Annotated in this window: 54 protein-coding genes (2 of these 54 running past the window's edge); 26 read left to right on the plus strand and 28 right to left on the minus strand. The window is 62.6% G+C overall.

The genetic code is table 11. From position 1 onward, the window contains the following. A protein-coding gene (locus tag CRO06_RS01060; RefSeq protein WP_097057529.1) for an efflux RND transporter permease subunit crosses the window boundary here: on the minus strand, positions 1-67 show its start. The gene continues 3,119 nt to the left of window position 1, outside the view; the window shows 67 of its 3,186 coding nt (coding positions 1-67); it begins with the start codon at positions 65-67; its stop codon lies beyond the left edge, outside the window. A gap of 75 nt (positions 68-142) precedes the next feature. Next, positions 143-1,261: an efflux RND transporter periplasmic adaptor subunit gene (locus CRO06_RS01065; RefSeq protein WP_374072923.1), complete on the minus strand. Its 1,119-nt coding sequence runs from the start codon at positions 1,259-1,261 to the stop codon at positions 143-145. 846 nt (positions 1,262-2,107) lie between these two features. Here CRO06_RS01065 and CRO06_RS01070 point away from each other — a divergent pair. The 8 genes from CRO06_RS01070 to CRO06_RS01105 all read left to right on the plus strand — a co-directional run bounded on the left by CRO06_RS01070 (position 2,108) and on the right by CRO06_RS01105 (position 9,070). After that, entirely contained in the window at positions 2,108-3,070 is a 963-nt protein-coding gene (locus CRO06_RS01070; protein ID WP_022993915.1) for an AraC family transcriptional regulator, read from the plus strand. A gap of 65 nt (positions 3,071-3,135) precedes the next feature. Next, positions 3,136-4,230 carry an NADH:flavin oxidoreductase/NADH oxidase gene (locus CRO06_RS01075; protein ID WP_097057530.1) on the plus strand — a complete coding sequence of 365 codons (1,095 nt, stop codon included), beginning with the start codon at positions 3,136-3,138 and terminating at the stop codon, positions 4,228-4,230. 339 nt (positions 4,231-4,569) lie between these two features. Next, on the plus strand, positions 4,570-5,583 hold the full coding sequence (locus CRO06_RS01080; protein WP_022993917.1) for an isocitrate dehydrogenase: 1,014 nt from the start codon (positions 4,570-4,572) through the stop codon (positions 5,581-5,583). A gap of 294 nt (positions 5,584-5,877) precedes the next feature. Next, positions 5,878-6,147, plus strand: coding sequence for a DUF883 family protein (locus CRO06_RS01085; protein WP_022993918.1), 270 nt, complete (start codon positions 5,878-5,880; stop codon positions 6,145-6,147). Then, positions 6,144-6,629, plus strand: coding sequence for a hypothetical protein (locus tag CRO06_RS01090; RefSeq protein ID WP_143247699.1), 486 nt, complete (start codon positions 6,144-6,146; stop codon positions 6,627-6,629). Before CRO06_RS01085 ends, CRO06_RS01090 begins: the two co-directional genes overlap by 4 nt. A gap of 161 nt (positions 6,630-6,790) precedes the next feature. Beyond that, entirely contained in the window at positions 6,791-7,252 is a 462-nt protein-coding gene (locus CRO06_RS01095) for an OsmC family protein (protein WP_097057531.1), read from the plus strand. A 29-nt stretch (positions 7,253-7,281) separates the two neighbouring features. Next, complete coding sequence (locus CRO06_RS01100) at positions 7,282-8,079, plus strand: enoyl-CoA hydratase (protein ID WP_097057532.1); 798 nt, start codon at positions 7,282-7,284, stop codon at positions 8,077-8,079. 4 nt (positions 8,080-8,083) lie between these two features. Further along, positions 8,084-9,070 (plus strand): LysR family transcriptional regulator, encoded by a 987-nt coding sequence (locus CRO06_RS01105; RefSeq protein WP_097057533.1) that lies wholly within the window; start codon positions 8,084-8,086, stop codon positions 9,068-9,070. 12 nt (positions 9,071-9,082) lie between these two features. On the opposite strand, the gene CRO06_RS01110 is transcribed toward CRO06_RS01105, so the two are convergent. Then, positions 9,083-10,072 (minus strand): aldo/keto reductase, encoded by a 990-nt coding sequence (locus tag CRO06_RS01110; protein WP_097057534.1) that lies wholly within the window; start codon positions 10,070-10,072, stop codon positions 9,083-9,085. Positions 10,073-10,208: 136 nt separating this feature from the next. On the opposite strand from CRO06_RS01110, the gene CRO06_RS01115 reads away from it, so the two are divergent. After that, positions 10,209-11,123, plus strand: a complete 915-nt coding sequence (locus CRO06_RS01115; RefSeq protein WP_097057535.1) for a LysR family transcriptional regulator — start codon at positions 10,209-10,211, stop codon at positions 11,121-11,123. A 22-nt stretch (positions 11,124-11,145) separates the two neighbouring features. Here CRO06_RS01115 and CRO06_RS01120 read toward each other — a convergent pair whose 3' ends face one another. The 5 genes from CRO06_RS01120 to CRO06_RS01140 all read right to left on the minus strand — a co-directional run bounded on the left by CRO06_RS01120 (position 11,146) and on the right by CRO06_RS01140 (position 17,961). Next, positions 11,146-13,134, minus strand: coding sequence for an acetoacetate--CoA ligase (locus tag CRO06_RS01120; RefSeq protein WP_055099832.1), 1,989 nt, complete (start codon positions 13,132-13,134; stop codon positions 11,146-11,148). A gap of 34 nt (positions 13,135-13,168) precedes the next feature. Then, positions 13,169-14,539, minus strand: a complete 1,371-nt coding sequence (locus CRO06_RS01125; protein WP_063142337.1) for a TRAP transporter large permease — start codon at positions 14,537-14,539, stop codon at positions 13,169-13,171. A gap of 18 nt (positions 14,540-14,557) precedes the next feature. Continuing rightward, positions 14,558-15,166, minus strand: coding sequence for a TRAP transporter small permease subunit (locus CRO06_RS01130; RefSeq protein WP_097057536.1), 609 nt, complete (start codon positions 15,164-15,166; stop codon positions 14,558-14,560). Positions 15,167-15,243: 77 nt separating this feature from the next. After that, entirely contained in the window at positions 15,244-16,329 is a 1,086-nt protein-coding gene (locus tag CRO06_RS01135) for a TRAP transporter substrate-binding protein (RefSeq protein WP_097057537.1), read from the minus strand. A gap of 219 nt (positions 16,330-16,548) precedes the next feature. After that, complete coding sequence (locus tag CRO06_RS01140; protein ID WP_022993929.1) at positions 16,549-17,961, minus strand: sigma-54 interaction domain-containing protein; 1,413 nt, start codon at positions 17,959-17,961, stop codon at positions 16,549-16,551. A gap of 314 nt (positions 17,962-18,275) precedes the next feature. On the opposite strand from CRO06_RS01140, the gene CRO06_RS01145 reads away from it, so the two are divergent. From CRO06_RS01145 to CRO06_RS01160, 4 genes are read left to right on the plus strand one after another with little or no spacing between them, the layout of a single operon-like run. Continuing rightward, positions 18,276-19,817: an acetyl-CoA acetyltransferase gene (locus CRO06_RS01145; protein ID WP_097057538.1), complete on the plus strand. Its 1,542-nt coding sequence runs from the start codon at positions 18,276-18,278 to the stop codon at positions 19,815-19,817. A 32-nt stretch (positions 19,818-19,849) separates the two neighbouring features. Further along, a complete protein-coding gene (locus CRO06_RS01150; protein WP_022993931.1) occupies positions 19,850-20,638 on the plus strand; it encodes an enoyl-CoA hydratase-related protein in 789 nt (262 codons plus the stop codon). A gap of 25 nt (positions 20,639-20,663) precedes the next feature. Further along, positions 20,664-21,830 (plus strand): CaiB/BaiF CoA transferase family protein, encoded by a 1,167-nt coding sequence (locus CRO06_RS01155; protein ID WP_097057539.1) that lies wholly within the window; start codon positions 20,664-20,666, stop codon positions 21,828-21,830. Then, positions 21,830-22,486 (plus strand): glutathione S-transferase family protein, encoded by a 657-nt coding sequence (locus CRO06_RS01160; RefSeq protein ID WP_022993933.1) that lies wholly within the window; start codon positions 21,830-21,832, stop codon positions 22,484-22,486. Before CRO06_RS01155 ends, CRO06_RS01160 begins: the two co-directional genes overlap by 1 nt. Here the strand turns inward: CRO06_RS01160 and CRO06_RS01165 are convergent. After that, positions 22,460-22,822, minus strand: a complete 363-nt coding sequence (locus tag CRO06_RS01165; protein ID WP_055099838.1) for a DUF6694 family lipoprotein — start codon at positions 22,820-22,822, stop codon at positions 22,460-22,462. The two genes, CRO06_RS01160 and CRO06_RS01165, sit on opposite strands and share 27 nt — an antisense overlap. A 179-nt stretch (positions 22,823-23,001) precedes the next feature. On the opposite strand from CRO06_RS01165, the gene CRO06_RS01170 reads away from it, so the two are divergent. Beyond that, positions 23,002-23,898 (plus strand): ATP-binding protein, encoded by an 897-nt coding sequence (locus CRO06_RS01170; RefSeq protein ID WP_097057540.1) that lies wholly within the window; start codon positions 23,002-23,004, stop codon positions 23,896-23,898. A gap of 188 nt (positions 23,899-24,086) precedes the next feature. Here the strand turns inward: CRO06_RS01170 and CRO06_RS01175 are convergent, their stop codons facing one another. From CRO06_RS01175 to epmB, 3 genes are all read right to left on the minus strand, one after another. Further along, a complete protein-coding gene (locus CRO06_RS01175) occupies positions 24,087-26,165 on the minus strand; it encodes an EAL domain-containing protein (protein ID WP_097057541.1) in 2,079 nt (692 codons plus the stop codon). Positions 26,166-26,258: 93 nt separating this feature from the next. Further along, the gene (locus CRO06_RS01180; RefSeq protein ID WP_026948545.1) at positions 26,259-27,197 is read right to left on the minus strand and encodes a hypothetical protein; all 939 of its coding nucleotides are present in this window, start codon (positions 27,195-27,197) and stop codon (positions 26,259-26,261) included. 146 nt (positions 27,198-27,343) lie between these two features. Beyond that, a complete protein-coding gene (gene epmB / locus CRO06_RS01185; RefSeq protein WP_026948544.1) occupies positions 27,344-28,351 on the minus strand; it encodes an EF-P beta-lysylation protein EpmB in 1,008 nt (335 codons plus the stop codon). A gap of 52 nt (positions 28,352-28,403) precedes the next feature. On the opposite strand from epmB, the gene efp reads away from it, so the two are divergent. Further along, on the plus strand, positions 28,404-28,973 hold the full coding sequence (gene efp, locus CRO06_RS01190) for an elongation factor P (RefSeq protein WP_097057542.1): 570 nt from the start codon (positions 28,404-28,406) through the stop codon (positions 28,971-28,973). Between the two features lie 34 nt (positions 28,974-29,007). Continuing rightward, complete coding sequence (gene epmA / locus CRO06_RS01195; protein ID WP_022993940.1) at positions 29,008-29,946, plus strand: EF-P lysine aminoacylase EpmA; 939 nt, start codon at positions 29,008-29,010, stop codon at positions 29,944-29,946. Here epmA and CRO06_RS01200 read toward each other — a convergent pair. Together CRO06_RS01200 and CRO06_RS19990 are read right to left on the minus strand one after the other, a co-directional pair. Continuing rightward, the gene (locus tag CRO06_RS01200) at positions 29,878-30,840 is read right to left on the minus strand and encodes an alpha/beta fold hydrolase (protein WP_055099840.1); all 963 of its coding nucleotides are present in this window, start codon (positions 30,838-30,840) and stop codon (positions 29,878-29,880) included. The two genes, epmA and CRO06_RS01200, sit on opposite strands and share 69 nt — an antisense overlap. 136 nt (positions 30,841-30,976) lie before the next feature. Further along, positions 30,977-31,405 carry a MarR family winged helix-turn-helix transcriptional regulator gene (locus CRO06_RS19990; protein WP_159660001.1) on the minus strand — a complete coding sequence of 143 codons (429 nt, stop codon included), beginning with the start codon at positions 31,403-31,405 and terminating at the stop codon, positions 30,977-30,979. Positions 31,406-31,769: 364 nt separating this feature from the next. Here CRO06_RS19990 and dapA point away from each other — a divergent pair, with 364 nt between their 5' ends. Next, complete coding sequence (gene dapA / locus CRO06_RS01210; protein ID WP_097057544.1) at positions 31,770-32,648, plus strand: 4-hydroxy-tetrahydrodipicolinate synthase; 879 nt, start codon at positions 31,770-31,772, stop codon at positions 32,646-32,648. Positions 32,649-32,693: 45 nt separating this feature from the next. Here dapA and CRO06_RS01215 read toward each other — a convergent pair whose 3' ends face one another. The 3 genes from CRO06_RS01215 to CRO06_RS01225 form a co-directional block, all read right to left on the minus strand. Further along, on the minus strand, positions 32,694-35,024 hold the full coding sequence (locus CRO06_RS01215) for a penicillin acylase family protein (protein WP_244902748.1): 2,331 nt from the start codon (positions 35,022-35,024) through the stop codon (positions 32,694-32,696). A gap of 142 nt (positions 35,025-35,166) precedes the next feature. Then, positions 35,167-35,934, minus strand: coding sequence for a helix-turn-helix transcriptional regulator (locus tag CRO06_RS01220; RefSeq protein WP_022993946.1), 768 nt, complete (start codon positions 35,932-35,934; stop codon positions 35,167-35,169). 85 nt (positions 35,935-36,019) lie between these two features. Further along, on the minus strand, positions 36,020-36,556 hold the full coding sequence (locus CRO06_RS01225) for a DUF2058 domain-containing protein (RefSeq protein WP_022993947.1): 537 nt from the start codon (positions 36,554-36,556) through the stop codon (positions 36,020-36,022). Between the two features lie 155 nt (positions 36,557-36,711). Here CRO06_RS01225 and CRO06_RS01230 point away from each other — a divergent pair, with 155 nt between their 5' ends. After that, positions 36,712-37,452 carry a TIGR04219 family outer membrane beta-barrel protein gene (locus CRO06_RS01230; RefSeq protein ID WP_022993948.1) on the plus strand — a complete coding sequence of 247 codons (741 nt, stop codon included), beginning with the start codon at positions 36,712-36,714 and terminating at the stop codon, positions 37,450-37,452. A gap of 150 nt (positions 37,453-37,602) precedes the next feature. Here CRO06_RS01230 and CRO06_RS01235 read toward each other — a convergent pair whose 3' ends face one another. The 4 genes from CRO06_RS01235 to CRO06_RS01250 form a co-directional block, all read right to left on the minus strand. After that, the gene (locus CRO06_RS01235; protein ID WP_022993949.1) at positions 37,603-38,523 is read right to left on the minus strand and encodes an acyltransferase; all 921 of its coding nucleotides are present in this window, start codon (positions 38,521-38,523) and stop codon (positions 37,603-37,605) included. Positions 38,524-38,592: 69 nt separating this feature from the next. After that, complete coding sequence (gene parC / locus CRO06_RS01240; protein ID WP_097057546.1) at positions 38,593-40,830, minus strand: DNA topoisomerase IV subunit A; 2,238 nt, start codon at positions 40,828-40,830, stop codon at positions 38,593-38,595. 110 nt (positions 40,831-40,940) lie between these two features. Beyond that, positions 40,941-42,827: a DNA topoisomerase IV subunit B gene (gene parE / locus CRO06_RS01245; RefSeq protein WP_097057547.1), complete on the minus strand. Its 1,887-nt coding sequence runs from the start codon at positions 42,825-42,827 to the stop codon at positions 40,941-40,943. A 61-nt stretch (positions 42,828-42,888) separates the two neighbouring features. Then, entirely contained in the window at positions 42,889-43,479 is a 591-nt protein-coding gene (locus CRO06_RS01250; RefSeq protein WP_022993952.1) for a YqiA/YcfP family alpha/beta fold hydrolase, read from the minus strand. A 168-nt stretch (positions 43,480-43,647) separates the two neighbouring features. On the opposite strand from CRO06_RS01250, the gene CRO06_RS01255 reads away from it, so the two are divergent. Beyond that, on the plus strand, positions 43,648-45,279 hold the full coding sequence (locus CRO06_RS01255; RefSeq protein ID WP_097057548.1) for a Na/Pi cotransporter family protein: 1,632 nt from the start codon (positions 43,648-43,650) through the stop codon (positions 45,277-45,279). A gap of 10 nt (positions 45,280-45,289) precedes the next feature. Here CRO06_RS01255 and CRO06_RS01260 read toward each other — a convergent pair whose 3' ends face one another. Both CRO06_RS01260 and CRO06_RS01265 read right to left on the minus strand, forming a co-directional pair. Next, positions 45,290-45,646 carry a DUF1428 domain-containing protein gene (locus CRO06_RS01260; RefSeq protein WP_097057549.1) on the minus strand — a complete coding sequence of 119 codons (357 nt, stop codon included), beginning with the start codon at positions 45,644-45,646 and terminating at the stop codon, positions 45,290-45,292. A 75-nt stretch (positions 45,647-45,721) separates the two neighbouring features. Then, a complete protein-coding gene (locus CRO06_RS01265; RefSeq protein WP_022993955.1) occupies positions 45,722-46,285 on the minus strand; it encodes a LuxR C-terminal-related transcriptional regulator in 564 nt (187 codons plus the stop codon). A gap of 164 nt (positions 46,286-46,449) precedes the next feature. Between CRO06_RS01265 and CRO06_RS01270 the strand changes: the two genes are divergently transcribed. The 7 genes from CRO06_RS01270 (at position 46,450) to CRO06_RS01300 (ending at position 54,078) form a co-directional block, all read left to right on the plus strand. Continuing rightward, complete coding sequence (locus CRO06_RS01270; RefSeq protein ID WP_022993956.1) at positions 46,450-47,634, plus strand: acetyl-CoA acetyltransferase; 1,185 nt, start codon at positions 46,450-46,452, stop codon at positions 47,632-47,634. A gap of 6 nt (positions 47,635-47,640) precedes the next feature. Further along, complete coding sequence (locus tag CRO06_RS01275; protein ID WP_097057550.1) at positions 47,641-49,164, plus strand: class I adenylate-forming enzyme family protein; 1,524 nt, start codon at positions 47,641-47,643, stop codon at positions 49,162-49,164. Beyond that, positions 49,148-49,954 carry a 3-hydroxybutyrate dehydrogenase gene (locus CRO06_RS01280; RefSeq protein ID WP_097057551.1) on the plus strand — a complete coding sequence of 269 codons (807 nt, stop codon included), beginning with the start codon at positions 49,148-49,150 and terminating at the stop codon, positions 49,952-49,954. The genes CRO06_RS01275 and CRO06_RS01280 overlap by 17 nt, the downstream gene beginning before the upstream one ends. Before the next feature lie 80 nt (positions 49,955-50,034). Further along, entirely contained in the window at positions 50,035-51,132 is a 1,098-nt protein-coding gene (gene dctP / locus CRO06_RS01285) for a TRAP transporter substrate-binding protein DctP (RefSeq protein WP_244902749.1), read from the plus strand. Positions 51,133-51,183: 51 nt separating this feature from the next. Continuing rightward, the gene (locus CRO06_RS01290; RefSeq protein ID WP_022993960.1) at positions 51,184-51,699 is read left to right on the plus strand and encodes a TRAP transporter small permease; all 516 of its coding nucleotides are present in this window, start codon (positions 51,184-51,186) and stop codon (positions 51,697-51,699) included. 21 nt (positions 51,700-51,720) lie between these two features. Further along, entirely contained in the window at positions 51,721-53,037 is a 1,317-nt protein-coding gene (locus CRO06_RS01295) for a TRAP transporter large permease (RefSeq protein WP_026948541.1), read from the plus strand. Positions 53,038-53,100: 63 nt separating this feature from the next. After that, positions 53,101-54,078 carry a zinc-binding dehydrogenase gene (locus CRO06_RS01300; RefSeq protein WP_244902752.1) on the plus strand — a complete coding sequence of 326 codons (978 nt, stop codon included), beginning with the start codon at positions 53,101-53,103 and terminating at the stop codon, positions 54,076-54,078. Between the two features lie 23 nt (positions 54,079-54,101). Here CRO06_RS01300 and CRO06_RS01305 read toward each other — a convergent pair whose 3' ends face one another. From CRO06_RS01305 to CRO06_RS01325, 5 genes are all read right to left on the minus strand, one after another. Next, on the minus strand, positions 54,102-54,800 hold the full coding sequence (locus CRO06_RS01305; protein ID WP_097057553.1) for a DUF3592 domain-containing protein: 699 nt from the start codon (positions 54,798-54,800) through the stop codon (positions 54,102-54,104). A gap of 71 nt (positions 54,801-54,871) precedes the next feature. Then, a complete protein-coding gene (locus tag CRO06_RS01310) occupies positions 54,872-55,438 on the minus strand; it encodes a hypothetical protein (RefSeq protein ID WP_143247701.1) in 567 nt (188 codons plus the stop codon). A gap of 447 nt (positions 55,439-55,885) precedes the next feature. After that, positions 55,886-56,281, minus strand: a complete 396-nt coding sequence (locus tag CRO06_RS01315) for a hypothetical protein (RefSeq protein ID WP_097057555.1) — start codon at positions 56,279-56,281, stop codon at positions 55,886-55,888. Positions 56,282-56,353: 72 nt separating this feature from the next. Continuing rightward, positions 56,354-56,638: a hypothetical protein gene (locus CRO06_RS01320; RefSeq protein ID WP_063142365.1), complete on the minus strand. Its 285-nt coding sequence runs from the start codon at positions 56,636-56,638 to the stop codon at positions 56,354-56,356. A 58-nt stretch (positions 56,639-56,696) separates the two neighbouring features. Continuing rightward, positions 56,697-57,221, minus strand: the 3' portion of a protein-coding gene (locus tag CRO06_RS01325; protein ID WP_143247702.1) for a DUF6708 domain-containing protein. Its footprint extends 567 nt past the window's final position; only the last 525 of its 1,092 coding nucleotides appear in the window; the start codon falls outside the window, past its right edge; it ends in the stop codon at positions 56,697-56,699.

The following is a 57,221-nucleotide window of genomic DNA, read 5'->3' on the forward strand; positions in this document are numbered from 1 at the left end:
CGAGGATGATGATCGACAACACCGCGGCAAAGATCGGGCGGTCGACGAAGAAACGAGAAAAATTCATGACAAGAGTACCCTCTTGGCGCGCTCCGCGGAGCGCGCTCGATCCATGGACTTGGGTTATGTCGGTGTCAGTCGATCAGGGCGCCGCCGCCACTTCCGGTTCCTTGGTGGCCGCCGCGCGCATTTCCACCAGCGTCGGCGCCACCGGCATGCCGGACATGAATACTTTCTGCACCCCGTTGACGATGACCCGCTCGCCGGGCTTCAGGCCGTCGCGGATCACCACCAGGCCATCCACGGTGCGACCGGCGTCGACGTTACGGCGGGACGCTTTGTTCTCATCGTCCACCACATAGACATAACGGCGGTTCTGATCGGTAAGCAGCGCCTTGCTGTCGATCAACAGCGCCTTGTCGAGACGCTCGGCGGGCAGTTCCACCCGGGCGAATTGCCCCGGCTTGAAGCGGCCATCCGGGTTCGGCACCACGGCGCGGAACTGCAGCGTGCCGGTGCTGGCGTTGAGACGGTTATCGATGAAGTCGACCTTGCCCCGATGCGGGTAGCCGTTTTCACCGCTCAAACCGATACGCACTTCGGTATCCTCGCCATTACCCAGCAGCTCTCGGCCACGCAGGTAGGAATCGCTGTCGCTCTCGAAGTACACGTACACCGGATCCACCGATACCACTGTGGTCAACAGGGTCTGATCAGCGTTGGCCAGGTTGCCGCGAGTGACCATGGCGCGGCCGGCGCGGCCGGTGATCGGAGAGCGCACCTCGGTGTACTCCAGATCAAGACGGGCGGTTTCCAACGCCGCTTCGGCGGCATTCATGGCCGCGCGCGCTGACACCATCGCCGACGCCCGGCGGTCGTATTCCTCGCGGGAGATGGCGCGGCTGGCCACCAGCCGTTCCGCCCGGGAGGCTTCTCTCTTGGCCAATTGATACTGGCTGCGAGCCTGGGCCAGGTCCGCGGCGGCGGCCCGTTCACGGGCACGGTAAGGGCGCTGGTCAATGACGAACAACACATCGCCCTGTTCCACCAGTTCCCCTTCCTCGAAGCTCACCTTGTCGATGTAGCCGCTGACACGGGGACGCAGATCCACGGTTTCCGGTGCCGCCACCCGGCCGGTGAAGTCATCCCACAGTGTCACCGGGTCATCCAGCACCTTCGCCACCTTGACCGCCGGCGGCGGCATTTGCGCCTGCTCCTGCTCACCACGGGCATCGCAGCCGGCCAATCCAACGGCCACCATCAATATGAGGGCGAGCCCGATGATCAGCTCTCCCCCGCTGGCGTAATGGGTATTGATTGAATCCATGTTGCGCTCGCTCCTGCTGTTCGGGCCTTGCAGGCAATACGCCTGCCTTCAATTGAAAATAGTTCCCATTTGCAAAACTCTAAAAACTGACTGACCGTCAGTCAATAGCGGGACACCATCAAGTGAGGTCAAACGATCAATGCCCCGGGGCATCGGACTCGTTCTCCCCCAGGCCGCGAACGTTAATTCCTCAACCAATGTTGAGGTCAACGGCGTTTCTTGATGGGTTTACCGATGGTCGATATAGGCACGGCCTATTCGACAGCAACGTGGATCGGGGCCCCCGCTTGCCACCTGACGGACCCGTCCCGCCGATTGGCGGCGGGTCCCTTCCACGCCGCACACAATAGAGGACAGCCGCCAGCCGGCGGTATCCGTTTACTGCGCGATAATTGCCTGATCCTGTGAACAATACAGAATCAGGCAGCCGTCCCCAGCAAACGTCCGCCCGGATCCGGGCCCCATTATCCGGCAAGTGCGAACAACATCACGCCGTCGAAGCCGCCGTCCCCAACAAGGACAATAATGTTGAAACAAAAGGCTTTGCACCATATTGCCGCGTCATAAAACCGACATCCGTTCAATTTGATGCACGCGCCAGGCGGAGCCGGATCAGGCTAGATCACGGATTGTCGCGGATCACCATGACAACCCCTCCGGCTTGCCTGAAATTGCTTGTTACTCCACAGTCATTGCACGATCCTGCAGCATTCCAGGAGCCGCGCTTACCCTGTCACGGGCAGTGCGTATACTGCCGACAAACACACGGAGGGCACTATCGTGGCGCATCACTCCCTTTCCCTTTCATCGTCCGGGCAGGACATCGAACTCGAACAGCTCCGTTCCCGGCTTACCAGAACCGTCCTGCGGCATGCTCCGGAGGATGGCATAGAAGAATCCACACTGTCGGGCCTACATCTGGGGCGGGCCAACACGCCCACGCAATGCACCTCGGCCATCTACGAGCCCTGTCTGTGCGTCATCGTCCAGGGCAGCAAGACGATCTGGCTTGGCGACCGCGAAATCGTCTATGGCCCCTTGAGCTACCTGGTGTCATCGGTCCATCTGCCGGTACTGGGGCAAGTCAACGTGGCCAGCCCCGGCGAGCCGTTCCTGTCCATTCGCCTGGATGTGGATTCCCAGGAAGTGGCGGACCTGGTGTTCGAACTGGGCGAGGCGGTGAGTGACGAAGATCAGTGTCCGGAGATCAACTGCGGGCTGTGCATGGCGCCTATCGACACCGCCATGCTGGACGCCACCACCCGCCTGGTGGAGCTGCTCGACAAGCCCGCCGACACACCGATCATGGCGCCGCTGATCCGGCGTGAGATCCTGTATCGCGCGCTGATCGGCGAAATGGGCGCGCGCATGCGCAAGTTCGCCGCCGCCGACAGCCAGTCCCACCGGGTCTCCAAGGTCATCGCCCTGCTCAAGGACCGCTATACCCAACCGCTGCGGGTTCGGGATCTGGCGGATCAGGTCAACATGAGCGAATCGTCCCTGTTCCACAGTTTCAAACAGGTGACGCGCATGTCACCGCTGCAGTTCCAGAAGAAACTGCGCCTGCACGAGGCGCGTCGGCTGATGCTCAGCGAAGGCCTGGAAGCGGCCACCGCCAGTTACCGGGTGGGCTATGAAAGCCCTTCCCAGTTCAGCCGCGAATACAGCCGTATGTTCGGCGCGCCGCCGCGCGCCCACGTACAGAGCCTGCTGACCGGTGAGGGCGTCGGCGCCCCCGCCTGACCCCGTCTCCAGGGGCGGCGTGCCCGCCCCTTTCCTTTATTTGCGTCCCCTTTCCGGAGAGGTCCATGAGCCATCTGTTTACCCCGCTCGAACTGGGTCCGTTGAACCTGGATAACCGTATCGTCATCGCCCCGATGTGCCAGTATTCGGCCGACGACGGCAACGCCACCAGCTGGCACACCATCCACCTGGGCACCCTGGCGCAATCCGGCGCCGGCCTGCTGATCCTGGAAGCCAGCGCGGTGTTGCCGGAAGGCCGCATCAGCCCGCGGGATCTGGGACTGTGGAACGATGACAACGAAGCCGCCCTGAAAACCGTGCTCGACCAAGTGCGCGCATGGTCTCCCATGCCTGTAGGGATCCAACTGGCCCACGCCGGCCGTAAAGCCTCCACGCACCGGCCCTGGGAGGGCGGAGCGCAAATCAGGCCGGATCAGGGCAACGGCTGGCAAACCCGCGCGCCCTCCGAATTGCCGTTCGCCGACAATGAACAGGCTCCGGAGCCGCTTTCCGAGGACGAGATCGGTGAATTGATTGAAGCCTTTGTCGCCGCCGCCAAACGGGCACGCCGCCTGGGGCTGGATTTGATCGAGATCCACGGCGCCCATGGCTACCTGCTGCACGAGTTTCTGTCGCCGCTGTCCAACCGCCGTGACGACCGCTATGGCGGCAGTCTGGAAAACCGCATGCGGTTGCTGTTGGAGGTGTTCGACGCCGTCCGCGAAGCGGTGCCGGAAATGGCGGTCGGGGTACGGGTATCGGCTACCGACTGGGCAGCGGACGGCTGGGACCTGGAGCAAACCGTGGCGCTGGCCAAGGCCCTCAAGGCACGCGGCTGCCATTTCATTCATGTCTCCAGCGGCGGCCTGACACCGGCGCAGAAAATTCCCGTCGGCCCCGGTTATCAGACCGCCCTGGCGGCTCGCATCAAGGCCGAAAGCGGCCTGACCACCATCGCGGTGGGCCTGATCACCGAGCCGGAACAGGCGGAAACGCTGCTGGCATCCGGCCAGGCGGATGCCGTCGGCCTGGCCCGCGGCATCCTCTATAACCCGCGCTGGCCCTGGCACGCCGCGGCCCGTCTGGGCGCCACGATCCACGCCTCCCCGCAGTATCTGCGCAGCGAGCCCTACAGCGCGCGCGGATTGTTCAAACAGTAAGCCGCCCCGGCCCGGTGCACGCTCACCGGGCCACCCGCCGTGCCCGCCCCATTCCGGTGCTCTCGTCATGCACCATTACCCGCGCTGACACGCTTTCGTCACGGCACGGAACTTGAATACAAGAGGCCGTCCGCTTGCCGGGACCCTGGCGGGCCTGCTTGAATCAGAACTGTCCCGCCCCCATATAGGGCGCGAATTCAGTGTCCCGCTTACCGGCCCGGACAGCTACGGCCGGATACCCACCCCGGTGTCCGGCCGCGACGGTCCCCCCACCCACAACGTGGCGACGGACCCACCATAATTTTTCTGCATTCCAAAAGACCAGAAGGAGAGGAAACCATGGCGGAAACACGCGTGACCATCATCCCGGGCGACGGCATCGGCCCGGACATCGTCGATGCCACCGTTCGAGTCCTGGATGCTCTGGACTGCGGCCTGGCCTATGACTATGCCATCGCCGGGCAAACCGCCCTGGACAAGGGCCTCGACCTGGTCCCCCAGGAAACCCTCGACATGATCGGCAAGAATCCGGTGGCGTTGAAAGGGCCGATCACCACCCCGGTGGGCAAGGGCTTCCGCTCGGTCAACGTCACCCTGCGCAAATACTTCGATCTGTTCGCCAACGTCCGCCCCGCTCTCTCCATCCCCGGTGTCCGTTCCCGCTACGATAATGTCGATATCCTCACCGTCCGCGAGAACATCGAAGGCATCTACTCCGGTGAAGGCCAGATGGTCAGCGAAGATGGCGAACGGGCGGAACTGCGCAGCGTCATCACCCGCAAGGAGTCCAGACGCCTGATCCGTTTCGCCTATGAAGCCGCGCGCCGGCTGGGCCGCAAGAAAGTCACCGTGGTGCACAAAGCCAACATCATGAAATCCACCTCCGGGCTGTTCCTGGATGTGGCACGCAGCGTGGCCAAGGAATACGACGATATCGAGCACGAGGAAATGATCGTCGACAACTGCGCCATGCAACTGGTGATGAACCCTCACCGTTTCGACGTCATCGTCACCACCAACCTGTTCGGTGACATTCTTTCCGACCTCTGCGCCGGCCTGGTGGGCGGCCTTGGACTGGCGCCCGGCGCCAACGTCGGGGAAGACAAAGGCATCTTTGAAGCGGTGCACGGCAGCGCGCCGGATATCGCCGGCAAGGGGGTCGCCAACCCCACCGCGCTGATGCTCGGCGCCGCCATGATGCTCGACTATCTGGATCTCAACAGCGAAGCCGAGCGTCTGCGTAACGCCCTGCGCACAGTGGTTGGCGAGGGGGACAAAGTCACCCCGGACCTGGGTGGGCGCAGCAGCACCACCGAATTCACCGATGAAGTGATTCGTAAGCTGGCGCAGTAATAAGGCTGCGAAGTCGCTGTGGGAGCTTGCCTGCAAGCGAATGTTGCTCAACGCCTGAGCGAACCTCATTCGCTTGCAGGCAAGCTCCCACAGCGGCTTCGCAGTTCGGTTTGAGGGAAACGGTGAGGCAAACGGTCCATGACTCGCCATTCCCGGCCCGCTCGTGAGCCGGATCAAGAAATCTCATGGTTTTGCATTTTTAACGGCTTGCCCACTAGTCGCCGCGGCCATGCACTCTATATGCTGAAGCTTCGTTGTTCAGATCAGAACGCAGGTCCATACCAAGGAGGCGTCATGAACCAGTCAGCGGAAACCGAAGCCCTGAAAAAAGACCTTGAGCAGTTGCGCCGGGACTTCAAGGCCCTGGCCGACGCGGTCAAGCATTCCACTCAGGAACGCGCCCAGGAGCATCTCAACAGCGCCCGGGAAACCTTCGAAGGTGCGCGCCAAAGCGCCTCCCGGCAAGCGGAGCACTTGGGGGAGGAGATCAAGGCCCGCCCTTTTACCAGCGTGCTCACGGCGTTCGGCGTGGGCCTGCTGCTCGGCAAACTGCTCGGCCGTTGAGTGTGAAACTGCGCGGCATGCTGGCCGGGCTGTTCAGTCTTAATGCGATGATCTGGCTGATCATGTTGATCAGCCTGGCGGCATTACTGAGCCTCACGGCAGCGGCCTGGATCGCGCTGACACCACCGCTGGGCGCGGCGCTGGCCGCGCTGATCAGCGGCGCCGGTCTGCTGGTGGTGGCCGCCGCCCTCGGCTACGGCCTGGTTCGCGCCAACCGCGCCGGTCCAGCCCAAGACGACACACCGCCACCGGCGCCGAGCCCGACGGAAAGCGTCCTGGAGTCTGGTCTGCGTCCGTTGGTGGGCGATCAGACCCTGGCGTGGGCGCGCCGCAATAGCGGTCTGCTGATGATCGGTGCCTTCGCCGCCGGCGTGGCGATTGCCGCCAGCCCCACTTTGCGCCGCGCGCTGACCCAGGTCGCCGGCCCCGTGGTGACACGCAAGGCCGTGGACACCTGGCGGGCCTTCAATCAGCAAGACTGACCCACGGCGCCGCTTCCTTGCGGGTTGGCGCCGACTCCCTTCCTGCATTAGCCTGTCTAAGCCTAATCCCTAGAAAACATCGCTTTTCATTAAGCAGAGCTGGTGCAATGGTACTGCTCACCGAGGGCGTCCCGGCCCGTTTTCAGAAAGGAGCAGAGCCGATGTCAGAACATCACGCCGCCATTGCCTGGACCCGCGCCGACCACCCGGACGGCAACGGAAGCTACTCCCGCAACCATCTGGCCACCCTCAATGGCGGTCAGACCGTGCAAGTCTCCGCTGCGGTGGATTATCAAGGGGACGGCAACTGCGCCGACCCGGAGCAACTGCTGGTGACCTCGGTGTCCAGTTGCTACATGCTGTTCTTCCTGGCCATCGCCGACGTCAAGGGCTACCGGGTGGAGAGCTACAAGGACACACCGGTGGGCTTTCTGGAAAAGAACGAGGAAGGCCGGTTGGCGGTGACCCGGGTGGAATTGCAACCCGCCATCGAGTTCGCCGACGGCCAGACACCGGAACCGGCCGAGCTGCAACGCCTGCATGCCGGCGCTCACCGTAATTGCTTCATCGGCAATTCGCTGAAGACCAAGGTGCGCCTGCGCACCCAGTCCGCGGCGGCCTGAGCGGACAACGCAAAACAAGGAGAATCGTGATGAGCGCGCAAGCCGATCTCAATGCCCCTCTGATACTGCGAGAAGACCAGGATGGCCTGGTCACTTTGACCCTGAATCGGCCCCGCCACTACAACGCCTTGTCCGAGGAGATGCTGGCGGCGCTGAAAACCGAGCTGGACGCTCTGGCCAACGACGAGACCCTGCGCTGCGTGGTGTTGCGGGCGGCGGGCAAGGCGTTTTGCGCCGGCCATGACCTGCGTCAGATGTACTCTCATCTGGGCGAGGAGGATTATTACCGGCAACTGTTCGCCACCTGCAGCGGTGTAATGCAAAGCCTGCTGGCGGTACCGGTGCCGGTGATCGCGGTCATTCAAGGAGTGGCCACCGCCGCCGGCTGTCAGCTGGTGGCAAGTTGTGATCTGGCGGTGGCCACGGACAGCGCCCGCTTCGCCGTCTCCGGCATCAACGCCGGGCTATTCTGTTCCACGCCTTCGGTGGCGTTGTCACGTAATGTCTCGGCCAAGCGCGCCTTCGAAATGCTGGTGACCGCGCGCTTCATCGACGCCGCCACCGCCGCCGACTGGGGATTGATCAATCAAGCCGTGCCGGAAGCGGAACTGGGCGGCGCGGTAACCGCCCTGGCCACTTCGATCATGGAGAAAAGCCCGGCGGCGATCCGCCATGGCAAAGCCATGTTCTACCGGCAACGGCAACTGCCCCTGGACGAAGCCTATCGTTTTGCCGGAGAAGTGATGGCGCGGAACATGATGGAAGCGGACGCCGCCGAAGGTATCGACGCCTTCCTCAACAAACGGGCGGCACAATGGCAGCGCTAAGCGGATGAACGAACACACCCGGTCCTCCTTGCCCGCCGGCTTCATGCGGCGCCTGCCGCCGCTGGCGGCGCTGGCCTATTTCGAAGTGGCGGCGCGCACCCGCAGCTTCGCCGCCGCCGCCAAGGAATTGAGCGTGACCCCGGCGGCGGTGAGTCATCAGATCAAAGCCCTCGAGGAACAACTCGGGGTGGCGCTGTTCATTCGCCACCATCGCCGGGTCACGCCGACGGCGGCGGCGCTGAGCATTCTGCCCCGGTTACAGGACGGCTTCGCCGCGCTGGTCGATGCCGTCGATGAACTGCGCAGCCAGGGTGAAGCCAAGGACGTCATCACGGTGTGCGCCGAGCCGTTGTTCGCCACCAAATGGCTGGTGCCACGTCTGCACCGCTTCTATGCCCGCCACCCGGAGGCGGAAGTGCGTCTGCAGGCCAGCCTGCATTCCGTGGACACCGCCCCCGGAGGACCGGTCACGGCTTCCGCCTTCTCCCGCGCCGGCATCGATCTAGCAATCCGCTTTGGTTATGGCGAGTACCCGGACATGGACAGTTCACTGCTGCTGGAAGTGGCGCTGGAGCCGGTGGTCGCTTCCGCGACGGGCCGGAGCACCATCGCCGAGGTGCTCGATGAGGGCGCCCTGCTCACCGACAATACCGCCGGCCGTTCCAATGAGAGATTCGGCTGGCGCGAATGGTGTGAAGCAGCCGGAAAACCTTTTCCCGCCGATGCCCGCGAGCACCATTTCGGCAACGGCTTGCTGGCACTGGAAGCCACCCTCACCGGCCAGGGCGCCTGGCTGGTCTGCCCGGAGCTGGTGGAGACGGAGCTGGCCGCCGGCACCCTGCGGCGGTTAAGTGAAGTGGCACTGCCCTGCCGGTTCCACTATTTCATCGTCAGCCCGGAGCGTGCCTCCCCTCGCGCCATCGTCACCGACTTCCGCGACTGGCTGCTGGATGAACACCGCCTGGCCAGCGGGCAAGCCCCCGAAACCTAGGGCCTGTTCACCCTAGTTCCCCACGGTACGCATGCCTTCCTCGCCATAACGTTCGCCGGCGGCACCGTGGCGGGGAAAGATCGCATCCAGCCGCGCCAGTTCCTCGTCGCTCAGCCGCACCTCCAGCGCCGCCAGATTCTCCTGCAGATAGCGGCGGCGCTTGGTACCGAACAGGGCGATCACATCATCGCCCCGGGCCAGCACCCAGGCCAGCGCCAACTGTGACGGCAATACCTGTTTCTGTTCCGCCAGGGCATGCACCTGATCCACCAGGTCCAGGTTGCGCTGGAAATTCTCGCCCTGGAAACGCGGATTGTGGCGGCGAAAATCCCCTTCCTTGAAATCCTCCGGCGAGCGGATCGCACCGGTGAGAAACCCCCGCCCCAGCGGACTGTAGGCGACAAAGCTGATGCCCAGTTCACGACAGGTGTCCAACACCCCGTCTTCCGGATCCCGCGTCCACAGGGAGTATTCACTCTGCAGGGCACTGATGGGATGTACCGCCTGCGCCCGGCGCAGGGTATCCGGCGCCGCCTCGCTCAAACCGAGGTAGCGGACCTTCCCTTCCCGCACCAGATCGGCCATGGCGCCGACGGTGTCCTCGATCGGCACTTGCGGATCCACCCGGTGCTGGTAATACAGATCGATGGTCTCCACGCCCAGACGGCGCAGACTGCCTTCCACTGATTCGCGCACGTAATCCGGGGAGCCATTGATACCACGGGCGTGCGGATCCGAGGGATCACGGACGATGCCGAATTTGGTGGCCAGGAATACCTGATCACGTTTGCCGGCGATGGCGCGTCCCACCAATTCTTCATTGGTGTGCGGTCCATACATGTCGGCGGTATCGATCAGGGTGACGTCCTTCTCCAAGGCCGCGTGCAAGGTGGCGATGGATTCCCGGTCATCCCGGTCTCCATAGAAATCACTCATGCCCATGCAGCCCAGACCCAGCGCCGATACCAGCGGACCGTCCCGGCCCAGTCGTCGTTGTTGCATCTTCATGCTCCTCAACAGACACGCTCTTTGCATTGAAAGGAAACAGACCGGCACAGTGTGTTCGTTCAGATGGTGGCCGATAAAGCGGCATTCGTGATTAACTCTGTTCACGATTTCTGAACAGTGTTGTGTCTCTATGGATCGTCTGCGCGCCATGGAAATCTTTGTCCGGGTGGTGGATGCCGGTAATTTCACCCGGGCCGCGGAAACCCTGTCACTGCCCAAGGCCACGGTGAGCACCGCGGTGCGGCAACTGGAAGATCATCTTGGTGTGCGGCTGCTGCACCGCACCACCCGGCGGGTGTCCCTGACTCTGGACGGCGGCGCCTATTACGAACGCTGCCTTCATCTGCTGGAAGAACTGGCGGACACCGAGGCCGTGTTCACCGACGGCCACCGGCCATCCGGACGGTTGCGCGTCAATCTGCCGGCCAGGCCCGCGCGGCTGGTGATACTGCCCCGGCTGAGGGCGTTCTGTGACCGCTACCCGGAGATCCATCTGGAACTGGGCATCAACGACCGGCTGGTGGATCTGGTCCAGGAAGGTGTGGACTGCGCGCTGCGCGTTGGCGAACTGCCCGATTCCAGTCTGGTGGCCCGGCGTCTGGGTTACCTCACCGAGATCAGTTGCGCCTCGCCGGATTACCTGGCCCGGCATGGCACGCCGGAAACCCCCGAAGACCTTGCCCGTCACCAGGTCATTATCTATCACTCCGGCCGCACTGGACGACCGCTGCCCTGGGAATACACCGAGCACGGCCGGATCCACGAATGCCAGCCGGAAGGCCGCCTTACCGTGGACAATTCCGAGGCTTACATCAGCGCCGCCCTGGCCGGCTTCGGTCTGGTGCAAGTGCCGCTGTACTCCGTTCGCCCCCATCTCGACGGCGGCGAATTGGTGGAAGTGCTGGCGGACTATCGGCCGGCGCCAAGCCCGGTGTCGGTAGTGTACGCACACCACCGGCACCGCTCGTCCAAGGTTCGCGCCTTCGTCGATTGGCTGGAGCAGACGCTGCGCGACCTCCCGGGTCTGGAACGTCATCCGCCCTAGCGGCCGCGATCAGCGCGATCCGCTAACCGTGCAACAGGTTCGCCTGACGCAGGCGGTCACGGATCCGATCCAGCGCCTCGGGGTTGGCCAGGGCATCGCGGTTATCGCCACGGGCAGCACCGTTGAGCAGCCCGGCCACCGCCAGCTCCACCTTCTTGCCACTACGGGTATAGGGGATATCCGGCACGGAGATGACATGCCTGGGAACGTGGCGGGGGCTCGCGCCTTCGCGGATTCTCGTTCGCAGACGTTGAATCAGTTCCGCGCTCAACTCGCCGCCGTCATTCGCCACCACCAGCAATACCACTTCCACATCACCGTCGATCTGGCGGCCCACCACCAGGCTGTCCTTGACCGACACCTCGGTTTCCACCTGACGATAGATTTCCGCGGTACCGATGCGTACGCCGCCCGGATTCAAAGTGGCATCGGAGCGGCCATGGATCACCGCGCCGCCGTGTTCGGTGAAGTGAATGAAATCACCGTGTGCCCAGACTCCGGGGAAGGTTTCGAAATAGGCGGCACGGTAACGCTCACCCCGAGGGTCGCCCCAGAACGCCACCGGCATGGACGGCAGCGGCTGGCGGCATACCAACTCACCCCGGCCTTCGCTGACCGGCTCGCCGTGCTCCCCATACGCCACCGCGTCCACGCCCAGGAAGCGGCATTGAATCTCGCCCCGGCGCACCGGCAGAAGCGGCGTGGCGCCGACAAAACAGCCGCAAATATCGGTGCCGCCGGCGATGGAGCCCAACAGTACCCGTGGAGCACCGTCGGCATAAACCCAGTCGTAATCCTCCGGCAGCAACGGCGATCCGGTGGAGAACAATACACGCAAAGCGGACAGATCCAGGGTCTTTGCCGGTGTCAGGCCGGCCTTGCGGCATCCCGCCAGGAAGCGCGCGCTGGTGCCGAAGTGAGTCACCTTCTCGTCCGCCACCAGACGCCACAACATGTCCAGATCCGGGTAGCCGGGTGAACCGTCCACGGTGATGACGGCAGCGCCGGTGAGCAAAGCCGAGGCCTGCCAGTTCCACATCATCCAACCGCAGGTGGTGAAGTAGAGAAACCGGTCCGCCGGCCCCACATCGCCATGCAGCATCAGTTCCTTGGCGTGATTGACCAGCAACCCGGCGGCACCGTGGACGATGCACTTGGGCTTACCGGTGGTGCCGGAGGAATAAAGAATGTACACCGGATGGTCCGGCGGCAACGGCGTGAACGAAGGCGCCTGGCCCGCGCCTTCCGCCAGCGCCACCGGCCAGGGCGTGACCCGGTCGCCGGTCAGCGCCGGCTGGTCCGGCAGTTGCTGGACACTGACCACGCAACGCAGGCTCGGCAATCCCTCGATCAACCCGGCGAAGTCTTCCTGGCGGGCGAATACTTTGCCGCCGTAGCCGTAACCGTTCACCACGATCAAAGCGGCGGGTTCGATCTGGCCAAAGCGATCGAGGATGGCGCCCGTGCCGAAGTCCGGGGACGCGGAACTCCAGATCGCCCCCAGGCTGGTGGCCGCCAGCATGCCCACCAGCGCCTCGTAACCGTTGGTCACCACCGCGGCGACGCGGTCCCCCCGAACGATACCCCGGGTACGGAAAAAGGCCTCCAAGGCCCCTACGTCCGCCTTCAGTTGCGCATAACTTTTGCGCAGCACCGGGCGGGTTTCACAATAAGCCACCACCGCTTCCCGGTCGGCGTGTTCCCCCTCCGCTAGCCGCAACAGATTAGCGGCGAAGTTCATCCGCATGCCGGGAAACCACTCGGCACCGGGCATGTCGCGTCCACTCAGCACCCGATCGGCGGGAACCTCGTGGATCAGTCCGCAATAGTCCCACAGATGCTGCCAGAACAGCTCCAGCTCCTCGATCGACCACTGATGCAAAGCGTGATAATCAGCAAAGGGGCCGAACCCCCGCTCTTGCAGCCAGGTCTTGAAACGTCCCATCTGGCAATTGGCCATGGTGTCCGCCGAAGGGGACCAGAGCACGGGGGAAGCTGCCATGTTGCTCATTCATTTCTCCTCTTACTGCATGCCTGTTAAAGCCCTAGGGCCCGCCGTAGATTTCATTGGGCAGCCAGGTGGCCAGGGGCTCGAACCAGAACACCAGGGCCAGGCCCAATAACTGCAGGGCGATAAACGGCAATACGCCCAGATAGATGTGCCGTGTGGTGATCTCCGGCGGACACACGCCCTTGATATAAAACAGGGCGAACCCCACCGGCGGCGTCAAAAACGAGGTCTGCAGACACAGCGCGAACAGAATCGCGAACCACACCGGTTCCACGCCGAGGGAGAACACCACCGGCGCCACTAGCGGCAGAATGATCAAAGTGATCTCCACCCAGTCCAGGAAGAAACCAAGCAGGAAAGTGACCAGCAGAATGGTCAGCAGAATACCGGTGGTGCCGAACGGCAACCCGGTGATCGCCGCGCGTATGACGTCATCGCCTCCCAGCCCACGCAGCACCGCCGCGAACACCGTGGCGCCGATGAAAATGCCGAAAATAAACGCGGTGGTACGGCTGGTTTGATAGAGCGCGTCCTTGAGCACTGTCATATTCAGACGCCGGCTGAGCAGCGCCATCAACAAGGCCCCCGCCGCGCCCACGCCGGACGCCTCCGTGGTGGTGGCGATGCCGAAAAAGATCGAGCCCAGCACGGCGATGATCAGCGCCAGCGGCGGCACCACCGACAAGAACAGATCCCATACCGCCCGTCCGTCCAGACGGTCATGATGCTTCGGTGCCGGCGCCAGATCTTTTTTCAACCAGGAGGCGATAACGATGTAGAGAATGTACATCGCTCCCAGCATCATGCCGGGGATCAGGGCTCCCATGAACAGTTTGCCAACGGAGGCCTCGGAGGTGCCCAACCGATCCGCCATCAACACCAGCATGATGCTCGGCGGCACCAGAATGCCCAGGGTTCCCACCGAACAGGCGGTGCCCACGGCCAGCGGTTTGTTGTACTGGGCCTGCATCATCGGCCCCAGCGACAACATGCCCAGTAACACCACGGAGGCGCCAACGATGCCGGTGGACGCCGCCAGCAGAATACCGACCACCACCACGGTGATCGCGTAGCCGCCACGCAGCGGCCCGAGCACCCGCACCAGACTGTGCATCAATTTCTCGGCGATCCCGGAGCGGTCCAGCATGATGCCCATGAAGATGAAAAGCGGCAGCGCCACCATCAATTCATTGGCCACGATGCCGTAAATGCGGGCATCCAGAACACCGATGGTGCCGGCCCAGGTGAACCAGAGATCGGCGTCGAAATACTGAATCAATACACTGCCAATAACGGCGAATAAGAGCCCCACGCCCGCCAGCGCCCAGGCCACGGGAAAACCCAACAACAGCAGCCCCATGAAACTGGCGAACATGGCGATAACCAGAGTTTCTTCCAGACCCATAATAGTGATGCCTCTTGATCAGGGGTGGGGATGAGCGCCGTCGCGCTCATCCGTGCCGGGCTGGATTTCACGAGGAAAACGGAACAGGAAAGTGGCGCAGCGCAGTCCCCGGGAGAACAACGCCACGGCCACCAGCATCAGCCCCAGTGGCAACACACTTTTGAAAATGAACCGGTGCGGCAGCCCGCTGGGAGCCTGGGAGCGTTCGCTGAAGGTGTAGGCCTTGTAGGCGTAGGGCACCAAGGCATCGATCATCAGATAAAGGATCGGCAAGGCCAGCAATACGATGGCCACCAGTTCGATCCACGCCTGGGCTTTCAGGGAGAATTTTTCCCGCAAGACATCCACCCTGACGTGGTCATCCCGGACCACGGCGTAGCCCAGGGTCAACATCATGGCGGCGCCGAAAAAGTGCCAGGACAATTCCTCCAGAGCGATGGAGCCTTCGTTCATCGCGAAACGGCTGAACACATTGCTTAATACCACCGCCAGAACCGCCAGCCAGAGCCAGGAGCACCAGCGCCCGACCCCGGCCACCAGCCGGTCCAGCCACCAGGACAATCGGTTGTACGGCAAGACATCGGCCCCGGCCGCCTCGGCATCGGGGGAAACAGGCTCGTCGGTCACGGTCACCTCTGCGTCGGATAGCAAATGACATCGGCAGGCACCGGACGGAGCCTGCCCCGGGGGTTATCCGGTTCGGGTCAGTCGTACTGATAGAAATCCCGCGGCAGATACCCTTTGCTGTGCCAGATGGCGTGATGCTTCATGAACTCGCGCTGACTGGTGAGCACGCGCTTGAACATGGTGTCCTTGGCGGCCATGTCATCGAGCACCTTGTTGGTGACCTTCTCCAATTCACGCAACACCGGTTCCGGCAGGGTCTGCGCGGTGACGCCTTCCTTCTGGTATTCCCGCAGGGCGGTGGGCTGTGCCCATTCACTCTGGGCAAATCCCTTGAGAACGGCGGACTCGCAGCCCATTTCGATCAAGGCGCGGCTTTCCGGCTTGAGCTTGTTCCAAGCGTCCTTGTTCACCAGCAAATGAGAGGTGGTGAGGGTCTGGTGCCAACCCGGCATCACATAGTTCTTGATGATCTGATCCAGGCCCAGCATCTTGTCGATGGCGGGCTGGGAGAACTCGGTGGCGTCGATGGTCTTGCGCTCCAGGGACTGATACAGCTCGCCACCGGGGATCATGGTGACGGAGGCACCCAGTTCTTCCAGCACCTTGCCGCCAATACCGGCGAAACGGATCCGTAGCCCCTCGATGTCCTTGAGTTCACTGATCGGCTTGGCGAACCAGCCCGCGCCCTCGGGGCCGATGATGCTGCACAGCATCGGGTGGATATTGCGCTCGTCGTAAATCTCTTCCAGCAGCGCCTTGCCATCCCCTTCGTAGTACCAGGCCAGATAGGCGGGCGGTTCCATATTGAACGGGGCGCCCGAATACAGCGGTAGAGCCGGAATGGTGCCCTGATCGTAGCCGACCCAGGTGTAGCCCGCCGGGTACTTGCCCTCGCTGACGGCGTCCATGATTTCAAACGGTGGCACCAGTTCGCCGGGTTCGTAGTAACGCAGTTGAATATCGCCGCCGGAAATCGCTTTCAGGTTGTCCGAGAGATATTTGATCGGGGTGGTCAGACCCACCAGGTGGGAAGGGAATGCCAGCGGTACCTGCCAGCGTATTTTTTCCTCCGCCATGGCTTGACTGCTGATCAGACTGGCTGACATCAGAGCAGCGAAAGTGGCGCCGCGCCCGAGATTGGAGAGCTGTTGCTTGAGCGACATGAAAAGAATCCTTCTTGTTGTTGTGCGATTGTCGGGGTGGTTGTTCCCACCTTCTGCGCACACCAACTAGCAGGCACCGTGCCAGACCAGAAAACCCTTTAAAAACAAAGAGGTATGAGTTTTTCGGTGATTCCTCTTCATAAAAGTGTCCGGAATACAGAACAGGTTTAGACAAAGGTCTAACGAAACTGTCCTAAAAAATGGACACCTGTCTTGAAATCAGGACAGCTTATTCAGCTTTTCATACAGGGCCGAACGGGAGATCCCCAGTATCCGCGCCGCGCGGGAACGGTTGCCCCGGCTGGCCACCAGCGCGGCCTCGATGGCCTGAAGCTCCGCCTCCGCCAGCACCTGGGCCAGTGGACGGGCCGGTTGCGCCGCCCCCACCGGTTGCAGGCGTCCGCTTTTGCGCGGCAACACCTTGAAGATGGCGTCGGCGTCCAGCAGGCCGGTTTCCTCCCCCATGGTCAGGCCCCGTTCGAGCACATTACGCAACTCGCGGACATTACCGGGCCAGTCATAACTGCTGAGGGCCGACACCGCGGCATCAGTGATCTCGGCACGCAGCTCCAGACCGGCCGCGATATCCTCCAGAATCGCTTCACACAACACGCCCAGATCCGGCAGGCGCTCCCGCAGGGGCGGGATGGTGATCTCCAGCACATTGAGCCGGTAATAGAGATCCGAACGGAAGCGGCCCTCTTCCATCATGGTTTCCAGATTACGGCTGGTGGCGGCGATTACCCGCACATCCACCTGGGCCACCTTGTTGGAGCCCAGCGGTTCGATCTCCCCTTCCTGTAACGCCCGCAATAGCTTGGCCTGCAGCGCCAGCGGCATATCGCCCACTTCATCCAGAAACAGGGTGCCGCCATTGGCCAATTGGAATTTGCCGTCCCGGGTACGCCGGTCGGCGCCGGTGTAGGCGCCCGGCGCCACACCGAAGAACTCCGCCTCCAGCAGGTTTTCCGGTATCGCCGCCACATTGACGCCGACGAAGGGACGGTCCGCCCGCCGCGACAGAGCGTGGATGGCCTGGGCCAGAACTTCCTTGCCGGTGCCGGTTTCCCCCAGCAACAGCACCGGCATGTCCCGCCCCGCGGCCAGCCGGGCACGGCGCTTGACCTCAAGCGCCGCCGGGCTGGCGCCAACGAAATCCCCCAGGCTGTAACGCGTACCGCGATTTTTCCTCGCCAGCGCCTTGCGGGCCGCCACCAAATCCTGGTGCAAACGGCGGTACTTGCTGACCAGCGGCGTCAACGGCTGCAGGTCGTCGTACAACACGAACGCCACCGCGCCCATGACCTTGCCGCTGTCGTCAAAATAAGGCAGCCGCGTCACCACCAGTTGCTGGGATTCGTATTCCATGATGTCCAGCAGCAGGGGGCGGCCGGTTTCCACCACTTCCGGCATGCGCGTCATGGGGATCACCCGGCGTACCGGTTCACCGATCACCGCCGCCGGATCCTCGATACCCAGCAGCGAGGCGTAGCTGGCGTTGATCCAGGTAATCCGGGCCTGCCGGTCCACCGCGATGCCCCCCGCGCTGGCTTGCTCGAACATGGGAAACAGGGCTTCGATCAGGTCGCGGGTCAGCCCGCTCTTATCGTTCTTGCTGAACAGCTGTGTCATGCAAATACCGCCGGAGACACTCATGGATGGACCCACGCCATCGCGGGGCTGCGGGAGGCGGGATTGCGGAAAGTATAGGGGGGCGGTGTGAACAGGGTAAACGCCGGCACAACCGGGCGCCGCCGGATGAAAGGTCCGGTTTGCTGCAATTTCGTCTGAATCGACGAATATCCCCAATCCTCACTGAGGAACACTCAAGCATGGATTTTCTGGAGCCGCCCATGGAATTCAGAGGTTGCCACGAAGCCTCCGCAGGAGCTGTGGGACAGCAGTGACCCCCGGCATTTTTTCAGTATCAGAACAAAGGATTCTACATGAGCAGTCCCGACCCGCGCTGTCTTCCCGTCCTTGTGGGCGTGGGTGAAATCACCGATCAGCCGCAACAACTGGAGCGGGGACTGGAACCGCTGGCGCTAATGGAGCATGCCCTGCGTCGGGCCGAACAGGACAGCGGCGCCACCCTGCTCGATCAACTGGATTCCGTCGACATCGTTTATCAGTTGTCCTGGCCTTATCCGGACACCGAGGCGCAATTGTGCCAACGCCTGGGGCGGCAGCCGCAACGGGTGGAACTCGGCCCCATGGGCGGGGAATCGCCATTGCGCTATCTGCATCAGGCCGCCCTGGCCATCGCACGGGGTGAATACCGGGTGGCGGCGGTGGTCGGCGCCGAGTCCCGGCACACCACGGAGCGGGCGGAGAAACAGAATCTGGATCTGCCCTGGCCACCGCGTGATCCAGCGCCGAAAGTGCGGCGCGGCAAGGACATTCTGCATCCGCTGTCACTCAAACACGGCATTCTGATGCCGCCAACGGTGTATCCGTTCTACGAAAACGCTCTGCCTCGCCGCTATGGTCAGACACCCCGCGCGGCCATGGAAGAGTCCGGCCGGCTATGGGCGCGAATGGCCCGCATCGCGGCGAACAATCCCTATACCTGGTCCGAGCGCACACCGAGCGCCGAGGAGATCATTACCCCGACAGCGGAAAACCGGGCGGTGGCCTGGCCCTACACCAAATGGCAGGTGGCCAACCCGATGGTCAATCAGGGGGCCGCCCTGTTGCTGACCAGCGCCGCCGTGGCCAGGGAAATGGGAATTCCCGAGGAACGCTGGATCCACTTGTGGGGCGGAGCGGCGGCGGTGGAGCCGGAGGATTATTTGCAACGGGATCAGTTCCACCGCTCCCACGCCCAGGACACCGTGCTGGAAACCGTGCTGCGGTGGGCCGGCGGCGACGTCGGCGGCTTCCGCCATCTGGAGCTGTACAGCTGTTTTCCCTGCGTGCCCAAAATGGCCCGCCGCACTCTCGGCCTGGACGAGGATTTCGAGCCCAGCGTGACTGGCGGCCTGAGCTTCTTCGGCGCACCGATGAACAACTACATGACCCATGCCGCCGCCGCCATGGTGCGCCGCCTGCGCGACAGCGCCCCGGGCGAGGGGCTGCTCTACGGCCAGGGGGAATACGTCACCAAACACCATGCCGTGGTGCTTTCCAACCGGCCGCCACCGGCACCGCTGGCCGAGGACTACAGCGTGCAGGCGCAAGCCGATGCCCGCCGCGGACCGGTGCCGCCGCTGCTGGAACGCTATCAGGGCCCGGCCACGCTGGAGACGTTCACCGCGCTGTTCAACCGTGCCGGAGAGGTGGATTACGCCGTGGTGCTGGCTCTGACGCCGGCCGGCGAACGCGTGATGGCACGGGTTCCCGGCACCGATCGCGCCACCCTGGACACCCTGCTCGACCCCGCGAACAGCCCCATCGGCCTGGCCGGCGAGGCCATGCCGGGAGAAGAGGATCTTCTGCACTTCCGCATCACCACACGGCGGACCGCCAGCACCAAAGAGGCTATCTAGCCCCCCAAAATACCTGGATGAGAAACGCGCACATGACGGATAACACCAATAACGCCGTAACCCTGGAACGCCTGGGCGATCACATTGCCCTGGTCACCCTCAATCGTCCGCAAGCCCGCAACGCCGTCAACGGCGACGTGGCCCAGGGACTGGCAGCCGCGGTCAAAGCCACCGAAGCGGACAACGACATCCGCGCCGTGATCCTGCAGGGCAGCGGCGACAAGGTGTTCTGTGCCGGCGCCGATCTCAAGGAAATCTCCGCCGGCAACGCCCATCGGCTGGTTACCAAGGAGGGCGGTTTCGCCGGTTTTGTTCATGCACCGCGCCGCAAGGTCTGGATCGCCGCGCTCAATGGTCTGGCCCTGGCCGGCGGTCTGGAAATCGCTTTGACCTGCGACCTGCGCGTGGCGTCTTCCAAGGTGGCGTTCGGTTTACCAGAGGTGAAACGCGGGCTGGTGGCGCTGGCCGGCGGCCTCTATCGCCTGCCGCGCAATCTGCCCCGAGCCATCGCTCTGGAGCTGATCGCCACCGGCAACACCCTGGACGCCCGGCGCGCCTATGACTTCGGCCTGGTAAACCGGCTGGTGGAAGCGGATCAGGTTCTGGACACCGCCCGGGAACTGGCCGAAACCATCGCCGCCAATGCGCCGATCGCGGTGCAGGAAAGTCTGGTCATCGCCCGTCTTACCCACGATCTGGACGAGGCCGCGCTGATCGCCGCCGGCGACAAGGCCCGTGAGTATCTGGTGACCACCGAGGACTATCAGGAAGGGCCGCGCGCTTTCATCGAGAAACGGGAACCGGTCTGGACCGGCCGCTGACCGCTCATCCTTCGGGAGATTCATCATGTCCCAGAGCATGCTCGAGGGCGTACGCATCATCGACATGACGACGATGATCTTCGGCCCTTATTGCACACAGATGCTCGCCGATCTGGGCGCCGACGTGATCAAGGTGGAGGCGCCCGCGGGAGATCTCATGCGCATCGCCGGCAATCCGGCGAAAACACCGGGCATGGGGCCGGCGTTCGTGACCACCAATCGCGGCAAACGGTCGGTGGTGCTGGATCTGAAACAGGAGCAGGGCCAGCGTGCGCTGGCGGCCTTGCTGGGCGACGCCGATGTCTTCATTCACAATGTGCGCGCCGATGCCATCGCCCGCCTTGGCTTCGACTATCCCAGCGTCAAAGCCCTGCGCCCGGACATCATTTATGCCCACTGTGTCGGCTTCGGCTCCGGCGGGCCCTATGCCGGTTTGCAGGCTTACGATGACGTGATCCAGGCCGCCAGCGGCATGACCGATCTGGTTGGCCGCTACGACGGCGGCCAGCCCCGCTATGTGCCTTCGGTGATCGCCGACAAGGTGGGCGCCTTGTACGCCAGCCAGGCGGTGCTGGCGGCGGTGGTGCACCGGCTGCGCAGCGGCGAAGGCCAGCAGGTGGAGATCCCCATGTTCGAGACCTTCACCCAGTTTCTGTTTCAGGAACATTTATTCGGCCAGACGTTTCAACCGCCCACCAGCGAGGACACCGGTTATTTCCGGCAACTGGACCCGCACCGCAATCCTTTTCCCACCGCCGACGGCCACATCAGTATCGTCCCTCACAACGATCACTGCTGGCTGACCCTGCTCGATCTGCTCGGCTGTCCGGAGCTCACCGAACGGCCTGAGTTCAGCAGCCAGCCCGAGCGCCGCGCCAATATCTCGCTGCTCTACAAGGAAATGGCGCAACGCACGCCACAAAAAACCACCGCTGAATGGATGACACTGTGCCGGACAGCGTCGATTCCGGCCATGCCGGTGTGTCCCTTTGACCGCGTTCTGGAAGACCAGCATTTGTGGGCCACCGGCCTGTTCCAGCGCCGCCGCCACCCCAGCGAAGGAGACTACGTGGAAATGCCGCTGCCCACCCGTTTCAGTGCGCGGGCACCGCAGCCGGCCCGGCCGGCACCGCATCTGGGCCAGCACACCGATGAAGTGCTGGCCGAATACAACATCACGGAGTCTCGTTGATGATCACGCTTTACCACTGCCATAACGCCCGTTCGTTCCGCTGCCTGTGGGCCCTGGAAGCGCTTGAATTGCCCTACCAGCTCAACATGATGCCGTTTCCGCCGCGCGTCGAATGCCCCGATTATCTGCGGGAAAACCCGCTCGGCACCATTCCCCTGCTGCTGGACGGTGACACGCGCATGACCGAATCCTCGGGTATCGTCCATTATCTGGTAAGCCGCTACGGACCGGATTCGTCACTGGCACTGCCCACCGACCACCCTGAGTATGGGGCCTGGATCAACTGGCTGTACTTTGGCGAAGCCACGCTGACCTTCCCGCAGACACTGGTACTGCGTTACACCCAACTGGAACCGGAAGAACGGCGGCTGCCGCGAGTGGCGGAGGATTATACGCGCTGGTTTCTGTCGCGCCTGAAAGGCGTGGAACGGGCCCTGAGCGACCGCGACTGGCTATGTGCCGGCCGCTTCACCGCCGCCGACATTTCCGTGGCCTATGCCCTGTTGCTGGCCCAACGGCTCGACCTGTCCCAGTACTTTCCGCCACGGGTCAGTGCCTATTGGCAACGGGCTCAGCAGGAGCCAGCCTACCTGCGGGCCCAGCGTTCCCAGGACCGGCACCAGCCGTCCTCAGCCGCCGTTAGTCCGCTGATGTAATTGGCGCCCGGCCGCCAGCACCTGCTCGGCGGTCATGCCGTGCAATCGTTGCGGCTCCACATCCATAATCAGCTTCACCGACTGGTCGAACTCGATACGCTGGTCTTCCGGTAGCGAAGAACGCACCCGGTCCAGGGATTCCTGCAGGGATGCCTCGGTGCCGGTATCCAGCACCGGCGCGTTCCGGTCGGAGGAGCCGGCCTGATTATGCGGGGCGGCGCCATTGGTGGTGGTGGCCTGGTCGGAGGCCGCGTCCGCGGACGGGTTATCGGACGGGCCACAGCCCGTTACCATCGCCACCATGATCAGAGCAGCGGGCAGTTTCCAGATCGACATCTTGTTCCTTGGCGTTTTCCTGAGTGATTCTGCACGGTTGTCGAACCGGCTCAGAATAGCGCCGGCGGGGAGGTTTGTCTGTCGTATTCGCGCTAGTATTAGGCGGTTTTCAGGTAACAGGCGGATACCGGCCCGCGCCATCATAGGAGTTTCATCCTAGCCCCATTTACGGAGTCACCATGTCTCAGGATTCACCCTCGTCCAACGAGGCACTGCTGACCGCTTTGCATGGTCAGCTCGAACGCATCGCCCACGCGTTGGAAACCGCCACCGGCACCGCGGCGGTGACCTTTCCCGAAGACGCGCCGGCCTACCGCTGGGAACGGCGTCAGGGACCGTTCGGCGGCGGCCGCCTGGTGCCGATCGAGGATCCCGCTCTGATCCGCTTCGATGATCTGCGCAACGTGGACCGCCAACGGCAAGCGATTGAGCGCAACACCCGGCAGTTCGTCGCTGGCCGGCCCGCCAACAATGTGCTGCTCACCGGTGCCCGGGGGACCGGCAAGTCGTCGCTGGTGAAAGCCTGCCTGCAGGCGTTCCACGATGAAGGGCTGCGCCTGATCGAAATCGACAAGGAAGATCTCGCCGATCTGCGCCAGGTGGTGGCCCTGATCCGCCAGCGCTCGGAGCGCTTCATTCTGTTCTGTGATGATCTTTCCTTCGAGGAAGGCGAAGGCGGCTACAAGGCACTGAAGACCGCCCTGGACGGTTCATTGACCGGCGCCGCCGCCAACATGCTGATTTACGCCACGTCCAACCGGCGCCATTTGCTGCCGGAGAAGATGAGCGAGAACCTGGAGGCCCGCCCCGGCGAGAACGGCGAGATCCATCCTGGTGACACCACCGAGGAAAAAGTATCGCTGTCGGAGCGGTTCGGCTTGTGGCTGAGTTTCTACCCCTTTACCCAGGACGACTATCTTCGCGCCGTGGACCAATGGCTGCGCTATTTTGGATTCAGTGACGGGGAAGCGGCCGCTTTACGCGACGAAGCAGTGCTGTGGTCCCGCACCCGCGGCGCCCGTTCCGGACGCATCGCCTGGCAGTTCGCCCGCGATCAGGCCGGCCGGCGGAGCTGATTCGGCGCGCGAAATCGCGGCTCACGAGCCACTGGTGGCCGACCAATTTTATCGGCTCTCCACGTGCCCCGGAAACCGCTGTGGGAGCTTGCCTGCAAGCGAATTAGCTCCCGCCCCTCTGGGATTCGCTTGCAGACACGCTCCTACATATGCGACTCCAGTGGCCCATAGACCACGACTCTCGGGCTTCACTCCTCCTCGGCGTCCATCACCAGCAATTCCTCGGTGGGCGCCTGCAGGTAATAGCCCTGCAGGTAGTCCACCCCGCCCAGAGTCCACAGCGCCTGCATCTGCGCGGCGGATTCGACGAAACCGACCACGGTGCGGCAACCCTTTTCCCCGGCCCGCTTGACTAGTTCGGCGAAGCGGTCGCGGCTTTCCGGTTTGCCCAGTTCCTGAGTGAAGGAACCTTCGAACTTGACCATACTGGCGGGCAGATGTTCGAGCAGTTTGAATGGGTCCAGGCTGCCGCCGAAACGGCTGATCGACAGACCGCAACCCAGTTTGCGAAGGTCCCGGCCGAACGCCGCCGCCTGCTTCAGATGATTCACCGCGTCCCCTTCGGTGAGTTGGAAGGTCACCTGGGCCGGGCGCAACCGTGCCGCGCGCAAGGCCTTTGCCAGCCAGTCCACCAGACCGGCCTCGCCCACCGAAAAACCACTGAGGTTGATCAACAGCCCCGGCACCCGCGATTGCGCGGCGGCGGCGCGCATGGCGTTGAGTATGATCCAGCGATCCACCCGTCCGGCCATGCCCATTTCCGCCGCCACCGGCATGAACTCGGCGGCGGCCAACGGCTCGCCCTGACGTTGCGGCATCTGCACGAACACCTCGAACAGCTGCTCGCGATCATCATCAAGATTCATCAGAGGTTGATAGCGCAGTTGGAAACCGTTGTGTTCCAACGCTTCCCGCAGACTCAGCACGATCGCCTCCTGTGACCCGGAAGCGACGTCGTCCATGGGATCATGCACCTTCACCGCGTTGCCCTTGCCACCGTTCTCGCGCTGGGCCTGGTGACAGCATTTCAACGCCAGCGTCAGGATCGAATGGCTGCTATGGGCATCCTCTCGGGCGAAGGCCAGCCCGACACTGGCGCTGATATGAACGGTACGGGAAGCCACTTCCGGCATCAGCCCGGCGATGCCGGCACACAAGAACTCCGCCATGGCGCGGGCCTCATCGATGTCGTTGACCGGCCGCAGCACGGCGAAGTCCTCGCCGTCCATGCGCGCCAGCTTGGCATCGGCGCAGTGACGGCGCAGCCAGTCCGCCACCGCCCGCAGCACCTGATCCGCATCCTCCATGCCCAAAGCGGACTGGTGCTGCTCGAAATCATCCACGCGCAAATACAACACCGCCGCCAGTTGGCCCTGGCGTACCGCGTCGCCGACCGCCTGATCCAGCTGCTCCATGAACCAGGAACGACTGTACAGGCCGGTGACCTGGTCGGTCTGCACGATCTCATCCAGCCGCGCCTGGATCGCGCTTTCATCCACTTCACTGACACGAATGACGATCTGAGTGCAGGCCTCGCCATCGTAGGTACTGGGGGAGAAGACAAAAGTCGCGTCGAACTCTTCGCCGTCGGTGCGCAGCCCCCGGCATTGCAGTTCGTCGGTCTGGCTGGCGTCGGCGGCGCGGCCACGCAGCAGCTGTTTCAGGCGGGCGTGGTCACTGGCGGAGATCAGGTCCATGATCGGCACGCCGGCCAGGTCGTCGGCGCCCTGATAGCCGAAGATCGAGACATAGTTGTCGTTGGCGTGGATATGCATGCCATCGAGAACGTAGGCGATGGCGTCCCGGCTCTGATCCATCAGCAGCGCCAGCCGTTTCTCCGCCTCATGGCGAATGATCTCCGAATGCTGCAGTTCCCGGCGCAAGCGCAGGAACTCGATCATCCGGTCCACCATCAGCATCAGCAATTCACGGTCGTCCACCGGCACCACCGCCCTGGCGCCCGCCGCCATGGCGGTACGCACCCGGTCCGCGCAGTAGTCATCGCACAACAGCACCACCGGCAGCGCCCGTCCGAGGCGGTTGATGTGTTCCAGCGCCCGCTCGAAGCTGCCGTCACCAAAGCGGGGCCGGCACAACATCAGTTCCCAGGTGCCGCCCTTGAGGGCCCGGACCAGGTCGTCATCGTTCAGGGCCAGGTGAGCCCGGGTGGCGCGCCCGGCATTGCGCAGGGCATTCATCAGTTGTTCCGCGTCGTCCTGGGAATCGTGCGCGATCAGCAGGCGAAGGGTATCGAGAGCGTAACTCATCGGCGCAAATACTCATCCATTATTCGTAGACAAGCTATTGTGCCTGACCCTTTCGGGTTCTCCAAAGCGATCCTGCGACCGTATGAAAAAGGATCAGCCGCAATTCTGCGTCGATGCTCTGGACAGCGGCTCCGGCTCCCAGGCCCAACGCAAATGATCATGCAACCGCTTCGCCTCCCCCCCGCCTCGCCGGGTCAGGGCCGCGGCCAGCGGCCGGGGATCGAAGTAACGCGTGTTGAAGCCACCACCGGAATCGGCGCAGGAAGGCGGCCGGTCGGAATCCAGATCCACCCGGAACAGGGCCTGCCCTTCCAGTGGTTCCAGGGTCAGCCAGCGCGCCCATTGCGCGGTGGCCCGGTACAGCGCCAGCACCGCCGGCCGCGACAAGCCCCCCGGTTGAGCACTGGCCAGCAACACCAGACGGCCGTAGGTCACCGCCACCGAGGTTTCCCGTCCCGGCCAGTCCAAGTCGTCCACCGCCACGGCCGCCAGCCCCTGATGCTCGGCTACCGCGTAGAGCCGGTGCAGGCGCCGCCACAATCCCGGCTCGGGAGGGCGGTGCAGCAGTAGATACAGCAGCAGACCGTGTCCCAGTTGCTCCAGGGTTCGCTGCAACGCCACGGCCGCCGCCTGCCGCGACGGCAGCCCGCGCCCCACCAGCGCCGAACGCGCCACCCCCTGATACCCCAGCGCCAGGCGATCATGCAGACGCACGCCCAGGTACAACATGTCCAGATCAGCGCCCCGTGGAGACAGTGGCAGGTTGAGCAGGTAGCTGTCCAGGGCCTGGCGGCATTGCCGGACCCGCGGCCGGCACAGCTCCAGCAGAGTCATGCGCAACGGCGCTTCGGCCCGCAGGCGGCAGAGATCGGAAAGTACCGCGGCCAAGCAATCCGCGCTTTCCACAGGCTCTTCCATGGGCAACTTCGCCAGCCAGGCGGCCAGACGACGGGGGCGGTGATTGGCGAACGGTAAGCGATCCAGGTCCGGCGCGCGCTCCTCGGCCGGTATGGTCCAGATGACCTCATCCATGATGGTGCTTCCCCAATAAGCCGGGGCCCTTGATTCAGAGGTTCCTTAGAATCCAGGGTCCGATTCAATGATTATTTGTGACACAGATCACAGAATCTAATTGAATAAAAGAGAAATGTAAAATCCATCATGCCCCTCGATTCCCTTCACCCCGCCAGCACGGTTTTCGCGTCCTCCCCGGGCTCTTCACGCGCCAGCCGCGGCACCAGGAAGCCCGGCAGGCGCCCGCGCATTTCCCGCACCAGCGCCAGGGCCCGCCGATCGTCCACGGCGAAATGCGCGGCGCCGGCCACCGCGTCCAGTTGATGAAGGTAATAGGGCAGTACACGCGCCTCGTGCAAGGCCTCGGACAAAGCCACCAGGGCATCGCTGTCGTCGTTCACGCCGGCCAGCAACACCGACTGGTTCAGCAGGGTCACCCCCGCCGCGCCCAGGTCGGCACAGGCCATCGCCAGTTGTGGAGAGATCTCCCGGGCATGATTGGCATGAAACACCACCGTGGTGCGCCAGCGCGGCCGGGCCAGCAATTCGACCAATTCCTGATCCAGCCGGGCGGGCAGCACCACCGGCGTGCGCGTATGCACGCGCAGCCGGCGCAAATGCGGCAAGGCCGCCAGTTCATCCAGCAACTGCCGCAACCGGCCGTTACTCAGGGTCAGCGGGTCCCCGCCGCTGAGAATCACTTCCTGAATGTCCTCGCGCCGCGCCAGCCAGTCCAGCGCCGCCCGCCAGCGTCCACCGCTGAGATGGGTCTGATAGGGGAAATGGCGGCGGAAACAATAGCGGCAGTGCACCGCGCAGGCGCCGGTCACCACCAGCAAGGCGCGCCCGTGGTACTTGTGCAGTACCCCCGGCACCGGCGTATGCGCACTCTCATCCAACGGATCCGGCCCGTAACCGGGCACCTCGCGGCGTTCATCCCGGTGCGCGAGCACCTGCCGCAGCAGCGGATCCGCGGGGTTGCCCTTTTCGATCCGGTCCAGATAGGCCCGTGGCACCCGCAGGGGAAAATCACTGGCCGGATCAGCACCGGCGGCCAGGTCGGCACGGTCCAGTTCCAGCAGTTCACAGAGCTGGTCCAGGTCGGTGACCAGGTCCGCTTGCTGCCGACGCCACTCCGGCACCTGCCAACCGTCGGCCTCCTGCGTTATCATGGCCAACCTTTGTAACGCCATCGAAAGATTCCTGAATCAACGGAAAGGGTTTATGGCCAACTATTCTACCAGTGAATTCAAGTCCGGCTTGAAAGTGATGCTTGATGGGGACCCCTGTTCCATCATCGAGAACGAGTTCGTCAAGCCCGGCAAGGGCCAGGCATTCAACCGGGTCAAACTGCGCAACCTGAAAAGCGGCAAGGTCTGGGAACGGACGTTCAAGTCCGGGGACAGCCTGGAAGGCGCCGACGTCATGGACGTGGAGATGCAGTATCTCTACAGCGATGGCGAGTTCTGGCACTTCATGGATCCGCAGAGCTTCGAGCAGAAAGCCGCCGATGCCGCCGCCGTGGGCGACGCCAAGCAGTGGCTGAAGGAAGAGGACCTGTGCGAAATCACCCTCTACAACGGTGAACCGCTGTCGGTGTCCGCGCCCAACTTCGTCGAGCTGGAGATCGTGGAAACCGATCCCGGCCTGAAAGGCGACACCGCCGGCACTGGCGGCAAACCCGCCACCCTCTCCACCGGCGCGGTGGTCCGGGTACCGCTGTTCGTGCAGGTGGGCGAGGTGGTCAAGGTGGATACCCGGACCGGCGAATACGTCGGCCGGATCAAAGGCTGAGCACCGCCTGGCCGTGTCCTGACGCCGGATAACCATGTCATCCCGGATCTGGCAGCCCGCCGCTTCCCTGGAAGCCATGAAAGCGCGCGCCGAGCTTTTGAGCACGGTTCGCGCTTTTTTTGATGCCCGTGGCGTGCTGGAGGTGGAAACCCCCGCCCTGGCCGCTCACGGCGTCACCGACCCGCACATCCATTGCATCGAAGTGCCCGGCTACGGCTGGCTGCAGAGCTCGCCGGAGTACCACATGAAGCGGCTGCTGGCCGCCGGCAGCGGCCCGATCTACCAGTTGTCCCGAGTATTCCGTCACGGTGAGGCCGGCCCCCGCCACAATCCGGAATTCACCATGCTGGAGTGGTATCGGCCCGAATTCTCCCTGGAACAACTGATCGACGAATGTCTGGCGCTGTTGGGTCGGTGGCTCCGGCGGCCCAATGTGATCCGCCCTTTCCGCCACCTGTTCGCCGAGGTCACCGGGCTGGATCCGCTGACCTGCCCGCCAGCGGCGCTGGTGGCCGCCGCCGCCGAGGCCGGCGCGCCGCACGGTCTGGACCATCGTCAGTCGGTGGATTTCCTGATGGCGACACAAGTGGAAACCGCACTGGATCCGGCCACGCTCACCGTGGTCACCGACTTCCCCGCCTGGGCGGCGGCGCTGGCTCAGGTGCGGGAGGATGAGGACGGTGTGCCGGTGGCGCGGCGCTTCGAGATTTACCACGGCGGCCTGGAGCTGGCCAACGGCTATCAGGAATTGACCGACGCCGGCGAGCAGGCCCGGCGCTTCGCCGCCGACAACCAAGAGCGTGCCGGGCACGGTGACCGCGCCATGGCACCGGACCCGCATCTTCTGGCCGCGCTGCAAGCCGGCCTGCCGTCCTGCAGTGGCGTGGCCATGGGGGTGGAACGGCTATTGATGGCCATCCACGGATATCGCGACATCCGCCAGGTGCTCACCTTCCCCACCCAGCGGGCGTGACGCCCCGGCGCGCTGCGCGGTGGCGGCAATCAGCTCCCCGACACGCGGCAACACGGCGGGGGGCAGGTCATGGCCCATCCCTTCCAGAATCGCCAGCCGGGCACCGGGAATCGCCTTGGCCGAGGCCTTGCCGCCGGCGGGGCGGATCAGCGGATCACTGCCACCGTGAATGATCTGCGCCGGACAGCGGACCCGGCGCAAATAGCGATTGAGGCTGCCGGTGGCGAGAATGGCCATGAATTGATTGCGGATACCGCGCGGGTTCAGGCCGCGTTCCCAGCTCTGCCGGAAGGCCCGCTCCAAGTCCTCCTGATCCTGCGGCAGCGTGCCGCCGATCCTGCTCATCATGTCGCGGCCAAACGCCAGATACTGATCCAGGGTTTCCACTTTCACCTTCGGCGCCACCAGGGTTTTCAGCGCCGCCGGTTTGGGTGGCGGCAGGAACGGACTGTTGTTGCTGGACATGATCGAAGTAAGACTGAGCACCCGGCTGGCCTGGGTTGCCGCGGTCAGCTGCGCGATCATACCGCCCATGGAAGCGCCCACCAGATGCGCCCTGGCAATGCCGAGAGCGTCCAGCAGACCCACCGTATCCGCCACCATATCCACCAGGGTGTAAGGCGCCGCCACCGGCATCCCCAGCATGTAGCGCGCCATCGCGCCCACTGGTCCCTGCCGGATCGGCGCGCGAATGGCGGTGGACATCCCCGCGTCCCGGTTATCAAAAGCGATCACCCGGTAGCCGCGGCGCGCCATGTCATCCAGCAGCGCCTCCGGCCAGAACACCCACTGGGCGGACAACCCCATGATGAACAGGATCGGCTCGCCGTCCTCGGGCCCGCGGGCGTCGTAGTACAGCTCCATACCATTGCTTTTGATGATTCCGGATGACACCTGGACGCTCCTCACCTGTGGCTGGCCCGCCCCGCTCCCGATCCCCGGGCACCGACGCGATAATGGATCAAAGGTTAAGCAAGGCCGGGAAGGTCAACAAGACATCCTCCTCGGTTTGGCCCCGCCGGCATGACCTTCAGCCTTCGTCTTCCTGCAGACAACGGCGCAGTAGCCGCGTCAGAGAGGCCTGATCGGAAGCGGACAACGGCTCACAGAGATGGTGCAGCGCGCGCCGTTCGATGCGGGCGCAAAGAGATGCCGTGCTCAAACCCTTGGCGGTCAGCGAGACCCTGGCGGCGCGGCGGTCCAGGTCATTCACCTGGCGTTCCACCAACCCCTCTTCCACCAAGGCGGTCACCAACCGGGTCAACTGGCCCTTGTCCCTGCCGGAGCACGCCGCCACATCGCGCATCCCCATCGCCCCGCGCCGTTGCAGCAGCAACAGCACCTGCACCGCCGGTGGCGGCAAGCGTATGCCCTCGCGGCGCAACCCGTCGCGCAGCTCCCGACGCAGACGGATCAACACGCCGTCCAGAGCCTGAGACAGCTCATTCAATACATCCAAGCCGAATTCCTCCTGCCGCGGTTGCCGATCGGCCCCGTCATCCCATCCGAAATTATTGACCAAGTCTATCAAAGCCCCCATCGGGAAGCGCGTGACGCCGGCAATCCCGATTGACCGATCGTTCCGGCCACTGCTAAAGTCGGGCCTCGACAGTGTCAATTCAGACTCACACCGATGCACCCGACTTTCTCCAATAAACGCCAGGCCAAGAAACGGACCTCCGATGTCCGGGCCGGGTGCCGCATGGAAAAAGTCTGAATCACCACTGACGTCAGATCTTAAACAAAACCCGGTCGCGGATGGCGCGACCGGGTTTTTTATTGCCTGCCAGCGCCCCCGATCCTCAACACAAGGAATACCCAACATGTTTGAAGGTTCCCTGGTCGCGCTGGTCACTCCCTTTCAGGATTATCGGATCGACTTCCCCGCTTTGCGGCGCTGTCTTGATCTGCATCTGACTGGCGGCACCGAAGGCCTGGTGATCGCCGGCACCACCGGTGAGGCGCCCACTTTGTCAAAGCAGGAATACGGACAGCTGCTGGAGGAAGTGTGCCGATATGTGGCGGGCCGGCTACCGGTTATCGCCGGCGCCACGTCCTACGATCCCATAGCCGCGTTACAGTGGGTGAACATCGCCCGGGAGTGCGGCGCGGATGCGGCACTCTGCGCCACCGGATTCTATAACCGGCCCAATCAGGAGGGGCTGTACCACCATTTCCGATACCTGCATGACAACAGCGACCTCCCCCTCCTGATTTACAACATTCCTCCCCGTACCATCGTCGACATTCAACCGGAAACCATGGCACGCCTGGCTGTCCTGGAACGGGTGATCGGCGTCAAGGATGCCTGCCGCGACCTGGCCCGGCCGGCGCAGGAACGTGCCCTCATTGGCGACGACTTCATCTGGCTTTCCGGCGATGACTGTACTTCGGCGGCCTATAACGCCATGGGGGGACAGGGCGTGATCAGCGTTATCGCCAATATCCTGCCCCGCGCAAGCCGGCAATTGCAGGACGCCTGCCGCGACAACGACTTCGCCACCGCGACCCGCTTGCAGCAAGCACTGACACCATTGATTCAGGCATTGAGCCTCGCCCCCAATCCGGCCGGCGTGAAATACGCCTGTTCCTTGCTGGAGTTGTGTACGGAGGAATGCCGGCCGCCAATGATGGCGCTGGACGAGCCTGGCCGCCAGGCGATACGGGCGGCGCTGGAACCGTGGTTACAAGAGGGTTGGTGAAAGGCAGCGAGGCGCGGACGGTCAACCCGTCCGCGCCGCCGCGTTTTACTGGCTCAATTCGGTGATGGAGATGCTCTGTTGCTTGATCTGTTCCTCGGTGAACGGGAACTCAAGCCATGTTTTCTCTGAATAATCCTCGGTGGCCTCGCTGTAATAGGGGCTGGCCGGGTCCGTGGTCACCGCGTGAGTGAGCATGGTGTAGGCCCGCACCGGCTCGCCTTCCGGGAAATCCACCACGTGCATGTAGGTGTTGCGCAGCACCGTGAAGTAGCCTTCATAGCCTTCACCGCCGAACTGTGGAATGTCGGTGCCGGTCTTGGCGTACTTCTGCCAGTCACGGACCTTGGCGTTCAGAGCCACGCCGGAGTCCACCACTTCCTGTACGGCCTCGGAAAAAGCGGCTTCCACGGCGGCAACCACATCCGCGTTACCGGTATTCAGGCCATTCGGTGTGTGTATCGGATCTTCCGCCTTGAACGGATTGGCGTAAAGCTCATCCTGGTTGCGGATCTTGAGCCAAAACGCTTTCCAGATATGAGCGCCGACCGCATCCAGGTTGCCGGTGTTGTCCCAGTTGGTCAGCACGGTACAGGCTTCAGCTTCATCGGCGGTATTACCCGGGCAAACCAGCGACAATACATCCGCTTTCAACAATTCCGCGCTCAGGTTACGGCTGTTCAACACCATTTCCCGAACCGTTTCACTGCTGGCGCCGGCCGTGCCGTGACCATCGGTGCCCGCCTTGCGGTCTTCCACCATCATGTGCCCCATGCGGGTACGCAGGCTTTGTTCATAGTCTTCCTGACCCATGATGCCGGCGTAACCGGTCAGCGGCTGGTCCGGATTACTCAGCCAATAGCTGTCATTCATGTTGGCAATGTAATCCGTGGTCAGCAGCACCGGCAGGTTGGCCGGACCGAACGTCCCCGGCGCGGCGGAATCCGAATCGGTTTTCCAGTCACACTCGGAACGGCTACCGTCCAGCAGTGGCAGACCGGGTACCGCCTGCAGGATGACCGGTCCCAGGGTCGGCACCAGACAGCCCGCCAACATGCTGTCCGGCACGTTGGGAACCGCGGTGATATCGGAATACAGCGCACGCTCGTCGTCGCGGCCAATGGCGGAGGTATTCACCCAGGGAATGCCCACGTACCGCTTGATGCTGGCCACGAACTCGTCCAGCGAACCGGCATGGCCGAAGGCGAAAAAGTTCTTGAACGAGCGGGTATTCTCCAGGTTCACGTCACGCAATGTGAACGCCTGATTGGTGTCCCAGGCCAACGCCGGATGCAGCGATGACAAGTTGATCATCGGACCGTACTCGGAACGATAAAGAGTGCGGGACACAGGCGCCAGAGAACCGTCCTCCTGCAGCACTTGAACGGTGATGGTTTCCTCTTGCAGGGGCTGTTCCGCGCCATCCTTGATGTAGGTGGTCGGGTCGCCGTCCTTCAAGGCGAGGCGATAAAGTGTGAACCGCCGCGCGGTGGACACCGTATGCGACCAGGACACGTTGTTGTTGAAGCCCAACAACACCATGGGCGCGCCCATGATGGAGACGCCGGCCACATCAAGTTTGCCCGGCAGGGTCATGTGCATTTGATAGAAGCGATCCACCCCTTCCAGATACCAGTGTGGATTGGCAAAATTCAGCGACCGGCCGCTCTGGGTAGCTTCGCCGCCAAAGGCATAAGTGTTACTGCCGATACCGAACTGGCGCCCCAGTTGGAACCGCTCCGGATCCAGATCGATCTCGCTGCCGCTTTCAGGGGAAGGGTTACGCAGACGCAGCGGTGCCGCTGAAGGTGGCGCGGCAGCGGTAATCTCCTCGACCCAGTTGGCGGAGCTGGCCGCCAGATTCAACGCCACCAGACGGCGAAATACAGCCTTTTCATCGATTTCACCAAGCCATTCCGCGTCACGGCAATCGGCATGGCGACCGGCATGCTGGCCGGCCTGGATTTCATTCAGGTAGCGGTTATAACCAACAGCGAAGCCATCCGACAGCTCGCGCATCTCTTGCGGCTGCTCCGCCATGAAGTCCTCGACCTGCTGGTCATTAACCACAAACCGGAAGAAGAAATCCGCTTCCAGGTTCGACGGCGAACCGAAAGTCCCCGTCACCGCCGCCGGTTCATCCGGACCAAAATACCGCGACCGTTCTCCACGGAAGGTCACATAAGCGTCCGCCAGCACACAGAGGTTATCCTCGGCAATGGCATAGCCGTGGCCATAACCAAGACCACGATAGTCGTCAGCACTGATATGAGGGATACCCTGGGTGGTTCGTTCAATAGTGGCGTTGTAGGAGATCGAGGACCGATTGGAGGAGGAATCACTGCCACAGCCGCTCAAGGCGACCGCGACGGACAACACGCAAGCGGCGGATAAGCCGCCCCTATAGTGAACAGAAAAGTCAGGAAAAGGCATTGCAGCACTCCCATTTTTGTTATTAAGACAGCGTTATTGAAATAACAAATTCTAGGGACGTACTGACAGGTAGGCTTGAACGCAGCGGCTATTTCATGTGCAACCGCATTCCCCGGGCCAGAAACGACGGGGTCAGGCCAAAAAATGCTTTCAAGGTGCGGGTAAGATGAGCGGAATCGGAGAAGCCCACATCATGGGCCACGCTGATCAGGGTATCGCCACGGGCAATGCACTCAACCGCACGGCGCATGCGGGCCCACAACAAATAGCTTTTTATGGAAATCCCGAGGGATTCGGAGAACAGATGGGTCAGCCGGTCCTGGGACAGCCCGACCTCTTCTCCCAGTTCCGCCACCGTGCTGGTCAACGGCAATTCCTTTTTGATTTTCTGAGCGACGTGCATGACGCGCATATCAATGGGCATACGAATCGGTTGGTATCCGACGATAGCGCGAGGCAGTTGTGTGGTGAGCCGAAAAAACGCCGCATCCTCGAAAGCCTCGCTGGTACAGCGACGAACCCAGTCCACCGGCAGGGCAGCGTCATCCAGAGTCACCGCCTTGACGCCCTCCTCCCCGAGAAAAGCCGAAAGCGCGTGGTACTCATAACTCTGCGGGTCGAAGTTGAGCGACAGCAAGGGAACCGAGCCGGCATCCAGCGACCGGGTCACCTGTTTGCCGACCAGGGCGGCGTGATAGGGCTGCACCGCGCCGTCGGATTCACACAGCGTGAACGGCGTGTCATTCAATGACAGCAGCAAGGTGACGGTATGACGCTGGGTATAACCGGAAGCAATCCCCTCCGTCAGGTATAAAAAGCGGTCGTCCCAGACATAAAGCACATTGGGAAATCCCATCTCGGTTTCTCGTTGTTATTGTCCATTTTATTGTAAACCGCGTTTCGGGCGGCCTTACCCTGGCCGCCTCGTCGATACCCGGGGCCTACCACATCAGATCGTCGGGCACCTCGTAACCGGCATAAGGATCGTCCTCATCCTGCTTCTTCGCGGATGGGGTATTGCACACCAGGACGACGCTCTCATCCCGCTCGCGGATCTTGTCCACCACCTCGGCGGGCACCAGCTCATAACCTTCACCCAGCGCCACCAGGACCAGCCGCCCATTAGCCAATTGAGTTTGCTGGGAGGCGGTCACATAGATGGTTTTCACCTTGCGTTCCTGCACGAACCGGAACCCCACCTCACCCTGCTCCCGGGGCAGGCGATGGGCTTCGATCAGTTGCCGCAGTTGGGCCTGCTTCTCCCTTTCCTCACGCTCAGCCTGCCGCTGGACCTCCAACTGGCGGTCCCGTTCGGCCTGCTCCTGGCGCTGACGGCGGGCACGTTCCGCGGCGTCCTCATCGCCCCCTTCACGGCGGGCGCGGTTGGCATCCTCACGCTTTTGCTGCTTGGCCCGGCGGGCGGCCTTCTTGTCCGCAAGCCCGGCTTTCATTAACTGCTGTTGCAGGGAATTGGCCATGGTTCTGTTCCCGGTCTGTCCGAACCCACAAGGATAGCCGTGAAGGGCGCCCGGGGCCATCGGCGCGGCGGCTTTTCCGGGGTTGGTCTGCGGCGAAGGCGATGCAATACTGCGCCTCAAACGCAGCCCTTAAATGCAACAAGGATACCCTGATTATGAAACGATTGATGCTTGGCGCCCTGGTACTGGGCGCGACGCCCCTGGTTCAGGCCGCCCCGCTGGTGGACGCTTATTTCGGCGCCTACACCTGGGACGCGGAAATCAGCGGTGACATCGCCTCCGGCGGTGGCAACATTGACGTGGAACACGATCTGGGGCTGGACGACAGCCGCGAGAACGTGCTGTTCGTGGGCGTGGAACACGCCATTCCTCTGATTCCCAATGCGCGCATTCGGCATATGGAATTCTCCGAAGGCGGCAGCCGTACCCTGGGCCGTAACATCTCCTTCAACGGCCAGGACTTTCTGGCTGGCGAGGAGGTCAGCGGCGACCTGGATCTGGAGCTGCTCGACGGCACCCTTTACTGGAGCCCGCTGAATAACGTGGTGAAGCTGGATCTCGGGGTGACGGTACGCCGAATGGAAGCCGACTTCAAAGTGAGCGGCCTCGGCCGCGCCGCTTCAGAGAGCGCCAACAAGACCTTCCCCATGGGCTATCTGGCGGCCCGCGTCAATCTGCCGCTTACCGGCCTGTATGTGGGCGGGGAGGTCAACGCGATTACCTACGATGGCAGTGACATGCGCGACTATACCGCCCGGGTTGGCTGGCAGTCCGACTTCCTGCTTGGTGTGGAAGCCGGCTACAGCCGATTGGAAGTGGAATTGGATGACGTCAGCGGCGTGGATACCGACCTGGAGATCGGCGGGCCTTATCTGGCGGCGACGTTGCGATTCTAATATCGTCTGGCGGACATGAATTCAGGGGTTGCCACGAAGCCGCTGTAGGAGCTTGCCTGCAAGCGAATTGGGTTTCAGACCAAACGATTCGCCAGCAGAGCTGGCTCCTGCGGCGGCTTCGTGGTCCGGTCTCCGTGGGCAGCGGCCCGCTCAGGACATCTCTCCGGTTTCGGCGCCAACGCTGCGATGCTGATCCGCCAGCTCATCGATCAGGGCGTCTTTCTCCCGCCACAAATCGTTGACCCAGCGCTGAATCACGGTACGGAATTTCGGGTCGTTCTCGTAGTCCCCCTGCCACAGCGCCGGATCCAGCTCCCGCATGCGCAGGTCCACGATGACCCTTTCCACCCGGCCGCTGATCAAATCCCAGAAGCCCGGCGGTGTATCATTCGGGTAGACGATGGTCACATCCAGCAAGGCGTCCAGACTGTCCCCCAGAGCCGCCAGCACAAAGGCGACGCCGCCGGCCTTGGGTTTGAGCAGATGCTTGAAGGGGGAGTTTTGCCGCGCCTGCTTCTCCGGAGTACGCCGGGTCCCCTCCAGGTAATTCACCACCGTCACCGGCATGTCCTTGAATTTCTCGCAGGCGGCCTTGGTGATCTCAAGGTCCTTACCGAGTAATTCCGGGTGCTTCTTCAGATAGCTCTTGGTGTAGCGTTTCATGAAGGGGTAATCCAGCGCCCAGAACGCCAGCCCCAGAAACGGCACCCAGATCAGCTCTTTCTTGAGAAAAAACTTGAAGTAGGGCACTTGCCCATTGAGCACCTGCACCAGCGCCGGAATATCCACCCAGGATTGATGGTTGCTGACCACCAGATAGGAGGTGTTTCGGCGCAGCCCCTCGGCACCACGCACTTCCCAGCGGGTTGGTGTCATCAAAGAAAAAATCGCCTTGCAGATACCCGCCCAGGTCTCCGCGATCCACATGACACCGCGGGAACAGCGATTACGCAGGGTCTTGCCCGGCAAAACCAGTTTGAGCAGGGCGACCACCATCATCGGCCCGATCAGGATCAGCGTGTTCAGCAGTAACAACAGTGCGGTGGTAACACCGGTCAACATGGCACGCATGACGCGGCTACTCCTTTTGACTTAACGCCCGGATCATAACCAAAAGCGGCGATCCGGGCGCCCCCTGACTCAGTCGCGGGGCTCCACATCCATGGTGTCCACATTCTGGAAACCGCGTGGCAGCTTGGCGCCACGGCGCCCCCGCTCTCCCATGTAGTGCTCCAGATCGGCGGGTTTGAGTTTCAAATGACGCTTGCCGGAACGCACCACCAGGGCATCCTCGGGGCCAAGCACCTGGATGTCCTGCACGAATTCCACCCGGTCAGCCACTCGCGCGGACGGAATGGAGACCATCTTGTTGCCCTTGCCACGCGCCATTTCCGGCAGATCCGCCGCCGGGAACACCAGCAGCCGGCCTTCGTTGGACACCACCGCGATCAGCGCCTGCTCGATCGCCGGCATCGGCTTCGGCGCCATCACCTTGGCGCCTTTGGGCACGGTCAGCACGGTCTTGCCGGCTTTCTTGTTGGCAAGCAGATCACCGTAACGGACCACGAAACCGTAGCCGGCGTCGGTGCTCATCAGGAAGGCGTCTTTTTCCTTGCCCATGATCGCCGCCACGAACTGGGCTCCGGAAGGCGGATTAACCCGTCCGGACAACGGCTCGCCCTGGCTGCGGGCGCTGGGCAGGGTATGGGCCGGCAGCGAGTAACTGCGCCCGGTGGAATCAAGGAAGCACACCGGCTGGTTGGACTTGCCCCTGGCGGCGGCCAGGAAGCCGTCACCGGATTTATAGCTGAGCCCTTCCGCGTCCACATCGTGGCCCTTGGCGGCACGCACCCAGCCTTTCTCGGACAACACCACGGTGACCGGGTCCGAGCCCAGCAGATCCGCTTCGTCCATGGCCCGGGCTTCGCCACGCTCCACCAGCGGGGAGCGGCGGTCGTCACCATAGGTGGCGATGTCTTCTTCCAGCTCCTTGGCCACCAGCTTCTTCATCTTGGCCATGGAACCGAGGGTCGCTTCCAGGTTGTCGCGCTCCTGGGACAGGTCGTCACGCTCGCCCTTGATCTTGAATTCTTCCAGCTTCGCCAAATGACGCAGCTTCAACTCCAGGATCGCTTCCGCCTGTTTGTCGGAAAGCCCGAAGCGCTCCATCAGCACCGGCTTGGGCGCGTCCTCGCGGCGAATGATCTCGATCACTTCGTCGATATTGAGGAAGGCGATCAACAAACCTTCCAGGATGTGCAGCCGGTCGAGCACCTTGTCGAGTCGATGCTGCAGACGGCGGCGCACGGTGACCATGCGGAATTGCAGCCACTCGTTGAGAATCACGTCCAGGCTCTTCACCTGCGGCCGCCCGTCGATGCCGATCATGTTCAGATTGACCCGGTAGTTCTTCTCCAGATCGGTGGTGGCGAACAGGTGCGCCATCAACTGCTCCACGTCCACCCGGCTGGAGCGCGGCGTGATCACCAGGCGGGTGGGGTTCTCATGGTCGGACTCATCGCGCAGGTCACTGACCATGGGCAGTTTTTTCTTTTGCATCTGATCAGCGATCTGTTCCAGCACCTTCGCGCCGGAGACCTGATAAGGCAGCGCGGTGACCACGATATCCCCCTCTTCTCGGTCGTAAACCGCGCGCTGCTTGAGCGTTCCCCGGCCTTCCGAGTACATGCGGATGATGTCGTTGCGGGAGGTAATGATTTCCCCTTCGGTGGGGAAGTCCGGCCCTTGGATGTACTCCATCAGATCATCCAGCGAGGCACCGGGGTCCTTGAGCAGGTGGATACAGGCCTGCGCCACTTCGCGCAGGTTATGCGGCGGGATATCGGTGCTCATACCCACGGCGATACCGGTGGTGCCGTTCAACAGCACATTGGGCAGACGCGCCGGCAGCAGTTTCGGCTCGTCCATGGTGCCGTCGAAGTTCGGCACCCATTCCACCGTGCCCTGGCCCAGTTCCGCCAGCAGCGTCTCGGCATAGGGCGCCAGCTTCGACTCGGTGTACCGCATGGCGGCGAACGATTTGGGGTCGTCCTGGCTGCCCCAGTTGCCCTGCCCGTCCACCAGCGGGTAGCGATAACTGAACGGCTGCGCCATCAACACCATGGCTTCGTAGCAGGCGCTGTCGCCATGGGGGTGGTATTTACCCAGCACGTCGCCCACGGTACGGGCGGACTTTTTGTACTTGGCGGTGTTCTTCAGGCCCAGCTCGCTCATCGCATAGACGATGCGGCGCTGCACCGGTTTCAGGCCATCGCCGATGTGCGGCAGGGCCCGGTCCAGAATCACGTACATGGAATAATCCAGATACGCTTTTTCTGTGTAGTCCCGGAGGGAAAAATTCTCGAAATCGTCGGCCATTTTTGCTCGCTTTGCTCGCTTTGGGTCTGACGTCGGACGCCAAAACCCCGGTTCTGATTCAGCGTCGGACGTCCGACCTCAGACGTCCGACCCGCGCCGCCATGCGGCGCTTATACTTCCGCCAGGTTGCCCTTCTCTTCCAGCCAGCTCTTGCGGTCGGACGCGCGTTTCTTGCTGAGCAGCATGTCCATGAGCTGATGGGTGTCGTCGTCGCTGGTCATGGTCAACCGCACCAGGCGGCGGGTATCCCGGGCCATGGTGGTTTCCCGCAGCTGCATCGGGTTCATCTCACCAAGGCCCTTGAAGCGGGTGACACTGACCTTGCCGCGCTTCTTCTCGGCCTTGATGCGATCCAGCACGCCTTCCCGCTCTTCTTTATCCAGGGCGTAATAGACGTCCTTTCCGATGTCGATGCGATACAGCGGCGGCATCGCCACGAAAACGTGCCCGTCGCGCACCAGCGCCGGGAAATGACGCAAAAACAGCGCGCACAGCAAGGTGGCGATATGCAGGCCATCGGAGTCGGCGTCGGCGAGAATGCAGATCTTGCCGTAACGCAGACCGGACAGGTCGTCGGCGCCCGGCTCGATGCCCAGGGCCACGGCGATATCGTGAATCTCCTGGCTGCCCAGCACTTCCGTCGGATCCACTTCCCAGGTGTTCAGGATTTTGCCGCGCAGCGGCATGATCGCCTGGTAGACACGATCCCGGGCCTGTTTTGCGGAACCGCCGGCGGAATCCCCCTCCACCAGGAAAATCTCGGTTTGGGCCGGGTCGTCGCTGGTGCAATCAGCCAGCTTGCCGGGCAGCGCCGGACCGCTGGTGACCTTCTTGCGGGTGACCTTACGCGCCGCGCGCAGGCGCTTTTGGGCATTGCTGATACACAGCTCCGCCAGTTGCTCCGCCTCGGAGGTGTGCTGATTGAGCCACAGCGAGAACGCGTCCTTGACCACCCCGGACACGAAACTGGCGGTTTGCCGGGAACTGAGCCGCTCCTTGGTCTGGCCGGCGAACTGCGGGTCCTGCATTTTCACGCTGAGCACGTAGCAGGCGCGGTCCCAGATGTCCTCCGGGGTCAGTTTCACGCCACGAGGCAATAAATTACGGAATTCACAGAATTCGCGCAGCGCGTCCAGCAGACCGGAGCGCAGCCCGTTCACATGAGTACCGCCCTGGGGAGTGGGGATCAGGTTGACATAGGACTCAGTGATCAGCTCACCGCCTTCCGGCAGCCACAGCACCGCCCAGTCCACCGCTTCGGTTTCGCCTTTCATGGCGCCATCGAAGGGCTCCGCCGGCACCCTCTCCCAGCTCCGGGTCCCCTCCAGCAGATATTCCACCAGGCCATCACTGAACTGCCAGTTCTCGGTTTCCCCGGTGGCCTGGTTTTCCAGCGTCACCGACAGACCCGGGCACAGCACCGCCTTGGCGCGCAGCAGGTGACGCAGACGCGCCACCGAGACCTTGGGCGAATCGAAATAGCTCTCGTCCGGCCAGAACCGCAGCAGCGTCCCGGTATTGCGTTTACCGACGGTATCGACCACTTCCAGATCACTGGTCTTTTCACCGCCGGCAAAGCTGATGTGATGCAACTGGCCGTCCCGTTTGACCAGTACCTCCAGCTTGCGGGACAACGCGTTCACCACCGAAACCCCGACGCCGTGCAAACCACCGGAAAACTGGTAGTTCTTGTTGGAGAACTTGCCGCCGGCGTGCAGGGTGGAGAGGATCACTTCAACACCGGGCTTCTTCTGCACCGGGTGCAGGTCCACCGGCATGCCGCGGCCATCGTCTTCCACTTCCACGCCGCCGTCCTTGAGCAGGCTGACGCGGATACTGCGCGCATGCCCGGCCAGGGCTTCGTCGACGGAGTTGTCCACCACTTCCTGGATCAGGTGGTTGGGGCGGGTGGTGTCGGTGTACATGCCGGGACGCTTGCGCACCGGCTCCAGGCCCGAAAGGACCTCGATATTCTCTGAGGTATAGGTGTTGGTCATAGATCCCTGAAAACAGTCAACGGCCCGGCATTCGGACAGACCCGCCGGGCGGTACCGGACGTCACAGGCCGGACGTCAGGCGAATTCCACAAAAGCGCAACACTAACGGAATAAAGGCATCGAAGTCATCGAACCCGTGGCTGCCGCCCAATCCGCAGTAGCGGTGGCAGTCGGCATAGTATTCCCAGCCGTCGGTCCAATCCAGGGACTCATCCCCGGTTTGTGTCAGCAGCAGCAGGCGCTCGGGCTTGCTGACCTCCGGCACCTCGTAGCGCTTGAGTTCATCCAGCCAGGCCGGATCAAAGTCATAGGCCTGGCCGGTGTGATAGTTATGATTGATACCTGTGTATTTGTCCAGTAGTGCCCAGGGACGAACCGCCGGATTCACCAGCACCGCGGGCAAATCGTGGTGCTCCGCCAGCCAGGTGGCGTAGAAACCACCCAGGGACGACCCCAGCAGGGCCACCGGACCGGCACCGGCGATTTCCGCCTCCAGCGCGGCCATGGCCCGCTTGGGCTGCGGCTCCAGAGCCGGTATATGCAGGCGGTGCCCGGCGCCGGCGGCCTCGAACACTTGCCGCAGCAGCCCTGCTTTATGGGATTGCGGCGAGCTGTTGAAGCCGTGAATGTAGATCAATGAGGTTTCGGTCATGGTCTTCAGCCATTCATGATGTTTTACATCGGGCCGGCACGAACACCACCCGCCGAGCCGAACCAGGCTCAAGGCTCCCGAGTTTGCCAGTCAGCGTCAAGCACCCGGGGAACAACCGTGATATAACAAAAGCCACCGTCCCACGACGGCGTGACCAGGAGGGTCGCCATGCAGGTTCTGCTGCATCTGATGGCCGCCGTGGCGTTGCTGGTGTGGGGCACGCATATCGTGCGCACCGGTGTGCTGCGGGTCTACGGAGCCCGTCTGCGCCATTGGCTGAGTCATTATCTGGATCGTCGGCTGCTGGCCTTTGCCGCCGGCACGGGGGTCACCGCGCTGGTGCAAAGCAGCAACGCCAACGCGCTTCTGGTCAGCGGCTTTGTCGCCGACGGCCTGATGCCCCTCGCCACCGGTCTGGCAATTCTGCTTGGCGCCGATCTGGGCACCGCCCTGATGGCTCGCGTGCTCACGCTGGATCTGTCCTGGCTGTCCCCGCTGCTGCTGATCGTCGGCGTTCCGCTATTCCTGTCCCGCAAGCAAAGCAAGGCGGGGCAGCTGGCGCGGGTGGCGCTGGGATTGGGCCTGATGTTGCTGGCCCTGACGCTGATCATCGAGGCCATGGCGCCGGTGACCGAGGCTCGCGGCGTACGCGTTCTGTTCGAGTCTCTCACTGGTGATCTGCTGCTGGACGCGGTAGTCGGCGCGCTGTTCGCCATGTTGACCTATTCCAGCCTGGCGGCGGTCCTGCTCACCGCCACCCTGAGCGCGGCCGGTGTCTTGTCGCTGCCGGTGGCGCTGTGTCTGGTGATGGGCGCCACCGTGGGCAGCGGCGTGCTGGCTTTCCTCAACAGCGGCTTTTACCACACCGCCGGACGCCGCGTGGCCCTGGGCAGCCTGCTGTTCAAACTGGCCGGGCTGATTCTGATGCTACCCTTCGTCGATCTCACCGCGCGCTGGCTGACCACCCTGTCCTTCGCTCCCCAGGATCTGGTGATCGGCTTCTATCTGGCCTACAACGGCGGCCGCTGTCTGATCATGCTCCCGCTGACCGTGCCGATGGCCCGTCTGTGCCGGCTATTGCTGCCGGATCCGGCCACGCCCGAGCCGCGCCAGGGGCCTCGCCATCTGGACCCGCAGGCCCTTGATCAGCCGGCCCTGGCGCTGGCCAACGCCAGCCGCGAGGTGCTGGCCATGGGAGACCTGGTGGAAACCATGCTGGACGAGTTGGGGAACGCCATGCGCCGCGAAACCACTCGGCCCAAGGCCCCGCCGGAACCGTTGGACGACCAACTGGACAGCCTGCACACCGCGATCAAGCTGTACCTGGCACGGCTTCCCCGGGAGCGGTTGAGCCCGGACAGCCAGCGGCGCTGGAGCCAGGTGCTGGAAATGAGCATCAGCCTGGAGCAGGCCGGGGATCTGATCGAGCGTATGATGGAGAAAGTCCGTGATCGCAAGACCGCCCGGCGCCGCTCGTTTTCCCAAAGTGGTCTGCAGGAACTGCTGGAGTTACACGAACGGCTGCGGGCGAACCTGCGCCTGGGGCTGTCGGTGTTCCTCAACGACGATGAAGACAGCATCCGCCGCCTGCTGGAAGAAAAAAGCCGTTTTCAGGCACGCCAGCGGCAACTGGCCCACGCCCATCTGGAACGGCTGCGCCATCAGGTCGTGCAGAGTCTGGAAACCAGCTCTCTGCACCTGGATCTGCTGGGCGACATGAAACGGCTCAATTCCCTGTTCTGCGCCGCCACTCTGAAACCGGTGGACAGGGAGCGGCCAGCCGGAGAGTCGCGTTCGTAATAAACAGACTCTAAAGGCTCAACACCGGCCGGAATCCGCCCCACATCATCCGCTTGCCATCGAAGGGCATGGTGGCCGGATCCATGCCGGCGATGCGCGGATCCTTCATTACCTGCTCGTTGATGCGATCCCGCTCTTCCCGCGAGGCGTAGGTGATCCAGGAGAACACCACCACTTCTCCGGGCTCCAGTTTGACGCTCATGGGAAAAGAGGTGACTTCGCCGTCCGGCACGTCATCGGCCACGCATTCCACGTAATCGATGGCGCCGTATTCCTTCCACACCTCTCCGGCCTTGCGGGACATCTCCAGGTAAACGTCCAGGTTCTCTTTCGGTAAAGGCAGTAAGAAACCGTCCACGTAGTTCATCGTTATCTCCTAAGAGCCTGTTTAAGGTCTTTCCTGATCTGGTCGAACCGGCGGGCGCCGGATCGACATTCACGGCTATCTCAAAACGATGATTTTCGATACCAGCTCGGCGGTGTTCTTCGCTTCCAGTTTCTTCATCAGGCGGCCACGGTGGACCTCCACCGTGCGATGGGAAATACCCAGCTTGCGGCCGATCTCCTTACAAGTGAGTCCATTGACGATATAGGCGGAAATCTGCCGTTCCCTGGGCGTCAGTTTCACCGTCGCCTGGATCGGGTTATCGATGCGTTCGAAGTGCCACACCATCAGCTCGAAGGGCGACTCCGGCGTCAACGTGTAGCCGTTGGCGCGGGCCCAGAACACCTCACCGGAACGGTGCTGCATGAAGCGTTCATCGGAGTAGGAACGGTTGCGCTGCAACCAGCTCAGACAGCGGTCGCCGATGGCCTGAAAATCCGCCATGGAGGGGTACAAGCGCAGGATCAGCTGGCCCAGCAATTGTTCCCGGGAATAACCGAACAAGGCGTTGAAGGCTTCATTGAAATCCAGCATGGCCCGCTGCCGGGTAATCACCTGGGGCGCCGGCGAAACACGGAAAGCCAGACGTTCCAGATCCTCGGTGGTGACGGAATCGTGCATCGCGACACCTCTCGCAGTCAGGTCCCCGGAAGGCACTCTTAGTCACGTACGTAGTTGCACGAATAGCGGTACGGGACGGGAATGGACCACATTGTAAATAGAACCGGCGGTCTGGCAAGTGCCGGTACCGCGAACCCCGCGAACAAAAACAACACAGGTGCCTCATGACTCAGCAGGACCACTCCGTCTCCATCGTCGCCAGCGGTCATACCCGCTTCGGCCGCCTCAACGATGCCACCCTGGAAGACCTGATCGTCGAAGCCAGCCGCGAGGCGCTTGACGACGCCCGGGTGGACGCCAGCGACATCGATCAGATTTTCCTCGGCCATTTCAATTCCGGCATGGTCCCGGATGGCTTCCCCGCCTCGCTGGTATTGCAGGCGGATCCCGGACTGCGCTTCACTCCCGCCAGCCGCTGCGAAAACGCCTGCGCCTCCGGCGCCGCGGCGGTATTCGCCGGTATCAACGCGATCCGTTCCGGCGCCGCCGATCTGGTACTGGTGGTGGGCGCGGAGAAGATGACCGCCAACAGCACCGCCGATGTCACCCGTGCCCTGGCCGGCGCCGGCTATCAGAACGACCCGCGCGAAGCCGGGCTCAGTTTTCCGCAGGTATTCGGCGTCGCCGCCCGCGCCTACCAGGAGCGTTACGGCGATCCGCTGGCGGCCATGGCCCGCATCGCCGAGAAGAACCATGGCAACGCCATGGAAAACCCGCTGGCTCAGATGCACCGCCCGCTCAGCTTCGACGAGTGCAACACTGTCTCGGAGCAGAATCCGTTGATCGCCGATCCACTGCGGCTCACCGACTGCTCGCTGATCACCGACGGCGCCGCCGCCATCGTGCTCGCCTCGGCGGAACGGGCCCGGGACTTCCCCCGCCAGGTGGCGATCCGCTCGGCGGTGCAGGTGAACGATCTGCTGCCGATGAACAGCCGCGACTTTCTTGCCTTCGAGGGCCCGCGCCGGGCTTTGTCCCAGGCTTACCAGCAAGCCGGGGTGACCCTGGAGGATCTGCATTTCGCCGAGGTCCATGACTGCTTCACCATCGCTGAACTGTTGATCTACGAAGCCATGGGCCTCGCCCCCGCTGGCCAGGGTGCCCGGGCGCTGGAGGAGGGCACCGTGTTCGCCGACGGCCGCCTGCCGGTCAACCTGTCCGGGGGACTCAAGGCCAAGGGGCATCCGGTGGGCGCCACTGGCGTTTCCATGCACGCCCTGGCGTTCCGGCAACTCACCGGCCAGGCCGTCGGACGGGCCCGTGCTGGCGCCGAAACCGGCCTGATTTTCAACATGGGCGGCGCCGCGGTGGCCAATTACGCCTCGGTGCTGCAGGCGAAGAGGGCCTGATCACCGATGAATATCGCAAACTGGCTGCACGATCAGGCCCGCTGCCACCCGCAACGCCCGGCACTGTTTCACGGCGCCGAGCAGGTGGCGGATTACCGCACCTTCGCCGACCGCGCCGCCGCTGTCGGCGGCCTGCTACGGGAACACCACGGCGTGGTCCCTGGCGACCGGGTCGCGCTGTTCATGAAAAACGGCGTGGACTACCTGCCGCTGATGTACGGCATCTGGTGGAGCGGCGCCGTGGCGGTCCCCGTCAACGCCAAACTGCATGCCGCGGAAGCGGCCTGGATCGCTGGCAACGCGGAAAGCAAGCTGGTGATCACCGACGACGGCCGCACTTTCCAGGACTCGCCCCTGGAGAGCGGCGTCGAGCTGGCCGCCAGCGCTCTGATTGCCCGCGACACGCCAGCGGCCCGCACTCAACCTCCACATCCACGCCGCGCCGATGACCTGGCCTGGCTGTTCTATACCTCCGGCACCACCGGCCGCTCCAAAGGCGTCATGCTCTCCCACGGCAACCTGGTCGCCATGGCGCTGTGCTACCCGGTGGATGTGGAGCCGGTAACCGGGGACGACGCCCTGCTCTACGCCGCGCCCATGTCCCACGGCGCCGGCCTGTATAACTTCATCTTCGTTCGCGCCGGCGCCCGCCATATCCTGCCGGTCTCGCGAGGCTTCGATGCCGCCGAGGTGCTGGACCTGGCCCGGCGACTCGACCGGGTATCACTGTTCGCGGCGCCGACCATGGTCAAGCGGATGGTGGCGGAAGCGCGCCGCCAGGGCGAGCACGGAGAAGGCCTGAAGAGCGTGGTCTACGGCGGCGCGCCGATGTACACCGCGGACATTCGCGAAGCCCTATCCGTGCTCGGCCCGCGCTTCATCCAGATCTATGGCCAGGGCGAAAGTCCAATGACCATCACCGCCCTGGACCGGCGGCGTATCGCCGACCGCGACGCCCCGGACTGGGAACGCCACCTGGCCTCGGTGGGACGCGCGCAATCCTGTGTCGACGTGCAGGTGGTCGACGGGCAAATGCGCCCCCTTCCCCCGGGCGAGCCCGGTGAAGTGGTGGTACGCGGCCTCACCGTGATGGCGGGCTACTGGCGTAATGAAGACGCCAGCCGCGACACCCTGGTGGACGGCTGGCTGCGCACCGGGGATATCGGCTTCCTCGATGAGCAAGGCTTTCTGACCCTCACCGACCGCTCCAAGGATGTGATCATCTCCGGTGGCACCAACATCTATCCGCGCGAGGTGGAAGAAGTACTGGCGCAGCACCCGGCCATCAGCGAGGTATCGGTGATCGGTGAACGGGACCCGGAATGGGGTGAAATCGTGGTGGCCTTCGTGGTGGCCGACGATGTCCAGGCCGAGGACCTGAATCAATGGTTCAGCCAACGCATGGCCTCGTTCAAAAAACCCAAAAAATATTATTTTTGCGACGACCTGCCGAAAAACAGCTACGGGAAAATTTTGAAGACCGAGCTGAGAAAACAATTAGAGGTGCTGAGCGATGGAACAGTTTCTTGAAGGTAAAACCGCGCTGGTCACCGGTTCCGTACAGGGCATCGGCCTGGCCATCGCCAAAGCGCTTGGCCGGGCCGGCGCCCGCATCGCCGTGCATGGGCTGGCCGATCCCGATCAGGCGGCAAAGGCCTGCGCGGAAATTGAAGCCGCCGGCGCACCACAGGCCCGTTTTTTTGAGGCGGACATGCGCGAGCCCGAAACCATCGAGGCAATGATGGAAGCCATTGCCGAATGGGGTGGCGCCGACATCCTGGTCAACAATGCCGGCATCCAGCACACCGTTCCGTTGGCCGAGGCGACGCCCGCCATCTGGGACACGGTTCTGGCCATCAATCTTTCGGGCGCTTTCCATACCATGCGGCTGGCGTTGCCAACCATGGCCGACCGTGGCTACGGGCGGGTGATCAACATCGCCTCGGTCCACGGGTTGGTGGCATCGGTGCATAAATCCCCCTATGTGGCCTCCAAATTCGGACTGGTGGGGCTGAGCAAAGTCGCCGCCCTGGAATACGCCGACAAGGGTGACAGGGCATCCGGCGGCATCACCGTCAACTGCATCTGCCCGGGCTGGACGGAAACCACCATTCTTGAGCCGCAAATCAACGCCAGCGCCGCTGAACACGATGGCGACAGGGAAGCCGGCATCAGAAAAATGCTGGCCGAGAAACAACCTTCCGGCCGCATGTCCGCCCCCGACGAAATCGCCGAGCTCGCACTGTGGCTAAGCGCGCCGGTGGCTCACAACCTTACCGGCACCGCAATTCCGGTGGATGGAGGCTGGACGACACAATAAATATCGTCGCGCCTTTTCCGCGCCACCAAAGCCATGACACATGCCCACACAATAAACCTGACAACAACTGGAGAGAGATGATGACAATAAAAAGAAGGGATTTCCTCAAAGGCAGCGCCGCCCTGGCCGGCGCCGGCATGCTGGGCGGTTTGTCGGTACCAGCCTGGTCCGCCTCCGCCACCCGCATCAAGTTCGACACCTACATTTCCGAAACCGCCGGCCCTTCGCGCCTGGACAGCTGGTTTCTTGACGAACTGGAAAAACGCGCCGGCGACGCGGTGAAAATTCGCCGTTTCTGGGCCCAATCGCTGAACAAGGTCGGCGAGCATCTGGCGGCGGTCCGCGACGCCACGTCCGAAATGTCGCTGATTTCCCCCGGTTACTACCAGGCGGAACTGCCGGTGACCCGGGGCCTGGACTGGTATTTCCGCATGCAGCGTGCCGACGCCCTGCAGCTGGTGTGCCGCGACCTGTACCAGCAGTTCGAGCCGCTGCGTCAGGAGTGGGAGCAACGGCACCGCTCCAAGGTGATGTACTGGACCAACTGGTATTACGCCCCTCTGGTGACCCGCGAACCGATCCGCTCCCTGGAGGACATCAAGGGCAAACGGATCCGCGGCTACGGCGTGGCCACGGAAGTGATCGAGCGCCTCGGCGGCACCGCCGTGCCGATGGCGGCACCGGAAGTGTACACCGCCCTGGAACGGGGTGTTCTGGACGGCGTCTACGGTTTCGATTTCATGACCTCCATTGCTTACAAACTGCATGAGATCGCGCCCTATTTCACCGACCTGGGCGACGGCCCTCATGCTCCCGCCGCCACCATAATGAGCATGAGTACCTGGAACGAACTGCCGGACAAGGTGCAGGGTATCTGCAACGAGCTGGTGGAAGAGATTTACGCTGGCAAGTACACCGAAATCTACGGTGCCACTTCCCGGGAGTATGTGAAAACCGCGCTCAAGGAAGGCGCCAAATTCTCCTCACTCAGCGATGCCGAAAAAGCCGAAGCCAAGGCCCTGATCCAACCGACCCAGGTGGAGGGCTGGATCGAACGGGTAGCCAAACCGGCCAACATCGATGGCGCCAAGATGCAGGCGCTGGTGGACGCGGCCATCGCCAGGCACGATGCCAACGGTACCCTGGAGCGGCCTATAGAACTGGCGGCGGAGCTGTAAAGCTCCGCCCCTGCCGGCATCGCATCGGATGACAACAATAACGAGGCAATCATGACCTTCCTTGAACGGCCATTCCGGGCCCTGGCCAATGTGTTTGGCGGCGTGGCACTGGTTTCGCTCGCCTTTCTGATGGTGGCGATCACCCTGGACGCCACCGTCCGCTCGCTGATCGACCGGCCGATCACCGGCATCTTCGAGCTGTCGGAAATCGCCCTGGTGCTGATCGTGTTCCTCGGCCTGGGCTGGACCCAGATGGAGCACGGCCACATTCGCGTGGATGCGCTGGTTAAATTGGCACCGGTGCCGGTGGCCCGGGCCATGAACGCCTTTTCTTGGGCCGCCGCCGCGCTGGCCCTGGCCTTGCTGACCTGGCCTTCGACGCTGGACGCCATTCATTCGTTCCAGATCAAGGAGTTCCGCTGGGGCTATATCGAGTTCCCGATCTGGTGGGCGAAGATCGCCCTGGCTATCGGCCTCTGGTTCGCCACCGCGCAAATGCTGTTGTATTCCGGCCTGGCTCTGCTGGGCCGGGACCAGCCTTCCACGCCAGACCCGCACACCGACTGACAGGCCAATGAGAGACCCGCTATGGATGAAATGACCGCTACCCTGCTGGCCATTGGCCTGGTCTTCGTGCTGTTGGCCACCGGCGTGCCCGTCTTTGCTTCGCTGGCCCTGGCCGGCGTTGCCGGCGTGGTGATGGTGGAAGACCTGGATTTCGCACTGAACCGGCTCAAGGCTTTCTCTTACACCCAGACCGCAGTCTATCTGCTGACCGTGATCCCGCTGTTTATTCTGATGGGCAACTTCGCGCAAAAAGCCGGCGTCGGGCAGAGACTGTTCAGCGTGGCGCGCAAATGGGTCGGCCAGCTACCCGGCGGCCTGGCCATCGCCAGCGTGCTCACCAGCGCCGGCTTCGCCGCCACCTCCGGTTCCAGCGTGGCCACCGCCGCCACCGTCGGCGCCGTCGCCATTCCGGAAATGAAACAGGCCGGTTACGACCGCCGGCTGAGCACCGGCGCGGTGGCGGCCGGCGGCGTACTGGGCGTGCTGATTCCGCCGAGCGTGCTGCTGATCTTCTATGCCGCCCTCACCGAAGTGTCCGCCGGCGCCATGCTGGTGGCCGGGGTACTGCCCGGTTTGCTGTCCACCCTGGTGTTCATCGCCGGCATCGTTGTGGTCAGCAAAAAGATCATGCCCGGTCGCCACCAAACCCAGCCTCGTTATGGCTGGGGAGAACGCTTTGCCTCCCTGGGCGACGCCTGGCAGGTGATCGTGTTGTTCGTGGTGGTGCTCGGCGGCATTTACCTGGGCTTCGTCACCCCCACCGAAGCCGGGGCGATCGGCGCCTTTGCCGCCTTCCTGATGCTGCTCTGCTCTCGGCAGGCCCGTGCCAACCTCGGCGGCAACCTGAAGGACAGCTTCCGCTCCTCGATCAGCACCACGGTGATGATCCTGATGACCATGCTCGGCGCCGGCATCTTCAGCTACTTCCTCACCCTGGTGGGCGCGCCGCAATACATTGTCGAGGCCGTCACCACCGTGGACCTGCCGCCGCTGCTGATCATCGGCCTGCTGCTGTTGATCTATCTGCCGCTGGGCATGTTCCTGGATGCCTTCTCCATGCTGGTGATCACCCTGCCCATTCTGTTCCCCACGGTGCAATCACTCGGTTTCGACCCGCTCTGGTTCGGTATTCTGGCGGTGAAAATGTGCGAGATCGGCTTGATCACCCCACCGGTGGGCCTGAACGTCTATGTCACCGCCGGCATCGACCGCGACACCCCACTGGTGGACGTGTTTCGTGGTGCCGGCTGGTTCATGATCATGGAAGCGGTCACCACCTTGCTGATTTTCTTCTTTCCGGTCATTGTCACCTGGTTGCCCGCCAACATGCTCGGCTGAAGGACGAATCATTGGAGGCCGAAAAAAGCAGCGCTCAATCACAGGAGAGATGCCGTGAAAGCCATGATCATCGATCGTTCCGGCGCGACACCGGCCATCCGGCAAGGCGACATCGAGCCCCCTTCCCGGGCCAGGGGACAGGTGCTGATCCGGGTCCAGGCTGCTTCGGTGAACCGCGCCGATCTGGCGGTTCTGGCTGGCACCCATGCCGCTCCCGGAGCCGCCGGCGCCCCCGCCGTGGTGGGTCTGGATGCCGCCGGTACCGTCGTCGAAGCCGATGAGGACAGCGCATTCAGCGTCGGCGACCGGGTGATGACCATGGTGGGCGGCGGGCTGGCGGAGTATGTCGCCATTGATTCGCGCTTCCCGGTGCCCCTCCCGGACTCGTGGACGTTCGAGGAAGGCGCCGGTGCCATAGTTGCCCTGATGACCGAACACAACGCGCTTCGTACCGCCGGGCGGCTGCGCGACGGCGATGCCGTACTGATCAATGCCGCCAACTCCGGGGTCGGTCAGATGGCGATCCAGATTGCGCGACATCTGGGCGCCGGGCGGATCATCGCCGACGTCCGCACCCACCGGGAAGACGCCCTGCTCACCACGCTCGGCGCGGACACCATCCTCAATACCGGCTCCGGCGAATTCGCGGAGCAGGTACTCGACGCCAGTGACGGGCAGGGCGTGGATATCATCATCGACCATGTGGGCGGCCCCTATCTGGCGGACCACATCAAAGCCGCGGCGCTACAGGCGCGCCTCATCGGCGTGGGCCGTCTCGGCGGCGCCGAAGGCACCCTGGACATGGAGGCTCTGGCCTTCAAGCGGGTGGAAATCATTGGCGTGACGTTCCGCACCCGTAGTCTGGAAGAGAAGGTCCGCATCGTCGAGGCAATGCGTGAGGATCTGGACAACGCCCTGGCCGCGGGGAAGCTGAAGCCGCGTATTGACCGGGTGCTGCCTTGGACGGAAGTGCGTTCGGCGCAGACCCTGGTGGCCGGCAATGACCACCTGGGCAAGGTTATCCTCCAGGTCGGGACTTGATCATCCGGCGGCCCCGGTCGTGGTTATTTCGGAGACCTGGGCAGGAACGACAAATCCATGTGATAACGGCGAGGATCGTCACGCCCGATGAACACCGGCACGATCACGTCCTGCAAATAAGCGGAAGGGTCGTACCATAAGTAATCGCTGAGAAAACGGCGGCTGTCCCCGCTCAACGGATCGCGTCCTCGTGTCACCACCCGATAAGGATGGCGATACTGCATCTTCATCGAAGTCACATGCTCCACGCGCTCCAGTTCGGTCTCGATCCGCCGCCCTTCACGCATCAAGGTCGCCACCCGGCGCCGCTTTCGCCGGCCGGCCGCAATCCAGATGCCACCGATCAAAAGGAATACCGGTCCGATCAACCCTCCGATTATCGAACCGCCCCAGAGCGCAAAGAAATCATCAACCCGAGCCTCCGCGGGCCGGGCCGGCGAATACAGGATCGGCATGGCATCGCCTATCCGCGCTCCAGCACAACGCGTTCCTGCTCTGGTGGAAAACTCGATTGGGCGTCCGTCCTCCGTACGAAACCGCACCACCCATTCGCATACGGTCTTTTCGTCCATACGCCGCTCACGAACATTCTCCAGCACCCCTTGCCCTGATACCGCCTCCTTCATGAAAGAGGCAGTGTCCAGATACAGCACGACCGCCATAACAATCGCGGCGAAGCCAAAAACCGCAAAAAAGTATTTAAAGAGTTCGCGAACTGTCATGATTCAACCGCACCCGCACTGCGACATCCTTGCCTCAATTCCCGTCTTCTCATATCCACCGTGCTCCGCCCTCAGCGTATCTCTCCGGAGCGAATTTTTCTCACCACCGCCGCCAGCTCCGGGCTCGATATCTGCCGAGCGCCCCAAAGCAGTTCCCGCTTGCTCAGTTGCTTCTTGCGATACAACCTTTCCAGATGACCGGCGAAATCCCTGTCACTCATACCCGGCTCACGATGAGCCATTACTACTTCAAACGCACGCAGCCAACGATAAATGAACCCGTATACAATAACCGTGGACAAAAGCGAGACGGTCATTACGACAAAGAGAACGACATCCACCGGCTTGCCAAGCCAGAGTTTGACACCATCCCAAAGAAACACCCCCAGACACAACAGAAAAACAGCCAGGAGCCCCCATGTGACCGAGGCCGGGGTTCGCCGATAAACAACGGGGGCTTTCCGTGGATCCAGAGGCGGCTTATCCGGTCCCGCAAAGAACCAGTCGTGATGTGCCTGACAACAGAAGAGGCGGCCGTTCTCGCTGGCGACGGCTTTATCCGTGGTCACTTTCTTGTTGCAGGCGGCGCATTTCGGGGAAGTCCTGAGCACGCACTCCCTTCCTTTGGTGAACATCATGCGCCTTATTGAAACACAGGGCGGCGATGGGCGCCGGTCGACGCCCATGGTCTTTTTACCAGAAAAATGAGAATTGATCGTCCATCGGAAAAAAACTGCCCGATAGTCCACCCAGGATACGAGCGAAGACCAGAACACTTCCCTCGTCGCTCAATGAAACAAACCCACCTCACGGCAGCCACTGAGAGCCGGATTCCTCTTCGGCAGGCGCGTCCGGATCATAATCCTTGGGCATCCAAAGGTCTGCGTTCAGATACAAACGGCGACAGGTTTCCGGATCATAATCTTCCGCTGTGGTCAGTTTTGGGATGGGTTTTCCGGGTTGACCGGCCTCACGGATAATTTTGGGCCAAAGCCCACCAGGGTCAGGTCCTGCCTTTTGCCATCCTCCGATGGGCTTTCTTCGAAAAAAGCAAAAGACAAGACCCCATTAGCTCGCAAGTCCCGTCAGACAAAGAACATGCTTAGTAGCCCCCCTAAGTAATGGGCAAACACCAGCGCAATGCCCACGTATGCACCAACAATTGGCGTGGTAAGCTCAAATAACCAATGCGTCAGAAGCCAGCCCACCGCGAACAGTGCAACAAACCAAAGGACACCAAATAAGCCCGCAAATATCGAACCCGCCAGGAAGATTCCCAGGCTCCCTGCTACGGCTAGCCAAATGGGTTCGTCCAGCTCATCGGTGATTTTCAGCACGAATAGCACCGCCAGAACCGCTGCCACCGCCCTACAAAGATAAGCAATCAGCCGAACCGGATCATGGTAGATATAAGCCAACGGCAACAGACCGATGATCAGAAGCGGAAGCAGAACCCACTTGAGACTGGGGTTAGTATACATTCAACACCTTCCAATGGTTTTAATAGGAAATCATCCATAATCCGACTTTTACGGTGTGCCATAATACGAGACTCAGAATAGGCCGACCGCGTACGAACAATCTTTAATCACCAAAACCAGCGCCATTATCAAAAGAACCAGCAGCGCCATCATTTTTTTCTTCCAACGGGACATTTCTGCTTCAGTGGGCTCACGAAAGTTATCCTGCTCCCCGCCCTCCGACTTCCCGTCATCTTCAGAAGGCCCTTCGTCCGTTTCCTTCAGTGAAGCGGTATCAGCTTGCAAAGAGCGTACCAGCCAAAACAGCAGACCAAAGACCACTATATAGGGCAACGTATTGACCAGAAAACTATCCATGTTTTCTCCTTTTGTATTTTCGGGTGATCGACTTTAACTACCAGTGTGCCTATGGCAGCTATTGAGAATCTGACGGCTCATCCGGGTTATCATTTTCAGCGATGCCATCATGGCCCTTCGGCGTCCATAAGTCCGCATTCAAATACAAACGGCGGCAGGTTTCCGGATCATAGTCTTCCGCCGTAGTCAGTTTGGGAATAGGTTTGCCGGGTTGGCCGGCTTCGCGGATGACCTTCGGCCAGCGAGGTTCCCAGCACAGCAGTTGGGAGAGCCAGTTGGCCAGTCCCAGCGTCAGAAGGGCGGGACTGATGATCACCAAAGCCACCAACATTAACAGCCGGCCCAGGAGCCGTTTGCCGATTTGCTGCGTATCCAGAGCAGAACCCGAAGACGGTTGCCCTTCCCGTCGCCCCAACAACAGCCCCAGCATTCCACCGAAAACGGGTCCGAAGGCGTGCCAGGGCAGGGGCCATTTACTGTGGATACGCGGCTGAGGCAAACCTTCCGGCCCTTCCTCCATGTAGCGGCGGATGAATTCCCATTCGTCACGCATGGGGCCACTGGTGGCGCAGGCTTTGCCGAC

It is taken from the genome of Alloalcanivorax xenomutans (genome assembly GCF_900217905.1).
Classification (GTDB): Bacteria; Pseudomonadota; Gammaproteobacteria; order Pseudomonadales; family Alcanivoracaceae; genus Alloalcanivorax; species Alloalcanivorax xenomutans.

Bases quoted from the DNA above. Each gene is read 5' to 3' on its own strand.
- CRO06_RS01300 (WP_244902752.1), top strand. From the start codon at position 53,101: ATGATCATCGATCGTTCCGGCGCGACACCGGCCATCCGGCAAGGCGAC.
- CRO06_RS01320 (WP_063142365.1), bottom strand. From the start codon at position 56,638: ATGGATAGTTTTCTGGTCAATACGTTGCCCTATATAGTGGTCTTTGGT.
- CRO06_RS01315 (WP_097057555.1), bottom strand. From the start codon at position 56,281: ATGTATACTAACCCCAGTCTCAAGTGGGTTCTGCTTCCGCTTCTGATC.
- CRO06_RS01235 (WP_022993949.1), bottom strand. From the start codon at position 38,523: ATGCGTGCCATGTTGACCGGTGTTACCACCGCACTGTTGTTACTGCTG.
- CRO06_RS01230 (WP_022993948.1), top strand. From the start codon at position 36,712: ATGAAACGATTGATGCTTGGCGCCCTGGTACTGGGCGCGACGCCCCTG.
- CRO06_RS01105 (WP_097057533.1), top strand. From the start codon at position 8,084: ATGAACGAACACACCCGGTCCTCCTTGCCCGCCGGCTTCATGCGGCGC.
- epmB (WP_026948544.1), bottom strand. From the start codon at position 28,351: ATGATAACGCAGGAGGCCGACGGTTGGCAGGTGCCGGAGTGGCGTCGG.
- CRO06_RS01175 (WP_097057541.1), bottom strand. From the start codon at position 26,165: ATGAGTTACGCTCTCGATACCCTTCGCCTGCTGATCGCGCACGATTCC.
- efp (WP_097057542.1), top strand. From the start codon at position 28,404: ATGGCCAACTATTCTACCAGTGAATTCAAGTCCGGCTTGAAAGTGATG.
- CRO06_RS01145 (WP_097057538.1), top strand. From the start codon at position 18,276: ATGAGCAGTCCCGACCCGCGCTGTCTTCCCGTCCTTGTGGGCGTGGGT.
- parE (WP_097057547.1), bottom strand. From the start codon at position 42,827: ATGACCAACACCTATACCTCAGAGAATATCGAGGTCCTTTCGGGCCTG.
- CRO06_RS01170 (WP_097057540.1), top strand. From the start codon at position 23,002: ATGTCTCAGGATTCACCCTCGTCCAACGAGGCACTGCTGACCGCTTTG.
- CRO06_RS01085 (WP_022993918.1), top strand. From the start codon at position 5,878: ATGAACCAGTCAGCGGAAACCGAAGCCCTGAAAAAAGACCTTGAGCAG.
- CRO06_RS01150 (WP_022993931.1), top strand. From the start codon at position 19,850: ATGACGGATAACACCAATAACGCCGTAACCCTGGAACGCCTGGGCGAT.
- CRO06_RS01290 (WP_022993960.1), top strand. From the start codon at position 51,184: ATGACCTTCCTTGAACGGCCATTCCGGGCCCTGGCCAATGTGTTTGGC.
- CRO06_RS01120 (WP_055099832.1), bottom strand. From the start codon at position 13,134: ATGAGCAACATGGCAGCTTCCCCCGTGCTCTGGTCCCCTTCGGCGGAC.
- CRO06_RS01220 (WP_022993946.1), bottom strand. From the start codon at position 35,934: ATGGGATTTCCCAATGTGCTTTATGTCTGGGACGACCGCTTTTTATAC.
- CRO06_RS01260 (WP_097057549.1), bottom strand. From the start codon at position 45,646: ATGAACTACGTGGACGGTTTCTTACTGCCTTTACCGAAAGAGAACCTG.
- CRO06_RS01080 (WP_022993917.1), top strand. From the start codon at position 4,570: ATGGCGGAAACACGCGTGACCATCATCCCGGGCGACGGCATCGGCCCG.
- dapA (WP_097057544.1), top strand. From the start codon at position 31,770: ATGTTTGAAGGTTCCCTGGTCGCGCTGGTCACTCCCTTTCAGGATTAT.
- CRO06_RS01075 (WP_097057530.1), top strand. From the start codon at position 3,136: ATGAGCCATCTGTTTACCCCGCTCGAACTGGGTCCGTTGAACCTGGAT.
- CRO06_RS01225 (WP_022993947.1), bottom strand. From the start codon at position 36,556: ATGGCCAATTCCCTGCAACAGCAGTTAATGAAAGCCGGGCTTGCGGAC.
- CRO06_RS01250 (WP_022993952.1), bottom strand. From the start codon at position 43,479: ATGACCGAAACCTCATTGATCTACATTCACGGCTTCAACAGCTCGCCG.
- CRO06_RS01160 (WP_022993933.1), top strand. From the start codon at position 21,830: ATGATCACGCTTTACCACTGCCATAACGCCCGTTCGTTCCGCTGCCTG.
- CRO06_RS01255 (WP_097057548.1), top strand. From the start codon at position 43,648: ATGCAGGTTCTGCTGCATCTGATGGCCGCCGTGGCGTTGCTGGTGTGG.
- parC (WP_097057546.1), bottom strand. From the start codon at position 40,830: ATGGCCGACGATTTCGAGAATTTTTCCCTCCGGGACTACACAGAAAAA.
- CRO06_RS01110 (WP_097057534.1), bottom strand. From the start codon at position 10,072: ATGCAACAACGACGACTGGGCCGGGACGGTCCGCTGGTATCGGCGCTG.
- CRO06_RS01155 (WP_097057539.1), top strand. From the start codon at position 20,664: ATGTCCCAGAGCATGCTCGAGGGCGTACGCATCATCGACATGACGACG.
- CRO06_RS01310 (WP_143247701.1), bottom strand. From the start codon at position 55,438: ATGATGTTCACCAAAGGAAGGGAGTGCGTGCTCAGGACTTCCCCGAAA.
- epmA (WP_022993940.1), top strand. From the start codon at position 29,008: ATGTCATCCCGGATCTGGCAGCCCGCCGCTTCCCTGGAAGCCATGAAA.
- CRO06_RS01270 (WP_022993956.1), top strand. From the start codon at position 46,450: ATGACTCAGCAGGACCACTCCGTCTCCATCGTCGCCAGCGGTCATACC.
- CRO06_RS01100 (WP_097057532.1), top strand. From the start codon at position 7,282: ATGAGCGCGCAAGCCGATCTCAATGCCCCTCTGATACTGCGAGAAGAC.
- CRO06_RS01180 (WP_026948545.1), bottom strand. From the start codon at position 27,197: ATGGATGAGGTCATCTGGACCATACCGGCCGAGGAGCGCGCGCCGGAC.
- CRO06_RS01115 (WP_097057535.1), top strand. From the start codon at position 10,209: ATGGATCGTCTGCGCGCCATGGAAATCTTTGTCCGGGTGGTGGATGCC.
- CRO06_RS01140 (WP_022993929.1), bottom strand. From the start codon at position 17,961: ATGACACAGCTGTTCAGCAAGAACGATAAGAGCGGGCTGACCCGCGAC.
- CRO06_RS01280 (WP_097057551.1), top strand. From the start codon at position 49,148: ATGGAACAGTTTCTTGAAGGTAAAACCGCGCTGGTCACCGGTTCCGTA.
- CRO06_RS01135 (WP_097057537.1), bottom strand. From the start codon at position 16,329: ATGTCGCTCAAGCAACAGCTCTCCAATCTCGGGCGCGGCGCCACTTTC.
- dctP (WP_244902749.1), top strand. From the start codon at position 50,035: ATGACAATAAAAAGAAGGGATTTCCTCAAAGGCAGCGCCGCCCTGGCC.
- CRO06_RS01125 (WP_063142337.1), bottom strand. From the start codon at position 14,539: ATGGGTCTGGAAGAAACTCTGGTTATCGCCATGTTCGCCAGTTTCATG.
- CRO06_RS01265 (WP_022993955.1), bottom strand. From the start codon at position 46,285: ATGCACGATTCCGTCACCACCGAGGATCTGGAACGTCTGGCTTTCCGT.
- CRO06_RS01065 (WP_374072923.1), bottom strand. From the start codon at position 1,261: ATGGTGGCCGTTGGATTGGCCGGCTGCGATGCCCGTGGTGAGCAGGAG.
- CRO06_RS01165 (WP_055099838.1), bottom strand. From the start codon at position 22,822: ATGTCGATCTGGAAACTGCCCGCTGCTCTGATCATGGTGGCGATGGTA.
- CRO06_RS01305 (WP_097057553.1), bottom strand. From the start codon at position 54,800: ATGACAGTTCGCGAACTCTTTAAATACTTTTTTGCGGTTTTTGGCTTC.
- CRO06_RS01295 (WP_026948541.1), top strand. From the start codon at position 51,721: ATGGATGAAATGACCGCTACCCTGCTGGCCATTGGCCTGGTCTTCGTG.
- CRO06_RS01275 (WP_097057550.1), top strand. From the start codon at position 47,641: ATGAATATCGCAAACTGGCTGCACGATCAGGCCCGCTGCCACCCGCAA.
- CRO06_RS01095 (WP_097057531.1), top strand. From the start codon at position 6,791: ATGTCAGAACATCACGCCGCCATTGCCTGGACCCGCGCCGACCACCCG.